Origin of the sequence: Kluyvera sp., assembly GCF_047971185.1 — a bacterium.
Lineage (GTDB): Bacteria > Pseudomonadota > Gammaproteobacteria > Enterobacterales > Enterobacteriaceae > Kluyvera.
Map to the genome: position 1 here is coordinate 1 of NZ_JBKDZH010000040.1, position 44,648 is coordinate 44,648.

The 44,648-nt window shown below is 53.9% G+C and carries 38 protein-coding genes and 3 pseudogenes; 29 read left to right on the forward strand and 12 right to left on the reverse strand.

From position 1 onward, the window contains the following. The 5 genes from ACK5JN_RS11185 to ACK5JN_RS11205 all read right to left on the reverse strand — a co-directional run. On the reverse strand, positions 1-1,514 hold a 1,514-nt coding region (locus ACK5JN_RS11185; protein ID WP_416870246.1), incomplete at its 3' end, for a primase-helicase zinc-binding domain-containing protein. Positions 1,515-1,528: 14 nt separating this feature from the next. Continuing rightward, entirely contained in the window at positions 1,529-1,849 is a 321-nt protein-coding gene (locus ACK5JN_RS11190) for a DUF5375 domain-containing protein (protein ID WP_265195854.1), read from the reverse strand. Further along, on the reverse strand, positions 1,846-2,073 hold the full coding sequence (locus tag ACK5JN_RS11195; protein ID WP_265195855.1) for a hypothetical protein: 228 nt from the start codon (positions 2,071-2,073) through the stop codon (positions 1,846-1,848). The genes ACK5JN_RS11190 and ACK5JN_RS11195 overlap by 4 nt, the downstream gene beginning before the upstream one ends. Next, the gene (locus tag ACK5JN_RS11200) at positions 2,070-2,618 is read right to left on the reverse strand and encodes a host cell division inhibitor Icd-like protein (protein WP_416870247.1); all 549 of its coding nucleotides are present in this window, start codon (positions 2,616-2,618) and stop codon (positions 2,070-2,072) included. Before ACK5JN_RS11200 ends, ACK5JN_RS11195 begins: the two co-directional genes overlap by 4 nt. Next, the gene (locus tag ACK5JN_RS11205) at positions 2,615-2,881 is read right to left on the reverse strand and encodes a helix-turn-helix transcriptional regulator (protein WP_000556587.1); all 267 of its coding nucleotides are present in this window, start codon (positions 2,879-2,881) and stop codon (positions 2,615-2,617) included. The genes ACK5JN_RS11200 and ACK5JN_RS11205 overlap by 4 nt, the downstream gene beginning before the upstream one ends. A gap of 540 nt (positions 2,882-3,421) precedes the next feature. Between ACK5JN_RS11205 and ACK5JN_RS11210 the strand changes: the two genes are divergently transcribed. The 6 genes from ACK5JN_RS11210 (at position 3,422) to ACK5JN_RS11235 (ending at position 8,971) form a co-directional block, all read left to right on the forward strand. Then, positions 3,422-4,165: a hypothetical protein gene (locus tag ACK5JN_RS11210; protein ID WP_061548439.1), complete on the forward strand. Its 744-nt coding sequence runs from the start codon at positions 3,422-3,424 to the stop codon at positions 4,163-4,165. A 3-nt stretch (positions 4,166-4,168) separates the two neighbouring features. Next, on the forward strand, positions 4,169-4,408 hold the full coding sequence (locus ACK5JN_RS11215) for a bacteriophage gene regulatory protein (protein ID WP_000468231.1): 240 nt from the start codon (positions 4,169-4,171) through the stop codon (positions 4,406-4,408). A gap of 15 nt (positions 4,409-4,423) precedes the next feature. Continuing rightward, entirely contained in the window at positions 4,424-4,990 is a 567-nt protein-coding gene (locus ACK5JN_RS11220) for a phage polarity suppression protein (protein ID WP_171858762.1), read from the forward strand. A 309-nt stretch (positions 4,991-5,299) separates the two neighbouring features. After that, complete coding sequence (locus ACK5JN_RS11225) at positions 5,300-7,075, forward strand: ATP-dependent nuclease (protein WP_218690940.1); 1,776 nt, start codon at positions 5,300-5,302, stop codon at positions 7,073-7,075. Further along, the gene (locus ACK5JN_RS11230) at positions 7,072-8,712 is read left to right on the forward strand and encodes an ATP-dependent helicase (protein ID WP_416870248.1); all 1,641 of its coding nucleotides are present in this window, start codon (positions 7,072-7,074) and stop codon (positions 8,710-8,712) included. The genes ACK5JN_RS11225 and ACK5JN_RS11230 overlap by 4 nt, the downstream gene beginning before the upstream one ends. Then, positions 8,693-8,971, forward strand: a complete 279-nt coding sequence (locus ACK5JN_RS11235) for a 3'-5' exonuclease (RefSeq protein ID WP_416870249.1) — start codon at positions 8,693-8,695, stop codon at positions 8,969-8,971. The genes ACK5JN_RS11230 and ACK5JN_RS11235 overlap by 20 nt, the downstream gene beginning before the upstream one ends. A gap of 37 nt (positions 8,972-9,008) precedes the next feature. Here the strand turns inward: ACK5JN_RS11235 and ACK5JN_RS11240 are convergent, their stop codons facing one another. Further along, positions 9,009-10,199 (reverse strand): integrase domain-containing protein, encoded by a 1,191-nt coding sequence (locus ACK5JN_RS11240; protein WP_416870250.1) that lies wholly within the window; start codon positions 10,197-10,199, stop codon positions 9,009-9,011. 185 nt (positions 10,200-10,384) lie between these two features. On the opposite strand from ACK5JN_RS11240, the pseudogene ACK5JN_RS11245 reads away from it, so the two are divergent. The 3 genes and pseudogenes from ACK5JN_RS11245 to ACK5JN_RS11255 all read left to right on the forward strand — a co-directional run. Then, positions 10,385-10,786 (forward strand): annotated as a pseudogene (locus ACK5JN_RS11245) (PRD domain-containing protein); the annotation flags it as partial. Positions 10,787-10,812: 26 nt separating this feature from the next. Continuing rightward, positions 10,813-12,752, forward strand: a pseudogene (gene bglF, locus ACK5JN_RS11250) (PTS beta-glucoside transporter subunit IIABC). Positions 12,753-12,767: 15 nt separating this feature from the next. Then, positions 12,768-14,162 (forward strand): glycoside hydrolase family 1 protein, encoded by a 1,395-nt coding sequence (locus tag ACK5JN_RS11255; protein ID WP_416870251.1) that lies wholly within the window; start codon positions 12,768-12,770, stop codon positions 14,160-14,162. 98 nt (positions 14,163-14,260) lie between these two features. Here ACK5JN_RS11255 and ACK5JN_RS11260 read toward each other — a convergent pair. Next, positions 14,261-14,994, reverse strand: a pseudogene (locus tag ACK5JN_RS11260) (class I SAM-dependent methyltransferase). A 132-nt stretch (positions 14,995-15,126) separates the two neighbouring features. Here ACK5JN_RS11260 and mdtQ point away from each other — a divergent pair. After that, positions 15,127-16,566, forward strand: coding sequence for a multidrug resistance outer membrane protein MdtQ (mdtQ, locus tag ACK5JN_RS11265; RefSeq protein WP_416870252.1), 1,440 nt, complete (start codon positions 15,127-15,129; stop codon positions 16,564-16,566). A 364-nt stretch (positions 16,567-16,930) separates the two neighbouring features. After that, positions 16,931-17,587, forward strand: a complete 657-nt coding sequence (locus ACK5JN_RS11270; RefSeq protein ID WP_416870273.1) for an oligogalacturonate-specific porin KdgM family protein — start codon at positions 16,931-16,933, stop codon at positions 17,585-17,587. Between the two features lie 44 nt (positions 17,588-17,631). Here ACK5JN_RS11270 and ACK5JN_RS11275 read toward each other — a convergent pair whose 3' ends face one another. Next, the gene (locus tag ACK5JN_RS11275; RefSeq protein WP_416870253.1) at positions 17,632-18,204 is read right to left on the reverse strand and encodes a DedA family protein; all 573 of its coding nucleotides are present in this window, start codon (positions 18,202-18,204) and stop codon (positions 17,632-17,634) included. Positions 18,205-18,357: 153 nt separating this feature from the next. Here ACK5JN_RS11275 and ACK5JN_RS11280 point away from each other — a divergent pair, with 153 nt between their 5' ends. Then, positions 18,358-18,945: a Yip1 family protein gene (locus tag ACK5JN_RS11280; protein WP_416870254.1), complete on the forward strand. Its 588-nt coding sequence runs from the start codon at positions 18,358-18,360 to the stop codon at positions 18,943-18,945. A 179-nt stretch (positions 18,946-19,124) separates the two neighbouring features. Then, positions 19,125-20,078: a D-alanyl-D-alanine endopeptidase gene (gene pbpG, locus ACK5JN_RS11285; protein WP_416870255.1), complete on the forward strand. Its 954-nt coding sequence runs from the start codon at positions 19,125-19,127 to the stop codon at positions 20,076-20,078. Position 20,079: 1 nt separating this feature from the next. On the opposite strand, the gene ACK5JN_RS11290 is transcribed toward pbpG, so the two are convergent. Next, positions 20,080-20,634 carry a GNAT family N-acetyltransferase gene (locus ACK5JN_RS11290; protein ID WP_416870274.1) on the reverse strand — a complete coding sequence of 185 codons (555 nt, stop codon included), beginning with the start codon at positions 20,632-20,634 and terminating at the stop codon, positions 20,080-20,082. A gap of 451 nt (positions 20,635-21,085) precedes the next feature. Here ACK5JN_RS11290 and ACK5JN_RS11295 point away from each other — a divergent pair, with 451 nt between their 5' ends. From ACK5JN_RS11295 to ACK5JN_RS11315, 5 genes are all read left to right on the forward strand, one after another. Beyond that, positions 21,086-21,856, forward strand: coding sequence for an outer membrane protein OmpK (locus ACK5JN_RS11295; protein ID WP_416870275.1), 771 nt, complete (start codon positions 21,086-21,088; stop codon positions 21,854-21,856). A 25-nt stretch (positions 21,857-21,881) separates the two neighbouring features. Continuing rightward, on the forward strand, positions 21,882-23,375 hold the full coding sequence (locus ACK5JN_RS11300) for a sulfatase (protein ID WP_416870256.1): 1,494 nt from the start codon (positions 21,882-21,884) through the stop codon (positions 23,373-23,375). A 94-nt stretch (positions 23,376-23,469) separates the two neighbouring features. Beyond that, positions 23,470-24,684 (forward strand): anaerobic sulfatase maturase, encoded by a 1,215-nt coding sequence (locus tag ACK5JN_RS11305; protein WP_416870257.1) that lies wholly within the window; start codon positions 23,470-23,472, stop codon positions 24,682-24,684. A gap of 24 nt (positions 24,685-24,708) precedes the next feature. Then, the gene (locus ACK5JN_RS11310) at positions 24,709-25,962 is read left to right on the forward strand and encodes a transposase (protein ID WP_416870258.1); all 1,254 of its coding nucleotides are present in this window, start codon (positions 24,709-24,711) and stop codon (positions 25,960-25,962) included. 137 nt (positions 25,963-26,099) lie between these two features. Continuing rightward, positions 26,100-27,794, forward strand: a complete 1,695-nt coding sequence (locus ACK5JN_RS11315) for an aryl-sulfate sulfotransferase (RefSeq protein ID WP_416870259.1) — start codon at positions 26,100-26,102, stop codon at positions 27,792-27,794. A 116-nt stretch (positions 27,795-27,910) separates the two neighbouring features. On the opposite strand, the gene dld is transcribed toward ACK5JN_RS11315, so the two are convergent. After that, positions 27,911-29,632, reverse strand: coding sequence for a D-lactate dehydrogenase (dld, locus tag ACK5JN_RS11320; RefSeq protein WP_416870260.1), 1,722 nt, complete (start codon positions 29,630-29,632; stop codon positions 27,911-27,913). Between the two features lie 197 nt (positions 29,633-29,829). Between dld and bglX the strand changes: the two genes are divergently transcribed. From bglX to ACK5JN_RS11360, 8 genes are all read left to right on the forward strand, one after another. Next, entirely contained in the window at positions 29,830-32,127 is a 2,298-nt protein-coding gene (gene bglX, locus ACK5JN_RS11325; protein WP_416870261.1) for a beta-glucosidase BglX, read from the forward strand. 384 nt (positions 32,128-32,511) lie between these two features. Continuing rightward, complete coding sequence (locus ACK5JN_RS11330) at positions 32,512-33,852, forward strand: glycoside hydrolase family 28 protein (RefSeq protein WP_416870262.1); 1,341 nt, start codon at positions 32,512-32,514, stop codon at positions 33,850-33,852. Between the two features lie 61 nt (positions 33,853-33,913). Then, complete coding sequence (locus ACK5JN_RS11335) at positions 33,914-35,476, forward strand: MFS transporter (RefSeq protein ID WP_416870263.1); 1,563 nt, start codon at positions 33,914-33,916, stop codon at positions 35,474-35,476. Between the two features lie 66 nt (positions 35,477-35,542). Then, complete coding sequence (locus tag ACK5JN_RS11340) at positions 35,543-36,778, forward strand: MFS transporter (RefSeq protein WP_416870264.1); 1,236 nt, start codon at positions 35,543-35,545, stop codon at positions 36,776-36,778. Positions 36,779-36,846: 68 nt separating this feature from the next. Next, the gene (locus tag ACK5JN_RS11345; RefSeq protein WP_416870265.1) at positions 36,847-37,758 is read left to right on the forward strand and encodes an ABC transporter substrate-binding protein; all 912 of its coding nucleotides are present in this window, start codon (positions 36,847-36,849) and stop codon (positions 37,756-37,758) included. A 12-nt stretch (positions 37,759-37,770) separates the two neighbouring features. Then, positions 37,771-38,925, forward strand: a complete 1,155-nt coding sequence (locus ACK5JN_RS11350) for an ABC transporter permease (RefSeq protein WP_416870266.1) — start codon at positions 37,771-37,773, stop codon at positions 38,923-38,925. Further along, complete coding sequence (locus ACK5JN_RS11355) at positions 38,918-39,865, forward strand: ABC transporter ATP-binding protein (protein ID WP_416870267.1); 948 nt, start codon at positions 38,918-38,920, stop codon at positions 39,863-39,865. Before ACK5JN_RS11350 ends, ACK5JN_RS11355 begins: the two co-directional genes overlap by 8 nt. Beyond that, positions 39,849-40,586: an ABC transporter permease gene (locus tag ACK5JN_RS11360; RefSeq protein WP_416870268.1), complete on the forward strand. Its 738-nt coding sequence runs from the start codon at positions 39,849-39,851 to the stop codon at positions 40,584-40,586. The genes ACK5JN_RS11355 and ACK5JN_RS11360 overlap by 17 nt, the downstream gene beginning before the upstream one ends. Here the strand turns inward: ACK5JN_RS11360 and ACK5JN_RS11365 are convergent. Together ACK5JN_RS11365 and ACK5JN_RS11370 are read right to left on the reverse strand one after the other, a co-directional pair. Next, a complete protein-coding gene (locus ACK5JN_RS11365; RefSeq protein WP_074398756.1) occupies positions 40,561-40,674 on the reverse strand; it encodes a protein YohO in 114 nt (37 codons plus the stop codon). The two genes, ACK5JN_RS11360 and ACK5JN_RS11365, sit on opposite strands and share 26 nt — an antisense overlap. Positions 40,675-40,733: 59 nt before the next feature. Further along, a complete protein-coding gene (locus tag ACK5JN_RS11370; protein WP_416870269.1) occupies positions 40,734-41,453 on the reverse strand; it encodes a MerR family transcriptional regulator in 720 nt (239 codons plus the stop codon). 210 nt (positions 41,454-41,663) lie between these two features. Here ACK5JN_RS11370 and ACK5JN_RS11375 point away from each other — a divergent pair, with 210 nt between their 5' ends. Genes ACK5JN_RS11375 through ACK5JN_RS11385 form a run of 3 tightly spaced genes read left to right on the forward strand, consistent with a single transcriptional unit; the run spans position 41,664 to position 44,580 of the window. Next, positions 41,664-43,349: a LytS/YhcK type 5TM receptor domain-containing protein gene (locus tag ACK5JN_RS11375; RefSeq protein ID WP_416870270.1), complete on the forward strand. Its 1,686-nt coding sequence runs from the start codon at positions 41,664-41,666 to the stop codon at positions 43,347-43,349. After that, positions 43,346-44,065: a two-component system response regulator BtsR gene (gene btsR, locus ACK5JN_RS11380; RefSeq protein ID WP_416870271.1), complete on the forward strand. Its 720-nt coding sequence runs from the start codon at positions 43,346-43,348 to the stop codon at positions 44,063-44,065. The genes ACK5JN_RS11375 and btsR overlap by 4 nt, the downstream gene beginning before the upstream one ends. Before the next feature lie 47 nt (positions 44,066-44,112). Next, positions 44,113-44,580, forward strand: coding sequence for a DUF1456 family protein (locus ACK5JN_RS11385; protein WP_416870272.1), 468 nt, complete (start codon positions 44,113-44,115; stop codon positions 44,578-44,580). Positions 44,581-44,648: the final 68 nt, after the last annotated feature.

Here is a 44,648-nt window from a genome sequence, read left to right on the forward strand (position 1 = left end):
CTCCCGCCGGGACCGGTGACTTCGAGAAAGAGCTGCCAGTCGTAACGGTTCGCCAGCACCATAAACAGCGCAGCGAGTATCACGTCGCGCTTTTGTGGATTTTTACCGGCCGCCCGGTCGAGCCAGCGCCAGAAATTCGGCGCGTGAGTCTCCAGCATTTCGCCTTCTACCGGCGGGGTAAAATCCACGTCGCACAGCGTGCGCAGCCAGTGCGATTTATGATGTGGACTGAATATGCCGCTTTGGGTATCGAGTACCCCGTTGCGAAAGCCAATCAGACGCCGTGCCGGTGTGGCCTGCTGCGGAATAATCAGTTTCAGGGTCTCCACCACCGAGGCAATTTTCCCGGACGAGAACGGGGCGCGTAAGCGCTGGAATAAATCAGCCACATTCCGTGAAAAAGTGGCGGCAGGGATATTTTTCCAGATGCCGTTTTGATAGCGGGACAGGAGCTGGCCGTTGGCGTCCACGGCCAGCGCTTCACCGTAATGCTCATGCACCCGCATCGCCTTTTCACTGGTGCTCATGGCGGTAAATTCTGCCTCGCTCATTGTGTCGAACGGGCTTTCAGCCCGTGGCCTGATGGCACCATAAATCGCCTTGCGCGTGGTGTCCTCTCCCTGCTGCATAAAAGCATCATTCCAGTCACCGAATACCGGCGGGAGGGCAACCGTGCCCTCACAGGCCTGTGCAGCCGATGCGGCTTTGGTCTGGCCGTTCCCGCTGAGATCGCGGTCGGCAGCGAGGACAATCTGACATGCCGGGTGTTTCTGACGGGCAAGGCTCGCCAGAGAAAGGAGGTTCACGGACGAGAGAGCCACCATGACGGTTTCACCGGTCAGGTGATACACGGTGAGTGCGGTTGCATAGCCTTCCGCTATCCACAGCCGCTTTCCTGCCTCTTTTTTCCCTTCGAGGGTGTGACATGCCCCTTTAACCTGACCGCCTTTCAGGGTGCGTTTGAGACCGTCAGAATTGATAAGCTGAAGGTTAACCAGTGCGCCGGTATCGTCATACAGCGGGACAACCACATCACCGGCGCGGAACGTCACGCCGCCGGTTTTGTGTGTGGCCGACAGTACCGGACATTCCCGGTCGGGGAAGCCCTTGCGGGTCAGGTAGGTGTTGCCGCTGGCCGGTCGGGTGTTCTCCATGAGCCTGACAGCCAGCGCGGCCGCCGCCTTGCGGTCAGCCTCCGTTTCAGCCTCTGCGGCCGCAATCACTTCGGGGGCAACCGGTGGCAGGTTGACGGTCACGGCATCCACCTTTCCGGCGGCCTCTGATGCGGTCACGCCGAACACTTTCTCGACCAGCTTAAGCCCGTCACCCGCACCGCACTGATTGCAGAACCACGTCCCGCGCCCCTCTTTATCGTCAAAGCGAAAACGGTCAGAGCCGCCGCACACCGGACAGGCCTGATGCCGGTTTTTCATGACCTTCACACCCAGCGCCGGGAGAATGCGCGGCCAGTGGCCGCACGCCTGTTTTACGGTTTCCGTTACGTTCATTTTCATCGTTATTTTCTCCCTCAGTGCATAACAGGCGATGTGATATGACGGGCACAGAGTTCATCCATCACGGCGAGTCCCAGAAAGGACAGCGACGGGGTGGCCTTGAGCGGTCCGGCTTCCATTAAATCTTCCAGCAGCGCACAGGCAATTTGGCGGCCTTTTTCCTCACCGTGCTGGCGCAGGTAGAAGCCCTCCAGCACGTCGGCAATGGCGCTTTCCAGCGCGTCGAGGGTGAGGTGCGGGTAGCGGTGCTGACGTTCGCACAGGGTCAGCCAGGCACAGGCCACGGCGCGACGATACAGCGCGGCGCGTAATACGGGCGGTAATGGCTTTTTCATACGTTGCCCTCCCCGGTCAGCCAGCGCTGATTGCAGCGCTCGACCACGCCGTCGAGCTGGGCGGTCATGAGGTAAATCACGGAGGTAAGCTGTGAATGCTGCGCAGGGTCACGACGAACGGTCGCGCAATCCTGCACCTGCATCAGCTCATTGACGAGCTGGCCGACGTTGCGCATATGCTCCAGGCATTCGAGGTCGCGGGCGGTAATGGTGGTGTGTCTCATGCACGCACCTCCGCAACCGGCAGACGGCCAGCGAATGAGAGGACGTAATCGCGAATGAGAGAAAGACGTGCGGCGTGTTCATCACCGGCAACGGTGCGAAGCATACAGATACGGGGTTTACGGTCTGCACGACGAACGGCGGCAAACACAAAGACAAACTGCGGGTGTGACGGGGTGAGGGTCGTAGCCATAGCGGCAACCTCCATAGTTAGCTGATTACAGCTACCACCGAAGTTCTCACGCAATGGTGGTAGCCCAGACGGGGGTGAGAAACCGGCAACTATGGAAACCGGCCAGCCCGAAGGCTGCCCCGCCTGAGCCACCATTACGCGATACCCACAATGGCGAAAAGGCCACTGTGTATTGAATGGGTGCATCAAGGCACAGACACAAAAAAAGACGCATGGCGCGTCCGGTGTCGCCACAGTTAAACTCGGGTTCTCACGCCCGGCTGCCGATTTTGCGACAGCAGGAAAACTATACCTGGAAACGGCGAAAAGAAGCAAGCCAGAAAAAGGGGCTGTTTGCTGAGTGGTTATCATCATGCGTCATAGCCCCGGTTACGTTCGGCAATGCGATCTGCCATCCATGCGGTGATTTCAGACTGCGCCCACGCCACGTTTTTCCCGCCGAGGGAGATTTGTTTCGGGAAGGCTTCCCGGCTGATGAGGTCGTAAATAGTCGAGCGGGACAGGCCGCACAGATGCATCACTTCGGGCAGACGGATAAAGCGCTCGTGAACGGTATCAGAAACCGGCATCAGCGGGGCGGCAGGGGCAGAAGACGGGGAAGAAAAAGCGGTGTGCATCGGGCTACCTCACAAAGTCCATACAGTGCCGGTCGTGTCCGTCCGGCTTCGGGTAGCTCTCTATTTTGTGAATATTTTCTCTCAGGGCAACAAGTCATTTTGTACTGCTCCACCACACAACAGAGCGTTTTTTATACAGTGGCAAACGTTGGCCGTTTTTTGGCAAACGTTGGCAAACCGGTGGCCCATTGCTGATTACTTTTGTTTATATAATTATTATTTTTAATCACTAAAAAGTCTAAGTGGCTGACTGGCTGAAAAAACTGAAGGGTGAACAGTGGTGAACAGACGGTGAACAGTCAGACCTTCAACTGTTCACCCTTTAACTTACTGTATTACTTATCTTTTTATTTAAGGTGAACAGTGGTGAATAGTTATAAGTAAAAAAATAAACGGTGAGTAAGGTTTTCCTGCGACCTTTCTCTGGCCAGCCAGTTTTTAAGGTCTGTTTGTGCCAGCACTCTGACAACGGCAATGAATCGTGTTGTTGTGCAGGAGGCGTCAGAATCATTTCAGGTTGAACACACGGAGAGCCTGAACATGAAACCCGAACTCATTATCAAAGCCATGCAGACCGTTATCAGTAAACAGGATGAAGGCGCGGAACAACGTATTGCCGGTGCGCTGGCCGCACTTAACGAGGCAAAAGACGCACACACGGCCAGCATGGGAAAACTCAGCGACATTGAGGCTTCCATTCAGCGTTGTGAGCAGGAACGACAGACCGCCCTCAGTGAAAGTGCACAGGCCGAACAGGACTGGCGCAGCCGCTTTCGAACCCTGCGCGGCAACCTCACTCCTGAACTGAAAGCTGAACACAGTAAACGTATCGCCAGTCGCGAACTGGCTGATGAGTTCACCGGTCTGATTACCGAGCTGGAGAAAGACAAAAGCCACGCCATGCTTGGCGCATGCTCCTCCGGTACGGCTTATATCAGCGCCCATGAAAAAGCGTTCACTACCTACGCCAACAGCGAGTGGAAGAAGGCGCTGGCCGGTATCAGCCCCGCACTGTTACGTGCCTTTCTGTTGCGTATACGGTCGCTGGAAATGAGCGGAGAAACCTCGCCGCGTGCGACCGTGACCCGCGAGCTGGGTGATGCCCTGAATCTGCAGTCAGCCCTGTATCATTTTGATATGGAGCAGGAGCCGGTCCTGTCCGTAACGGGCATGAATCGCCCGGTCATAACCGGGGTTGATATGGCGCTGTTAAGAAGCCCGGCCAGACGGATGAAACTTGCCGCTGAACTGGCCGAAAAATCCCACGAACAGGCAGAGGGCTGAATCATGTTTCACTGCCCGTTCTGCAAAAAGACCGCGCACGTCCGTACCAGCCGTTATCTGTCGGAAAACGTCAAACAGCGTTATCACCAGTGTACCAATATCGAATGCTCGGCCACTTTCCGCACCATCGAGTCGGTTGACGGTGTGATACGTGCCGCACCGGAAAAAACCGACCCCGCCCCGGTGACGCCACCGCCGCCGCGTAAAGTACAGGGCTGCTACAGCTCGCCGTTCCGGCATTAATCAGGAGAGAGACACGTGACCACTGTGACAATACAGCAGGCCTTTGAGGCCTGTCAGGCGAACAAAAACACCTGGCTGAAACGTAAAGCCGAACTGGCAGACCTTGAACGGGAATACCGTGAACAGCTCCTTGCCGGTGACGAACAAATCCCGCGCAGAATGCAGGATTTGCGCGACAATATCGATGTGAAAAAATGGGAGATTAATCAGGCCGCCGGTCGCTATATCCGCTCACATGAGGAGGTACAGCACATCAGCATCCGCAACCGGCTCCATGACTTTATGCAGCAGTACGGCGCGGAGCTGGCCGCCACGCTGGCACCTGAGCTGATGGGATATCACGAACAGCTTCCCGCAGTAAAACAGAGCGCCATGCAGCACTCGGTTGATTATCTGCGTGAAGCCCTGTCGGTGTGGCTGGCCGCCGGTGAAAAAATTAATTATTCCGAGCAGGACAGCGACATTTTAACGGCGATCGGATTCAGGCCTGATGCGGCTTCGCGGGATGATAATCGCCAGAAATTCACTCCGGCACAGAACCTGATTTACACCCGCCGACGTGCAGAACTGGCCTCACGGTAGCACGCAAAAAAATCCGCGAAAATTCCGCTATTTTTCCCGAAAAAAGCCATGCATCCATAAGGTGCATGGCTTTGCATGCAAATCCCCGTATTTTTTATCCCATGCAACACCAGTACCGGTGCGTCCTGAGGCCGTTCATGCACCTGCATTAAAAGCGACCTCTTAAGCGGGCAGGCGTGGCGGGGAGAGCATTGCGCGGCAGGGTTGGGATATACTATATTTTATTTTCAGCAAATGATAATCTGGATAACAGAATTATTACATTTATTCGGAATGTATATGTCATAAAATCAAGGAGGGAATGAATATATGTCAATTCTTATAAATTCTGTTAGGATTTCAGGTTTTAGAGGTATAAAGGAAATTGAGGTTGAGCTAGGACGTATTGCCGTTTTGTTAGGTACAAACAATGCGGGGAAAACATCCTTCCTAAAATCGTTGCAACTAGCTTTAGGTGATTACCAACGTTACTTTAGTGATGAAGATCTTCATATAGATAGTTCTGGGTTAAAAGTTAATGAAGTTATCGTTGACTTAAAAATAATACCTACGGATGAACATTATAATAAAACAGAAGAGTTTGACGAAAAATGGATTGATGTTTTCGGTGATAATATTGCAGTAGATGCAAATGGACATGAGTTTGTGGCTATTCGTACAAAAGTTCAGCCAGATGAGATAAAAGGTGGATTTAATACACAACGTTATTATTTGAATGAATGGGGAGAGTTTGAGGGATGGAAAGAGATTGTTGTAAACGAGAGAAGAAAGGTAAGAACAAAAGTTGATGCAATCCCCTATATTTGTATTGAGGCTCAGAGGGATATACATCATGAGCTTAAAGATAAAAGCTCATATATAGGGAAGGTCTTATCATATATTAAATATGAAGATGAAGATGTTACTGCACTTGAAGAAATGATAAGTTCAATAAATGAAACCGCAGTGAGTAGAAGTGAGCCGCTTCAAAGCTTAAAAAATTCACTTCAAGGGTTAAACCAATCATTTCTAGGATCAAGCCACACAGAAATAACTCCTTTCCCTAAAAAAATCCGAGATCTATCAAAGCAATTTACAGTACATTTCGGAGATGAAGAAAACCATTCATTTTCAATGGAATATCATGGCACTGGGACGAGAAGTTGGGCTTCAATGCTTACAGTTCAATCGTTTTTAAGCTTTATGCATGAGCGGCATGAGCTCGAAAATAAGGCGCTACATCCAATTGTTGGAGCTGAAGAGCCAGAAGCGCATCTACATCCCAATGCACAAAGAACCTTGTTTAAACAGTTATCATCATCTCAGGGACAAATTATACTGAGTACTCATTCACCATACCTGAGTGCAATGGCTGAGATAGAAGATATAAGATCATTCATAAAGAAAGGTGATGGAGTAACAGTAAATTGCCTGAAGAAAAGAATTGAACATGATGAAAAAAATGCATTAAAAAGGGAGATAATGTTAACCCGTGGTGAGTTGCTTTTCTCTCGAGCCTTAATTTTATGTGAGGGTGTTACAGAAGAACAATTAATACCATCAATGTTTGAATTATATTTCGGTAGGACGATGTTCAGTGTTGGAGTTAACTGTGTAAGTGTCAGTGGTAAAAATTACCCACCATTCATTAAACTTGCAAGTAATTTAGGTATCCCTGTCTGTATTATTAGTGATAATGATGGTGATACTCATGGTGAGATAAACCGTCAGGTAGCACGTTTAGTTCGTGAAGATGGCCTCGTATTGAATCCTGATTGTTTCTCCTTAGAGTTCCTCAAAGAAACAAATGATATTGAAGCTGAGTTATACAACGAGTTGAATATTCGTGAGGAAATAATTGAATCATTAGTGTTAAGTGAAACTAAAGCTAGTCCTAATGAACGGTATCGAGATGCCAAGAAAAGAGAAATAGAGGCTTTACAAGGTAGTGCTATAATTGAAAAAATGCGTGACTCAAAAGCTAGTTATGCAGGGTATTTAGGGGTGATTCTAGCACAGAATGCAAATGGAAAGAGAATTGAGGAGTTACTTCCGGAATCTGTTATTATTGCATTTAATAAAGTTAGGGGATGGCTTGAGCTATGATTGATAATTTATCACAATCTCAAATTGAAGTTGTTAAAGCTCCTATGGGAGGGGCTATACAAGTTCTTGCATCTGCAGGTTCTGGCAAAACAAGAGTGCTTACTGAGAGGGTTAGGTTCATTCTCAATAACTCTGCTAGAGGAAGTGTGGTTGCTTTAACATTCACAAATAAAGCAGCAGATGAAATGCTTGAAAGGTTAGATGATGGCTCAGAAAATCGTGATAGGATTTGGATTGCTACGATTCATTCTGTTGCACAAAGGGTACTCGAAAGTTATGGGTATACTATTGGGTTACCAAAAGAATTACATATATTTGAACGTGACCAAGATCGGATGGAGGTTTTCCTACATTCCTTAAGAGAACAGGGGGTTAATATTGATGAATACTTAGATGTTGAGGACATTAGAGAAAAGCGAAATCGTGAAAAAATTATAAGTCAATATCTTAATGTATTCTCTGTTATTAAAAGAGAGCTTTTAACTGAAGATGAAGTAAAGATAAAATTCAGTTCCAATCCGCGTATTTGGAATATTTATCAAGATTATCAGTCTGCTTTATTGGAAAGTGGTGGTGTGGATTTTGATGATATACTTTTATATGCACATAAAATCCTATTAAATCAAGATTCAGTAGCAAGAATATATCAAAAAAAATACGTTGCTTTATTTGTTGATGAAGCTCAAGACTTAAACAGAGCTCAGTACGAATTTATAAAGGTTCTCTGCGGTGATAAAATAAAAGATGTCATGATGGTTGGTGATAGTGACCAGATGATCTATGGTTTTAATGGTTCATTATCAGATTATTTTATTAAATCATTCGTGAAAGATTTTACTCCTAAAATTTATTGTTTAAACGAGAACTATAGATCTTCGAAAGCAGTGATTGAATTAGCTAATAAATTAAAACCAAATAGCCAAGTTGGTGTTAATGCTGCTCTTGATGGCTATAAATCTTTTAATGCTTTACCAGATGAAGAATCTGAAGCTATATGGGTTTGTGATAGCATTCAACATATACTGAATTTAAAAAGACATCCAGAAATTGAGGGCGATATTGATTGCTCTAAAATTGTTGTTATATGTAGAAATAGATTTGTTTTAAAATCTATGGAAAGTGAGCTTAAAAAAAGAAATATACCTTATTTCCTAAAGCGTAGTGATAGAAATGAATCGCCAGTTTCTCTTATTGGGAAAATAGTCGATCTTGCTATAAGGGTTAAGGTTAATCCAAAGGATTGGGTTGATGGGAAGAGATTGTATAAATTAATCGGTTTAGAATTAAACCCAGAATCAGATGTTACCTACGATATTAGCAAAGTCTATGCTGACATAAAAAAATCATCTAACCTAGATAAAGATTTGATTAGCTTGGTTTTAGCACATATTGATCATATGTCTGTAGACACACCTAATATTTTGAAGTTCTGTTTAGATATTAAAACAGAACTGGTGAATTTAGGAGCAAATACCAAAGATTCTGCTAAAGAAGATGATATTGCCACAGGGATTAAAGATATAGAGCAGCTTCAATCCATGTGGACACGATTCAAACGTAAAGGCCTCGGTGATAATCTATCCTCATTTAGGAATGCACTTGCTTTGGGTCAGCTTAATGATGATACCATTAAATAATGGGATTATGTTAAGTACTGTTCATACAATGAAAGGACTTGAAAAAGATATAGTTTTCCTTATCGGTATGTGTGAGGGGGTTTTTCCAGATTATCGAGCTAAGAGCAAAGTCGAGCTAGATGAAGAAAGAAATAATGCTTTTGTAGCTATAACACGATCTCGGCGTTGGATTTTTGTTACTTATCCAGAAAAAAGAATGATGCCTTGGGGGGATTATAAATATCATTCTGCATCAAGATTCTTCCTCGATATGCAGTAAGACACGCAGCATCGTCATTAAAGGCGATGCTGTTTTTTCATATTTTATTTACTCGACTTCCCCACCATGACATAAGCTCTTTACGTTGTTCTAAATACGTGGAGCGGTTATAAGCTTTTCTTACTTCATTTTTATCAGAATGGGCCAAAGCAGCCTCTATCACATCAGCATTAAATCCAGCTTCATTCATGGCCGTACTGGCAATAGAGCGTAATCCATGGGCTACTAGTTTTCCTCCATAGCCAATACGTTTCAGCGCTGCATTTGCTGTCTGACTATTCATGGCGTGCTTTGGATCATTCCTGCTCGGGAAAATATGCTCACGATGAGCACTGATAGGTTTCATCACATCCAGAATTTCTAATGCTTGTGGTGATAAAGGAACAATGTGTTCACGCTTAGCCTTCATTCGTTCGGCGGGAATCGTCCAGAGTTTGGCATCGAGATCGATCTCTACCCAGCGAGCACCAGAAGCCTCAGAAGGACGCACTAGGGTCAGAAGCTGCCACTCAATAAGACAGCGAGTCGAAACAGATAGATTTGACATGACCAGAGAACGCATCAGCTTGGGTAATTCTTCTGGTCGTAGCGTGGGCATGTTTTGCTTTTTGGGTTTCTCAAATGCCATTCCAACACCTGACGCCGGATTTGCATCAATCAGACCTGTATTAACCGCGTAAATCATTATCTCGTTAATACGCTGGACTAGGCGACGAACCGTCTCTAATGCGCCACGTGCTTTTATTGGCTCTAATGCTTCAACAATCGTTCTGGCCTTAATCTCCTGAACTGGTATCGCACCGATTGCCGGGAACACGTCTTTATCCAAAGAACGCCAAATATCCTTTGCATAATCCTCTGTGACACCTCTGCTTTTAATCTGGAACCAGTTAGCAGCTACTGTTGAGAAAATGCTGTCTAACTCAATCTGGCGTTGTTCTGACGCCTGCTCCTGTTGCTGTTGTGGATCCATGCCTTGCGCAAGCGTGATTAAGTGCTGGTCGCGTATCTGACGTGCTGCTGCGAGTGTAAGGGCAGGGTATGAGCCGAGACTCAAATTTGTGCGGCTGCTGCTTCCCGGTCGTTGATAACGGAAGCGCCAGAGTTTTTTACCGGAGGTTTTGACGAGTAAGAACAGGCCATCACCATCATGCAGGGTGAAGTCTTTTTCGCGGGGTTTCGCTTTGAGGATTTCGTTGTTAGTGAGGGGGCGTGTAATGCGCGCCATGTCTGGATCCCTTCCATTATTGGTACACGTTTAATGGACCACAGTATAGCGTGTACCTAAACGTGTACCAATTTTCTCTGGATTTAGCCGGATGTTCTCGGACAACGACAGACACAAAAAAGCCCGCAGGGCTTGTGCCGTGCGGGCTTTCTGTACTTCACCGGACGTATCCGGATCATCATTTGGTGGAGCTGGCGGAAGATGAAGCCGGGTTTATCGCCCTGCACCTGGTGACCGCGCAGCTCAACAGCGAAATGCCGGAAGTGATGCACGTCACCCGGGTGATGCAGGAAATTTTGCAGCTGGTGAAGTATCAACTGCGTCTGGAGTACAACGAAGAGTCGCTAAGCTATCAGCGCTTCGTCACCCACCTGAAGTTTTTCGCCCAGCGGATGCTAACGCGCACGGTGGTGGAAGATGACGATGCCGAGCTGCACAGCGCGGTGAAGGACAACTACGCCAAAGCGTGGAAGTGCGCGGAAACCGTGGCCCTGCATCTGCAAAACAGCTATCAGCGTTCGCTGACGACGGAAGAAATTATGTTTCTCGCCATTCACATTGAACGGGTGAGAAAAGAGGGGCGTTAGTCCTTCCACAACTGGATTGTTACTGCATCATGCAGGCAAAACCTGAGCGCGACGTCTTACCGGCGTCGTTCTCGGGTTTTTTTGTTTTTAATACTCGGTCAAGGAATATTGCATGGAATACAAAGCACTCGCGCAGGATATTCTCAGCCACGTTGGCGGCAAAGAGAATATTGTGAGTCTGGTTCACTGCGCCACGCGGCTGCGTTTTAAGCTTAAAGAGAGCGGTAAGGCGGATGCTGAAGCTCTAAAGGCCAACCCGGGCGTCATCATGGTGGTAGAGAGCGGCGGCCAGTTTCAGGTGGTGATTGGCAACCACGTTCACGACGTCTGGCAGGCGGTGTGCGATGAGGCGGGCATAACCGACGACAGCGAGCCGGTAGCGGTGAAGGGGGAGAAAACCTCGATCCTTGGTCAGATTATTGACGTCGTTTCCGGTATTTTTACGCCGTTTCTCGGCGTCATGGCCGCGACCGGACTGCTGAAAGGGCTGCTGGCCCTGGCGGTGGCGTGCGGCTGGCTGAACCCGGAGCAGGCGACCTATAAGATCTGGTTTGCCGCTAGCGACGCGTTGTTCTTCTTCTTCCCGCTGTTCCTTGGCTACACCGCCGGGAAAAAGTTCGGCGGCAATCCGTTTATCACCATGGTGATCGGCGGCGCGTTAACGCATCCGTTAATGATTCAGGCCTTTGAGGCGGCGCAGGCCCCGGGGGCGGCCGCTGAGTATTTCCTCGGAATCCCGGTCACCTTTATTAACTACAGCTCGTCGGTTATCCCGATTATCCTCGCCGCGTGGGTCAGCTGCTGGATCGAGCGGCGCAGCAACGCGCTGCTGCCGTCGGCGATGAAAAACTTCTTCACGCCGGCGATTTGCCTGGCGATCGTCGTGCCGTTGACCTTCCTGATTATCGGCCCGGTGGCGACCTGGCTCAGTCATATGCTGGCCAACGGCTATCAGGCGGTGTACGTGGTCGCGCCGTGGCTGGCGGGCGCGGCGCTGGGCGGGCTGTGGCAGGTGTGCGTGATCTTCGGCCTGCACTGGGGGCTGGTGCCGCTGATGATCAACAACATGACCGTACTCGGCCACGACTCCATGCTGCCGGTGATTCTGCCCGCGGTGCTGGCGCAGGTAGGGGCGGTGCTGGGGATCTTTCTGGCCACCCGCGACGCACGCCAGAAAGTGCTGGCGGGGTCGGCGTTTTCCGCCGGGCTTTTTGGTATCACTGAGCCGGCTGTCTATGGCCTGACGCTGCCGCTGCGTAGGCCATTTATCTTCGGCTGCGTGGCGGGCGCGCTGGGCGGAGCGATTACCGCGTTCAGCAACAGCTACGCGTTTTCATTCGGCCTGCCGAATATCTTCTTCCCCGCGCAGATGATCCCTCCGGGCGGCATTGATGCCAGCGTGTGGGGCGGGCTTATCGGCACCGCGGTGGCCTTTATCCTCGCCTGTGCGCTGACCTTCTTTGCCGGCGTACCGCGCAAAACGGGTGAGCCGGCGGTAGTTGCGAAAGCCAGCGAAAACGACGTACTGGCGCCGATGACCGGCACCGTGCTGGCGCTCGATCAGGTGCCGGACAGTACCTTCGCCAGCGGCCTGCTTGGCAAAGGCGTGGCGATTATCCCCAGCGAAGGCAAAGTGATCGCGCCGTTCAGCGGTGAGGTGGCCTCGATTTTTCAGACCAAACACGCGATTGGTTTACTCAGCGACAGCGGCATTGAGCTGCTGAACCACGTGGGGATCGACACCGTCAAGCTCGACGGCGCGCCGTTCACCGCCCACGTCAAAGAGGGTGACAAAATTCAGGCGGGCGATCTGCTCTTAACCTTCGACCGCCAGATGATTCTGGACGCCGGTTACGACCTGGCGACGCCGATTATTATCAGCAACAGCGACGACTATCCGGGGCTGGAGATCGTTGCCGCCAGCGCGGTAACTGCCGGTCAGCCGTTGTTAACCGTACAGTATTAATCACAGGAGAGAGAGATGAAAACATTCCCACAGACGTTCCTTTGGGGCGGCGCGACCGCGGCAAACCAGGTTGAGGGCGCATATCTGGAAGATGGCAAAGGGTTGTCAACGTCCGATGTCCAGCCTCAGGGCATTTTTGGCGAGGTGGTTGAGCGCGTCACGGGCGACAGCGGTATCAAGGATATCGCCATCGATTTCTATCACCGTTATCCGGAAGATATTTCGCTGTTCGCTGAGATGGGCTTTAACTGCCTGCGCGTCTCCATTGCCTGGACGCGTATTTTCCCGAACGGCGACGACGCGCAGCCGAACGAAGCCGGGCTGGCCTACTACGATAAGCTGTTCGACGAGATGGCCCGTTACAACATTACGCCGCTGGTGACGCTCTCACACTATGAGATGCCGTGGGCGCTGGTGGCAAACTACGGCGGCTGGGGCAACCGCAAGGTGATTGGTTTCTTTGAACGCTACGCCCGCACGGTGTTTGAGCGCTATAAAGGCAAGGTCAAACTGTGGCTGACCTTCAATGAAATCAACATGTCGCTGCACGCGCCGTTGACCGGCGTGGGCCTGCCGGCAGGCAGCAGCAAGGGCGAAATCTATCAGGCGATTCACCATCAGCTGGTGGCCAGCGCGCTGGCGGTGAAGGCCTGCCACGAGATCGTGCCGGAAGGTAAAATCGGCAACATGCTGCTGGGCGGCCTGATGTATCCGCTGAGCTGCAAACCGGAAGATGTATTTAAAACGTTGCAGGAAAACCGCAGCTGGCAGTTCTTCGGCGATGTGCAGTGCCGTGGCGCCTATCCGGGCTATATGCTGCGCTATTTCCGCGATAACGGAATTGCGCTGGAGATCACCGACGCCGACCGTGAAGCGCTGCGCGCCACCGTCGATTTTGTCTCCTTCAGCTACTACATGACCGGCTGCGTGACCGCCGATGAGGCGCTGAATAACCAGGCGCGCGGCAATATCCTCAATATGGTGCCGAATCCGCACCTGGCCAGCTCGGAGTGGGGCTGGCAGATTGACCCGCTGGGCCTGCGCACGCTGCTGAACGTGCTGTGGGATCGCTATCAGAAGCCGCTGTTTATCGTTGAAAACGGCTTAGGAGCGAAAGATAAAGTGGAAGCGGACGGCAGCATCAACGATGACTACCGCATCAGCTACCTCAACGAGCACCTGGTGCAGGCGCGTGAGGCGATTGAAGACGGCGTTGAGCTGATGGGCTTTACCAGTTGGGGGCCGATTGACCTTGTCAGCGCGTCGAAAGCCGAGCTGTCCAAACGCTACGGTTTTATCTACGTCGATCGTCACGATGATGGCACCGGTACGCTTGCGCGCAGCAAGAAGAAAAGCTTTGACTGGTATAAAGAGGTGATTGCCACCAACGGTGCGAGTCTGAAAGCGTAAGCTTCGGTGAATTGCCGGATGGCGCTGGGCTTATCCGGCCTACAATGCTAACGATCTGTAGGCCGGATAAGGCGTAGCCGCCATCCGGCAATCCCAACTCACACCGGCTTACGCGCGCGCAGTAAAAAGATCATCGGCCGCTCTTTTTCTTCATCCAGCGCCGGATTCGCGGCAATCTGTTGCGCCGTCGGTCCCCATTCATCCACATGCTCCACCACCAGCCCGGCGGCAACCAGCGCGTTAATCCAGCTGGCGAGCTTGCGGTGCTGCTTCTTCACGCCGTCGGCAAACCAGTTGCTGATGCGCTCCCCCTCCTGCTGATAGTGGCTGACCGGCCAGCTTTTCTGCCCGCTGTCGTCCACCCGCCAGCCCTGCTGCAATGTCGCGGTGTAGATAGGGTGCTCGGCAGAGAACACCAGTACGCCGCCCGGCGTCAGCGCCCGGTAAACGGTAGCCAGCAGCGGGGCGATATCCGGCAGATAGTGCAGCGCCAGCGAACTGTAGACCAGATCGTAGCTGTTGGCGGCGAGGGTTAAGGTTTGCAGATCTTCGCAGCGGTAGGTAATACCTTCGCCATCGGTCATCTCCTCGGCGCGTGCCAGCATGCGGCTGGAGAGATCCAACCCGGTCACCTCCGCGGCACCCTGGTCGCGCGCCCAGCGGCAAAACCAGCCGTAGCCGCAGCCGAGATCGACCACGCGTAAACCGGCGAGCGGCGGCAGCATTTGCTGGATTGCTGGCCACTCTGGCGCGCCGTCCAGTCCTTTCACCGAACGGTCGAGCGTGGCGTAACCTGCGAAAAGTTCGGGTCGTCGTAGATGTTCTGACTCATATTCACTCCATGACGCTAAAGTGTTATTAGCTGTTTTTAAGTATGTCTATTTATGTTCCCACACGCTTTACTAAAAGGATTTGATTCATTTAAATTATTATCACTTTCCTTATTTTTTAACCGACCTATCACATGAACCTGACTCTGAAAAAAAGCGTGCTGTCCGGCTTGCCCCTGCTCATCGCGCTGGCGGGCTGCGCGCCGTCGCACGACATTGGCAGCCCGATGAAACAGCAGGCTCCGGCCTCCCGCGTGGCGACGGAATTACCCGCCGCGGTGAAAAACGGCTGGCCGCAGAGCAACTGGTGGCAAGACTATCATGATGCCCAGCTCAATAACTTGATTAGCCGCGCGCTGGCGAATGCGCCGGATATGCAGATTGCCGATCAGCGAATCAAACTGGCGGAAGCGCAGGCGCGGATGTCAAAGTCGTCGCTGGGCCCGGAAGTGGATTTTGGCGCCGATCTTGAACGGCAGAAAATGTCGGCAGAAGGGCTGATGGGGCCGTTCGCCACCGATTTAGACGGAAACACCGGGCCGTGGTACACCAACGGGACCTTTGGCCTGACAGCCGGTTGGGATCTCGACCTGTGGGGGAAAAACCGCGCCGAAGTGCAGGCGCGTATTGGTGAAGTGAAAGCGCAGGTTGCCGAGCAGGCGCAAACCCGCGAGCTGCTCTCCAGCAGCGTCGCCCGCCTGTACTGGCAGTGGCAGACCGAAGCGGCCATTCACAGCGTCCTCGAGCAGGTGAAAAGCGAGCAAAATAATATTGTGAACGTCGATACCGCGCTGTTTGAGCACGGCATCACCAACTCCGCTGAAGGGGCTGAAAACGATATCAACGTCAGCAAAACCGATCAGCAGCTGGCCGACGTTGAAGGTAACATGAAAGAGATCGAGGCCCGGCTGATGGCGCTGACCAATAGCCAGAGCCAGTCGCTGAATCTGCATAAGGTTGCGCTGCCTGCGGTGGCCAGCAAAATGCCGTCCCAGCTTGGCTATGATCTGCTGGCGCGCCGTCCTGATTTGCAGGCAGCGCACTGGTACATCGAAGCCTCGTTAAGCGAAATTGACGCGGCGAAGGCGGCGTTCTACCCGGATATCAACCTGATGGCGTTCCTGCAGCAGGATGCCCTCCACCTCAGCGACCTGTTCCGCCATTCGGCGAATCAGATGGGCGTGACCGCCGGGCTCACGCTGCCGATTTTCGACAGCGGTCGGCTTAACGCCAACCTGGATATCGCCAGCGCGCAGAATAACCTGTCGGTGGCGAAGTACAACAAAGCGGTCGTCGATGCGGTCAACCAGGTGGCGAAAACCGCCAGCCAGGTAGAAACGCTAATGGTGAAAAACCAGCAGCAGGAGAAGGTAGAGAAAGATGCGCTGCGCGTGGTGAACCTGGCGCAGGCGCGGATGAACGCCGGCATTCTCCCGGGCTCGAAAGTCAGCCTGGCGAAGCTGCCCGCTTTGCAGGAGCGCATTAGCGCCCTGCGGCTGCACGGTCAGTGGGTAGATGCCAGCATTCAGCTAACGTCGGCGCTGGGCGGCGGGTATCATATCGCCGAAAATTAAGCGCGAACGGCGAACGTTTCCCTCCTGCATTTATTCCGCAGGGGGGGAATGAAAAATAAATATCTGTGATAAATAATATTCCTCGTTAATATATCTCATCATAATTTAATTTTTAATTTAATTAAAAATAATTAACTCCATTGAATTAAAATATGTCGTCGATCACGTATTTATATTTAAACGCATGACACCGCAATAAATGCCCCCTAATATCGCATCCCAGAAAAACAACATCTTTTAGTTTATTTTATTATTTATTGAAATATATATTTGCCTTGTGGATATTACAGCCAGTTCCTCACTGATTTTGTTGTTAACTTAAAAAGCAGAGGACGATTGCGTGAAAAAATTAATAACTCTTGGGATGCTGGCCTTTGTCAGCGCATCGGCGAGCGCGGTAACTATTGACCTGCGTCATGAATATACCGACACCTCGCAGGGACAGAAAGACAGGGTGCTAATTTCACACCGCTTTGCCAACGGTTTTGGCTTTTCCGTGGAAGCTAAAACCAAATCAGGCGGTGAACATTCTGATAAAGCTTTTAACGATGTAGTTGATAATGGCGATGAATATGTTCTCAGCTATCAGTTTAATGCGATGCCGAATATCGTGGTGCAACCAGGTTTTGCCCTGGAGACGTCATCATCGAAGGCAATCTATAAACCGTATCTTCGTGGGCAATATAATTTCGAAGGCGGTTTTTATGTTGCCGCACGCTATCGCTATGAATATACCCGCGATACATCGTCAGAAAAAGATGATGAACACGTCAACCGTGGCGATCTGTGGTTAGGTTATAAAACCGGGCCGTGGACGTTTGAAGGCAACTATTTGTATAAGAAAAGCGAAGATTATAATCGCTACGACAACGGTAAAGATGACTACGAGCTGGATTTCAAAGTGGCTTATAGCATCGATAAAAACTGGCGACCTTACGCGCAGATCGGGAACGTCTCCGTCAGCAGCGACGAAGACGATCGTCAGACCCGTTTCCGCGTGGGCGTGCAGTACACCTTCTGATCCTCATTACCTCTGGGCCTTACCGGGGCGCTTCGGCGCTCCGATTATTCCTTCGTCGAACGTTTTTCCCGCCGCTTGAACCACCAGCGTACCGCCACCACCAGCACGACCACCAGCGCCAGCCAGATAAGATGCTTGAGATGCTTATCCAGATGATGCAGCCACGGGCCGATCGCTTCACCGCCCAGATAACCAAGCGTAGTAAAGATCAGCGCCCAGACGATAGCCCCGACGATGTTCAACGGCAGGAAAATCTTCGGTGGCAGGCCGCTGGCGCCAATCAGAAGCGGGCCAATAACCCGAAAGCCGTACATAAAACGGGTACCAATCACGAACAGATAAGGGTGACTTTTAATCAACCGCTGCGCCTTGCGGATGCGCGCCTGATGGCGTGAAAACCGTTTAAGCAACCGCCCGCCAAACTTGCGGCCCAGCAGGTACAGCACCTGGTCGCCAATCATCCCGCCCAGCGCGACCGACATCACCACCAGCGGGAATTTCAATAGGCCCTGATGCGCCGCCACGCCGCCAAGCAGCGTGATGGTTTCGCCTTCCGCCATACTGCCAATGATCAGCGCGGCGTAGCCATAGTGGGAAATCAGGTTATTGATATCCATACAAACACTCACTCCTTACCACATCGTACTATTCATCATACACCCTCAGGGCGAGTTTGCAGGGGCCGCTATTTTTTGCGTTGTACACAAAATAATCATTGGCGTGAATTATACTTACAGCAACGTGGTACGAAGCCGTGCAGAGGAGGCGTTATGAACCATGTATGGGGACTGTTCTCCCACCCTGACAAAGAAATGCATATTATCCGCAGCGAGAACGAAACCGTTTCTCACCACTATGTGCATCACGTGCTGATTATGGCGGCCATTCCGGTGGTCTGCGCTTTCATCGGCACCACGCAGCTGGGCTGGAATTTTGGCGACGGGAATGTGGTCAGGCTGTCGCTGATGACCGGTCTGGGCATGGCGGTACTTTTCTATGCCCTGATGCTGGCAGGCGTAGCGGTGATGGGACGAGTGATCTGGTGGATGGCGCGTAACTATCCGCAGCGGCCATCGCTCAAGCGCTGTATGGTGTTTGCTGGCTACGTCGCGACGCCGATTTTCCTGAGCGGTATCGTGGCGCTTTACCCGCTGGTGTGGCTGTGCGCGCTGGTCGGGACGGTGGCGCTGTTCTACACCGGGTATCTGCTGTACGTCGGCATTCCGACCTTCCTTAATATCAACCGGGAAGAGGGGCTGAGCTTCGCCAGTTCTACCCTGGCGATAGGCGTGCTGGTGCTTGAGGTGCTGCTGGCGCTGACCGTCGTTCTGTGGGGCTACGGCTACCGGCTGTTCTGAGTCCTGATATGCATTGCTGATGTGAATTGAATTACGTCAGCAATGCAGCATTTATTCACTATTATTTTCTGGCAGATGCCGCATTCTACGCGCTATGATGAGTCATTCCGCTTCGTAACCGTTTGGTACGAAGCGGTTGTCTATCATAATGTGCATAAATAACCGCCAGAATACTCACCATGCAGAAATTTCGCGTTTCCCTGCTCAGCCTTGCTCTCGTGCTGGCTGTGCCTTTTGCGCCTCAGGCGAGTGCTAAAACCGCCGTCTCCGCCGTGGCCTCGCAGCCGGAAATTGCCTCCGGTAGTGCGATGATTGTTGATCTTGAAACCAACAAAATTATTTATGCTAACCAGCCCGACCTGGTCCGTCCGATGGCCTCCATCACCAAGCTGATGACGGCGATGGTGGTGCTGGACGCGCATCTGCCGCTGGATGAAATGCTGACCGTGGACATCAGCCACACGCCGGAGATGAAAGGGATTTATTCTCGCGTGCGCCTGAACAGCCAGATCAGCCGTAAAAATATGCTGCTGCTGGCGCTGATGTCGTCTGAAAACCGCGCTGCCGCCAGCCTGGCACACCATTATCCGGGCGGCTACGACGCCTTTATCCGGGCGATGAACGCCAAGGCCAAAGCGCTGGGCATGACCCGCACGCGTTATGTTGAGCCAACCGGGCTGTCGATTCACAACGTCTCTACCGCGCGCGATCTGACGAAGCTGTTAATCGCCACCAAAAAATATCCGCTGATTGGCCAGCTCAGCACCACCAAAGAGGATACGGCGACCTTCGCTCATCCGGCGTATACGCTGCCGTTCCGCAACACTAACCATCTGGTGTATCGCGATAACTGGAGCATTCAGCTGACCAAAACCGGCTTTACCAACGCGGCGGGCCACTGCCTGGTGATGCGCACCGTGATGAATAAACGCCCGGTGGCGATGGTGGTGATGGATGCGTTCGGTAAATATACCCACTTCGCCGACGCCAGCCGCCTGCGCACCTGGGTTGAAACCGGGAAGGTGATGCCGGTACCGGCCGCGGCCCTGAGCTATAAAAAGCAGAAAGAGGCCCAGGTGGAAGCCAGTATTGCCAAAGCCCAGCTTAGCGGGCAGACCACCCAGGACGATTAAGTTATTCCGGCAGCGTCCAGTCACCCTCGTTGAGTGGGCGCTGCATAATCACCGTATCCCGCCAGTCACCCATCTTGTAGCCGACGCTACGCAGCTGACCCGCTACCTCGAAACCGTGTTTTTTATGCAGCCGCAGCGAAGCGGTATTGTTATTCCCATCGCCGATCACCGCCAGCATCTGCCGCCACGGCCCTTGTTCACAAATGCCAATCAGCGCCGTTAACAGGCGGCTGCCAATTCCGTGCGCGGTCATGGTGGTATCGACGTAGATAGATTCTTCCAGCGTATAACGATAAGCCGGGCGAGGGCGGTAAGGGCTGGCATAGCAGTAGCCGACGATCTCTCCGCGATAGAGGGCGACCAGCCACGGCAGGCCCTGTTCCTGCACCTTGCGCATCCGCTGCTGCATTTCATCAATGGAAGGTGGCACCTCTTCAAACGAGGCGCGGCCGTTAAGAACGTGCCAGGCATACAGCGCGGCAATGGCTTGTACATCGTCAGCCTGCGCGGCACGGATTTCGATATCGGCGTCGTGGGCGACCTCAAGCGTAGACATCATCAAACTCCTCATGATTAAGCACTGGCCAGATTTCAGGCATCGGGGCTAACCGTTCTATTCTGCCATCAGAGCGGAGGTTAGGATAATTTTTCTCATTTTTTCATGGGGAGCTGTTAAGCTAGCATCTGGATAATGCGAATGGGTAGAAAAGGTAAAATAAAAATGTGAAAATTCTATAATTAAGCCACTATTTTTGTTCCTGTTTTCACATTAATTAAGTTATCGATCCACCGCTGGTTACCTACCCGTATCAATAAAAACAATTTGTTATGCGACTAAAAGCAACACTATTTGATACTCTCTGACTTATTATATTAATGACGTATTGATGTGAGATTTCTATCACTATTTTAATGATCCGTTTGTTTAAGATTGTAGGCGCTTTATTCTTATCATTACGGTGATTAATTATAATTATAGGGAATGTATTTCAATGCCTAATATTTATATTGTTAATAGAAGACGCATTGCGCTTTTAGCCAGCGTCGCCTTTATAACGTCTTTTTGTCTTTGGGTTGCGCCAGCACAAGCTCTTGAGTTTAAAAATTCTTTTGGTTCAATCAATGCCGGTTACGCTGATTGGAATAGTGGTTTCGAGGATGTAGACCGCGGCGAAGTATGGAAAGTAACCGCCGATTTTGGCGTTAACTTCAAGGAAGCTGAGTTTTACTCATTCATTGAAAGTAATGTACTGAACCATTCCGTTGCGGGACGAAATCATACCGTTTCTGCTATGACGCATGTACGGCTCTTTGATTCAGATTATACATTCTTTGGGAAAATATACGGCCAGTGGGATAATAGCTGGGGCGACGATCTTGATATGTTCTATGGTTTAGGTTATCTGGGCTGGAGCGGTAGTTCAGGTTTCTTTAAGCCATATATTGGCCTACATAATCAATCTGGCGATTATATTTCTAAGAAATATGGAGAAACCAACGGATGGAATGGATATGTTGTTGGCTGGACCGCCGCGTATTTCTTCGATTTATTTGACGAGAAATTTGTTTTATCCAACTGGAACGAAATTGAGCTTGATAGAAATGATGCCTATGCCGAGCAGCAGTTTGGCCACAATGGATTAACTGGGGGCTTAACGCTGGCATGGAAATTTTATCCGAGATGGAAGGCAAGCATAACCTATCGTTATTTTGAAAATAAGCTGGGTTATGACGGGTATGGTGACCAGATGATTTATATGTTGGGTTACGACTTTTAAAATTTGCATTGACCAAGGAACTGAAATGAAAAAAACATTAGTAGCCAGTATGGTTGGGATTGCATTGTGCGCTGGCGGTTTATCATCGCTTGCGCAGGCAGCTGATGCAAAGCATCCAAATCTCGTCATTATTGTTGCCGATGACCTGGGATACGGCGATCTGGCGACGTACGGTAATGTGATAGTGAAAACGCCTAATATCGACAAATTAGCGTCTGAAGGGGTGAGATTTACTGATTATTATGCGCCAGCGCCGTTGTGCTCACCTTCACGGGCCGGGCTGTTAACGGGGCGTATGCCGTTCCGCACCGGAATCCGTTCCTGGATCCCTGCCGGGAAAGATGTGGCGCTAGGCCGCAATGAATTAACCATTGCCAATTTGCTGAAGACGCAGGGTTATGACACCGCCATGGTCGGTAAACTTCACCTCAATGCGGGCGGCGATCGTACCGATCAGCCACAGGCGAAAGACATGGGCTTTGACTACAGCCTGGTCAATACCGCCGGTTTCGTCACCGACTCGACGTTAGACAACGCGAAAGAGCGCCCGCGCTATGGTATGGTGCACCCAACCGGCTGGCTGCGTAATGGCCAGCCCGTTGAACGTGCTAAGCAGATGAGCGGCGAATTTGTTAGCTCGGAAGCGGTGAACTGGCTCAGCAATAAGAAAGATGACAAGCCCTTCTTCCTCTACGTTGCATTTACTGAAGTCCACTCGCCGTTAGCGTCGCCGAAAAAATATCTCGATATGTATTCACAATACATGACGGCATTTGAGAAACAGCATCCGGATCTGTTTTATGGGGACTGGGCCGATACGCCGTGGCGCGGCCCAGGAGAATATTACGCCAATATTAGCTATATGGACGCCCAGGTCGGTAAGGTCATGGATAAAATCAGGGCCATGGGTGAAGAAGATAATACAATTGTGATCTTTACCAGTGATAATGGCCCGGTAACACGTGAAGCGCGTAAAGTGTATGAGCTGAATTTAGCCGGTGAAACTGACGGTTTACGTGGCCGTAAAGATAATTTATGGGAAGGCGGTATTCGCGTTCCGGCGATAATTAAATACGGTAAACACACGCCTCAGGGGATGGTCTCCAGTACGCCGGTATACGGCCTGGACTGGGTGCCGACCCTCGCGCAAATGATGAATTTCTCGCTGCCAACCGATCGTACTTATGATGGCCAGTCTTTGGTTCCCGTGCTGGAAAAACAGACGATGAATCGTGAAAAACCGTTGATTTTCGGCGTGGATATGCCGTTCCAGGATGATGAAACGGACGAGTGGGCCATGCGCGATGGCGACTGGAAAATGATTATTGGTCGTGAAGGTAAAGCCAAATATCTTTATAACCTGAAGCAAGATCGTAGTGAAGTCATCAACCTGCTTGGTAAACAACCAGAAGTTGAAAAACGGATGTATGATGCGTTTCTGAAGTATAAAAAAGATATTGATAACGACTCATTAATGAAGGCACGTGGTGATAAGCCGACAGCGGTCACCTGGGGATAATTAGTTTTAACCATAATAATATCATAGCTATGCCACTTTAGGGATGTTCCCGCCTGATTCAGTATGCTAATGCTGAATCAGGTTCTTTTATTTCATGGACAGGATTGTTATGCGAAGAAAAAGTTGTCAGGTGATGATTAAACCAACCGGGTCAGTGTGTAATCTGGACTGTAAATACTGCTTTTATCTTGAAAAAGAGAAACTCTATCCAGAGAGGAAGGCAAATTATAAAATGACAGATGATATGCTGGAAATGTTTGTCAAGCAGCATATCGCGGCACAGGATGTTGATGAGGTCATTTTTGCATGGCAGGGCGGAGAGCCAACATTAATGGGGCTTGATTTTTATCGTAAAGTCGTTGCTCTTCAGAAAATCTATGCGGCAGGAAAAAACATTGTTAATACCTTTCAGACGAATGGCATATTGATTGATGAGCAATGGGCTATCTTTTTTAAAGAACACCAATTTCTGGTAGGCATTTCTATTGATGGCGATGCGGAACTGCATGATGCCTGGCGAGTGACCCGTTCGGGTAAACCTACTCACGCTAAAGTCGAGCAGGCCGTTAAGTGTCTGGTGCATCATCAGGTAGAATTTAATACATTAACGGTTGTGAATAGTGTCAATATGCATCATCCAGTAAGTACCTATCAGTATCTTAAAAGTATTGGGTGTCGCTATATGCAGTTTATTCCGCTAGTTGAACGGGTCGGTGACGATGGCGGTGAAATAAGTCTGGCTCACCCGACTGACAAACAAGCGGTGATGACGCCATGGTCGGTTGATTCCGCCCAGTTTGGTCATTTTCTTAACGCTGTCTTCGACGTTTGGCTACGGGAAGATATCGGCCATATAGGCATTCAGCTGTTCGAGCAAACGCTGAGCGCCTGGTGTGGATTACCGGCGCAGGTGTGTGTGTTTTCTCCTGTCTGCGGTAGTGCTTTTGCGATGGAAATGAATGGTGATGTCTACAATTGCGATCATTTTGTCTATCCGCAGTATAAATTGGGCAATATTCACGAGACAACATTACGTCAGATGAATGAGGGAACTCAGAATCATCAGTTTGGTGATGCTAAAAACAGCATGATGGCGCTTGAATGTCATTCCTGTGAATGGAAATTTGCCTGCTATGGCGGCTGTCCAAAACACCGATTTTTACCCTCCGCATCGGGTCAATTGAATCAGAATTATCTATGTGCTGGCTATAAGACTTTTTTCTCACACACGGCCTCAGCGATGAAAACGATGAAGCTGCTTTATGAACATGGCATTTCGCCTACCGAGATTAGAACAATGTTTGTTTGATGAGAATATTCACAAGGAGTGAATATGTTCACACCTATTAATGTTGATGTTTGTAAAACACCAGATTGTAAAAATTTAGGCGTCATGAATAGCCCGGATTATGTTGTCCAGGGGAGTAATGTGTTATGCCAGGAATGCGGTTTCTTATTTCCTATTATTTCGACTAAATCGCTCAACACGTTCCGCACTGCGGTTAATCGTCCGTGGAAAAGCGTCGCCAGACAATGTCCTGGTTGTGGTGGTACCTCATTAAAACGCAATGGGTTTTCAGCGCAGGGTGTGCAAAGGATGCTGTGCCATCACTGTAATAAGACGTTTGTCTTACCTGCTCACAGCAAGACCACGATCCGTCAGGCTCACCTCGCCACTCTCATTAAAGAGGGCGTAGCGCCTGCTGAGATTTGCAGGACCCTTGCTATCAATAATACGACGCTGGGTCGTGAGTTAGCGCATTTATCTCATCAGGCTCACCTGGCGGAACGAGATGTCGGCGCTTCTGCGTTTGATGTCGTGCTCAGCACACGAGCATTCTATGTTAAGTTTAACGGCGGCAATAGCCGTCTCTATATTCTGGTCACCGCCGAGGAAAATAGCGGCCGGGTGGTAGCGATCTCCACCAACTATTGTCCACACCCGGTTGAAGCAGAATACCAGTATCACTCTCAGTATGAAGAGCGTCTGCCTCCCGGTACGCTGATGCATCTTGTTCAACGCAAAGAAATGCTCACTATGCGACGTCATGGAGTGCTCTTTAATATTGATTATGGCCCGGCAACGCTGCACCGCTACGATCGTGGCATGCTGGTGAAACCAGTATTGCCTGCTTATCGCCATTTTGGCCTGGTTCGTCTGTTAATCGAGCCGCATTCACTTAACGTCCAGCATAACATCGATCATGAGTGCTTTATCCTTGGAGGATGCCTGGTGGCGAACCTGGCAGATATCCAGCAAGGGCGCTGCCATATCTCATTTGTCAGAGAGTGGGGGGCTTCTCCGCCAGTTCGAGCGCTACCGCCCCGCTTATTTTATAGTGGTGGTATTCGAAATAATGTCTGGCGAACCTATTCTACACGCGATTATGCGATGGCGGTGTGCAATTTGACGGGATGCAAGAACACGCATCTATTGCGGCATGTGACTTTAAAAAGTGCGACCGATTTTATTCAGTATGTGCAAAATCATTCATTTTTTATGTATCTCAATAAGATGTCTCCGGCAAACCTAACGGCTGTGCTAGAACATATAAAACATGAGTATAACTGCTCTCTTTTACAATGATAATGTGTTGAGGTAAATCTCATTGCTGAATTGATTTTAGATGATGTTCTTTTGTTTTTAAAATTAAAAATTCTTGGTGTATTGGTTGTATAGCTTCGATGGGAGGCTATATGAATTTAATTTACCAGGAGATTTCTATGAGAGAACTACCCGCACCACGTCCGGCAGTGAATCAGCACATTGATGAAAATAATGCGATGGTAATTAGCCATAATACAATTTATCAGAGTTGCTTTGAGCAGATTACGCAAGACAATACAGCAGAAAATGCGATTATTATGTTAGATCCTTATGGCACTGCGCCACTCAGCGCTTATGCCGGGATTTGGAGTGCTGGAGCCTGTGAGATTGACTTAGTCATTCAGGATGTAGCGCAAACGGCAGAAGCCGTAGAGCATACATGGAGTCTGGAGGCAGGCGCGAACCTGGTGCCTGTACTGGGACTGCTGGCGGACACTGAAAACAAGGTCACATTATCGATTGGTGGGAATGTCGTCGCTTCATATATCATCGTAACAACGCCTTTACCCGCAACCGATTCGGCTGATGTGCAGTTAGGCTTCCCCGTTATTGAGGTCACCCAGGCAGTGACTGATGTCGATAAGATGGCATCAGGTTTGTATTTTCTGACACTCTTTGACCGTTATAATTTTGCATTGGATCAGGCTGGCTTAGTCCGCTGGTATGTCACTCAGGATCTGCCTTCATTTAATCTCCTGCGTCTTGCAAATGGCCATTTTTTAGCAACGTCTGAGGCAAAAAATACCTATCTGAATATGTATGAATTCGACATGATGGGACGAGTTTATACCGTGTATATCTTAGATAATCAGTTCCACCATTCTATCTGGGAATGGACTGAACATCGGGTTGTGGCACCGTCTGAATATACTAATGGTAGACCTGACGCTCTTAAAACGAATGAAGATGGGGTTTCTATTGTCGATCTGACCACGGGGCTGGAGGTGGCTTACTATGATATGACGGCCGTCCTGGACCCGACACGAACGGCTCGCCCATCAGGGACGGCACCGGGAGAAGATCCTACCGTTAAGGATTGGCTGCATATTAATCAGAGCTACGTTAACCAAACCAATAATTTGCTCATTGCTTCTGGTCGTCATCAAAGTGCTATTTTTGGTGTCGATATGGAAACAGCTGAACTTCGCTTTATCATGTCAACACATGAAGACTGGAATGAGGCGCTTCAGCCTTATCTCCTGACGCCGGTGGATAGTGATGGCCATCCACTGTACGACTTTAGTCAGCAGGAAGATATTGATGCTGCCGATCGTGATTTCTGGACGTGGGGGCAGCATAACGTTGTCGAAATTGCTAATGCTGAGCCAGGTATTGTGGAGTTTATCGTTTTTGATAATGGAAACTTCCGTTCTCGAGATGATAGCAAGAGCTTATTGCCGCCAGATAATTATAGTCGGGTGGTTCAGTTTATCGTTAATCTGAATAATATGACGGTCATGCGACCATTCGAATACGGTAAGGAACTGGGCCCCCGTGGCTATAGCAGTTGTGTGAGCGCGAAAGAAATTCAGCAGAATGGCAATATTGTCGTGCATTTCGGCGACTGTACATTTGATGAGAATGGTCGGGCGATTTCCTGCCAGCCGGGAGAAAGTGATGTAATTGATCCTCAGGAAGGGAGCGAGGCGATGGGGCGTCTATTGCTGCAAGAAATTGATCCCTCGTCTAAAACCGTGCTTTTTGAGGTCACTTTTTCATCGGGTTACTTTAAAGATGAAGCGACGAATGGGGAAGGTTATCGTTATGACATTACAGGTTTTCGCATCTATAAAATGAATCTTTATGCGTGATATTTCACGATATTAGATATGTATAAAGCCCGGCGTCGCTATGCTTAGCCGGGCTTTCCATCAATCATTGCCCGGGAGAAACGTTTATGCTGGCCCGGGATTTCGCAGACATCACATCAGGCGTCGCGCTTTTCACCCCAATATTTGAGCTTACTGGTTTTACCAATCCCCGGGTTCATGCTGTTGGTCGGATCGTTTTCGCGATAGTGACGCTGAAGATTTTCATCCGCTTCATACAGATGCCCGACGTTGTGCTCCGCCGGATACTGCGCCCCGCGCTCGCGCAGCAGCGCCAGCATCTGCTCCTTCAGCGCGTGGGCGTCGACGCCTTTTTTCACAATGTAGTCCTGGTGGAAAACGTGACACATAAAGTGGCCGTAGTACAGTTTGTGCACCAGCTTGCTGTCGATTTCCGGCGGCAGATGCTCGAACCATTCGGTGTCGTTACGACGCAGCGCGATGTCCAGCGCCAGAATATCTTCCACCTCATCCGCGTGCACCGCCTGATAGCGGATCGCCGCGCCCGCCGCCGCGAAGCGGTGCAGGAATGCTTTGCTGCCTTCTTCAGGCGTACAGACGAAGAAATCGCCCTCCGCCTGCTTGAAGTATTCCACCAGCCAGGCTTTAGCTTCGTCAATGCCCTCGCCGGACATTTTCAGCAGCAGGTGATGCTCATATTTATCGCGCCAGGTTTTCATGCGTTCCGGCAGGTGCGCCGGGAAGGCGTGACCCAGCTTCTGCATAAAGCGATCGGTGAAGTGCGGCTTGAACAGCGACACTTTTTCCAGCATGGCGTCAGCGCGGCCCTTCATGGTGAAGAAGAACGGCATTTTGTCGGTGCCGAGCTTGTCGATCATCAGGAAGGTGTCTTTACCGTACTGCTCGGCAATATCGTAGATATCGCGGTGCATATACTCGCCCGCCACTGGCAGGTTGTTGAATTCGGCCAGAATATGGCGGCGAATTTCGGTCAGCACCTCCGGCTGGTTGGTGCCGATGTAAAACACCTGCTGGCGTTTTTCCGCCGGGAAGGTGTCGAGACGCGCGGCGAACACCGCCAGCTTGCCCGCGCAGCCGGAGGATTCAAACAGACGCTGCGGGTCGGCGTTGTAGCGCGCCGGGGTATCGGCGTTGACGTCGCGTACCCGGTTCACGTAATCGTGGTCGTGCGCGTGACGGCCATCGTGGCGCACATCGCTGTCCTTCACGCGATCGTCGTCGAGCTTGCTGAGGATCTGCTCCGGCGTTTGGCCCAGATCGATCCCTAAATGGTTAACCAGCGTCAGCTTGCCGTTTTCATCGATGCGCGCAAACAGCGACATCTCGGTGTAGGCCGGGCCGCGCTGCACCAGCGAACCGCCGGAGTTGTTGCAGATCCCACCAATGACCGACGCGCCGATGCAGGAAGAGCCAATCACCGAGTGCGGCTCGCGCCCCAGCGGTTTGAGCGCTTTTTCCAGTGAATACAGCGTCGTGCCCGGCCAGGCCAACACCTGCTCGCCCTTATCCAGCAGGTGCAGCTTATCGAGACGCAGGGTACTGATAATGACGATATCGCGGTCGTAGTCGTTACCGCTTGGCGTTGAGCCTTCGGTCAGTCCGGTGTTGGCGGCCTGCATCAGAATAATTTTGTCCGCATTGACGCAGGCGTTCAGCACGCGCCACAACTCCAGCAGCGAGCCGGGAAACACCACCGCCAGCGCGTCGCCGTGCCCGGAACGGAAGCCTTTACGGTAGCGGGCGGTTTTGGCCGGGTCGGTCAGCAGGTGAGCGTGACCAACCAGACGGGAGAGTTCGTTAATCAGCGCGTTATTATCATTTGTGGTTTGAAAAGCCATTCTCCACTCCTTGTGGTGGGACAAATTGTCGTCTCTAAGAATAGCGCTTTGTATGATTATTGGGGGAGTGAATGTTTCTAAAAATCAGAGAATAACCTTAGCTTTCTGTACCGCGCTCCTTTACCTTTATGGCAAACTGCGGCTTTTCATCGACTCTCAGCCGCTCTACCCGGCATGGATACAAGAGACTACAAAATATGAAATGGCTATTTTCTGTTGGCGTCGCCGTGAGCCTGGCGCTGCAACCCGCCCTGGCGGAAGATCTGTTCGGTAACCATCCGCTGACGCCGCAGGCGCGGGATGCCTTTGTGACCGACCTTCTGAAAAAAATGACGGTCGATGAAAAAATCGGCCAGCTGCGCCTGATTAGCGTGGGCCCGGACAACCCGAAAGAAGCCATCCGCGAGATGATTAAAGACGGCCAGGTCGGCGCGATCTTTAATACCGTGACGCGCCAGGATATCCGCGCCATGCAGGATCAGGTGATGTCGCTTAGCCGCCTGAAAATTCCGCTGTTCTTTGCCTACGACGTGGTGCACGGCCAGCGTACCGTATTTCCGATTAGCCTGGGGCTGGCCTCTACCTTTAACCTCGACGCGGTGAAAACCGTGGGGCGCATTTCGGCCTATGAAGCGGCGGACGACGGCCTGAATATGACCTGGGCGCCGATGGTTGACGTCTCGCGCGATCCGCGCTGGGGCCGCGCATCGGAAGGGTTTGGTGAAGACACCTACCTCACCGCCGTGATGGGGCAAAATATGGTGGAAGCGATGCAGGGGAAAAGCCCGGCGGATCGCTACTCGGTGATGACCAGCGTTAAACACTTCGCCGCTTACGGTGCGGTGGAAGGCGGCAAAGAGTACAACACCGTCGATATGAGCTCGCAGCGCCTGTTCAACGACTATATGCCTCCGTACAAAGCGGGGCTGGATGCGGGCAGCGGCGCGGTGATGATCGGCCTGAACTCGCTGAACGGCACGCCGGCCACGTCCGACACCTGGCTGCTGAAAGACGTGCTGCGCAATCAGTGGGGCTTTAAAGGCATCACCGTCTCGGATCACGGGGCGATTAAAGAACTGATTAAACACGGCGTCGCCTCCGACCCGGAAGACGCCGTACGCGTGGCGCTGAAGGCCGGCATTGATATGAGCATGAGCGACGAATACTACAGCAAGTACCTGCCGGGGCTGGTGAAATCCGGCAAGGTGACGATGGCCGAGCTGGACGACGCCACCCGCCACGTGCTGAACGTGAAATACGATATGGGCCTGTTTAACGATCCGTACAGCCATTTGGGGCCGAAAGCGTCGGATCCGCAGGACACCAACGCCGAAAGTCGTCTGCATCGTGCCGAAGCGCGCGACGTGGCGCGCCAGAGCCTGGTGCTGCTGAAAAACCGCCTTGAAACGCTGCCGCTGAAGAAAAACGCCACCGTTGCCGTGGTTGGCCCGCTGGCCGATAGCCAGCGCGACGTGATGGGCAGCTGGTCCGCCGCTGGGGTGGCTGGCCAGTCCGTGACCGTGCTGACCGGTATTAAAAACGTGATGGGCGGCGAGGGCAAAGTGCTGTACGCCAAGGGGGCGAACGTCACCGGCGATAAAGGCATTATCGACTTCCTGAACCTGTATGAAGAAGCGGTGAAGGTTGACCCGCGCTCGCCGCAGGCGATGATTGACGAAGCGGTGACCGCGGCGAAACAGTCCGACGTTGTCGTGGCGGTGGTGGGCGAAGCGCAGGGCATGGCCCACGAAGCCTCCAGCCGTACCGAACTGTCAATTCCGCAAAGCCAGCAGGATCTGATTGCGGCCCTGAAAGCCACCGGCAAACCGCTGGTCCTGGTGCTGATGAACGGCCGCCCGCTGACGCTGGTGAAAGAAGATCAGCAGGCCGACGCCATTCTGGAAACCTGGTTCGCCGGTACCGAAGGCGGCAACGCCATCGCCGACGTGCTGTTCGGCGACTACAACCCGTCCGGCAAGCTGCCGATGTCTTTCCCGCGCTCCGTGGGGCAGATTCCGCAGTACTACAGTCACCTGAACACCGGTCGCCCGTACAACGCCGACAAGCCAAACAAGTACACCTCGCGCTACTTTGACGAAGCCAACGGCCCGCTGTATCCGTTCGGCTACGGCCTGAGCTACACCACCTTCTCGGTTTCCGACGTGAAAATGTCCGCACCGAGCATGAAGGTGGACGGCAGCGTGACCGCCAGCGTGCAGGTGACCAACACCGGCAAGCGTGAAGGCGCGACGGTAATCCAGATGTACCTGCAGGACGTGACCGCCTCAATGAGCCGCCCGGTGAAACAGCTGAAAGGTTTTGAGAAGGTGACGCTGAAGCCGGGTGAAACCCAGACCGTGAGCTTCCCGATTGACGTGGACGCGCTGAAATTCTGGAACCAGCAGATGAAGTATGCCGCCGAGCCGGGCAAGTTTAACGTGTTTATCGGCGTGGATTCCGCGCGCGTGAAGCAGGGCGAGTTCGAGCTGCTGTAAGAGAGCGTGTGCGAACGTCCCGGTTTATCAAGCCGCACTTAACGGTCCCCTCTCCCCCACGGGGAGAGGGTTAGGGTGAGGGGCAACCCCTCAAACCCCACTCCCGCATCATTTTGTGATCCCTATCGCTATTCCCCGCCTATCGCTGGGCAATCTGCGTCAAATGGCCCGTTTCATCCCTTAAATACCCCCCTTTTTGTGACGAACTTCACTTATCACCCGCCCCGACGCAGCGCGTTTTGTGCGCTTGCTCAAAACCCGTCTGAAGCCGCCATACCCGGCGTGACACCATTCACTAATACGTAAAAAAGCCCGTTTCTGCCCCGCGAGCGCGGCGCTGAATGCGCGTTAAATGCAGCTATCTCAACATTCGCAGGTAGCCACATGAAAATTTCACTGCATAACACCTCCCTCGACCGCAGCGGCAACACGCCGCTAACCGCCCAGCTGCAGCAGCTGATCGACGAAATCGACCGCGCGGGCGGCGGCACGCTGGTGGTGTCGCCGGGCGACTGGATGACCGGCACGCTGATTCTGCCGTCTAACTTTACCCTGCATCTGGAAGCGGGCGCGCGGCTGCTGGCCAGCCCTCGCGCCGAAGATTACCCGGCGGAGCTGACGCAAACCGTCGCCGAGCTGTCGCGCATGGCGTTGATCTACGCCCGCGATGCGCACCACATCACCCTCAGCGGCGAAGGCTGCCTGGCGGGCGGCGCCAGCGCGTGGTTTTCCGCCAGCGCCGATGCCCAGGGCTATCGCCAGCCGAAAACCATGCGTCCGCGCATGCTGGTGCTGGAAGGCTGTCAGCAGGTGCGCGTGCGCGATATCACCATCAGCGACTCGCCGATGTGGACCGCCCATCTGGTGAGCTGCAATCAGGTGTTCATTCATAATCTGACCATTGATAACGACCTGGCGCTCTCCAACACCGACGCGCTGGATATCGACAGCTGCCAGCACGTGCACATCAGCGACAGCTACTTCAGCGCCGCCGATGACGGCATCTGCATCAAAACCACCCGCAAGCCGGAAGGATTACAGCAGCCGACGCGCCACGTGGTGGTCAGCAACTGCCTGATCCGCTCGAAAAGCTGCGCCATCAAAATTGGCACCGAAACCTACGCCGATATCAGCCATATCGCGGTACACAACTGCTCGATCTTTGAGTCCAACCGCGGCATTGGTCTGGTCTCCCGCGACGGCGGCCAGTTCAGCCAGATGATCTTCAGCAACATCCTGTTCGACTGCCGCCACGGTCACCCGTGCCACTGGGGTAAAGCGGACCCGGTCTTTATCTCCGTGCGCCATCGTGACCCGCAGGTGCAGCCGGGCAGGGTGGAAGACATCACCTTTAGCCAGCTTTCCGGCGTGAGCGAAGGGGCCATCAATCTGCACAGCGAAACGCCGGGCGATATCCGCCGGGTGACCTTTAACGCGCTGTCGTTGCAGCAGCTGTCCGGGCCGTCCGAAGAGCAGGGCTGCTATGACATTCGCCCGCCGTGCAACCCGGCGAGCCCGACCGGCATGGGGCTGGACAACGCCTATCGGGTCAATCCGCAGAGCGGGCGCGCGTGGGGCGTTGACGCCTATCCGGGCGGCCTGCCGGCGCTGTACGCCAACGGCGTACAGGAACTGACGCTGCACGACCTGCGCATTCGTCGCCCCGAGCCGCTGCCGCAGGGCTGGAGCGCAAGTACCCTCGTGCAGGAAAACGCCGACGCCTGAATCTATTTGATGACGGCGCGGCTTCCGGCGCGCCGTCCTGTTTTGTTCAAGGGGATGGAAAATGATAAAAAAAGTGCGGGAGATAAAACTCCACAACTACATCTGCTATGGCCTTGCGGATGTGATCGGTTCTGGCGCCTTTACTCTGGTGAGCGCCTGGCTGCTGTTCTTCCTGACCACCTTCTGCGGCCTCACGCCCATTGAAGCGGGTTCGCTGTTTGCGGTGGCGCGTATTGTCGACGTCATCATGTGCCCATGCATGGGTTACATTTCCGATAACTTCCACAAAACGCGCCTCGGCCGCCGCTTTGGCCGCCGTCGTTTCTTCCTGCTGCTGAGCATTCCGCTGGTGGCGGTGTACAGCCTGCTGTGGGTTCAGGGCTTTAACTACTGGATCTATCTGCTGGTCTACATTCTGTTCGAAATCGTCTATTCGATGATTCTGATCCCGTACGACACGCTGTCGGCGGAGATGACCTCCGACTTCACCAAACGCTCTAAGCTGACCTGCGCGCGCATGTACATCGCCCAGTTCGCCGGCTTCACCGCCGCGTTCCTGCCGGGCCGCCTGCTGGCTTACTTTGGTTCCGACTCGGCCATCTCCTTCTTCTACGCCGGGGCGATTTTCACCGTCGCCTTTATGGTGGTGTTGTTCTTCGTCTACTTCGGCACCTGGGAGCGTTCAATTGAAGAGATTGAGCAGAGCGAGCGCAACGTTGAGCATCAAGAGAAGCAGCCGCTGGCAAAACGCCTGTTCGATATTTACTACGATTTTGTCTCTACGCTGAAGATCAAAACCTTCCGCTCCCACCTCGGGATGTATCTGGGCGGCTCGGTGGCGCAGGATATCTTCAACTCCGTCTTTACCTACTTTGTGGTCTTCGCGCTGGCCACCTCCTCGGTGGTCGCCAGTAACCTGCTGAGCGTGATCAACGGCCTGCAATTCTTCGGCGTCGGCGTCGCCACCTGGCTGACCCTGCGCTACTCGCCGTCCCGCGCGTTCGCCACTCAGGCGCTGATGGCGCTGGTTGCGTTCGTGCTGTTTGCCCTGACCTATGTCTACGGCTCCACCAGCATGTCGCTGCTGTATCTGGCGGCGGGCGTGGCCGGACTGGCGCGCGGCGGCATCTACTCGATTCCATGGAACAACTACACCTTCGTGGCCGACGTGGATGAGATTCTGACCTGTAACCGTCGTGAAGGGATCTTCGCTGGCTTTATGAGCCTGCTGCGTAAGGCCTCTCAGGCGCTCTCCATCTTCCTGGTGGGCGTGGCGCTGCAGATGTCCGGCTTTATTACCGGGCACAGCAGCCAGCCGCAGTCGGCGATCAACATGATCCTCGCCATCATGATCGTGCTGCCGGTGGTACTCACCCTGTGGGGCATCTGGTCGGCCTTCCAGTTCAAAGTGAACAGCCGTACTCACGCGGTGCTGAACGATGAAGTGGCGCGCCTGAAGCAGGGCGGCAGCAAAGCCACGGTTACCGCCGACACCAAAGCGGTGATCGAAAGCCTGACCGGGATGCCGTATGACCAGTGCTGGGGCGATAACACCGTCGGGCACGTCAACCGCAGCCTGTTGAAAGCGAAACAGCAGCAGTTAGAACAATTGCATAACGCGTAGTTGTTTGAAAATACATCATGTAGCCCGGGCGAGCGCAGCGACCCCGGGTTTTTGTGGATAACGGAAATGACCGATCAAAGTTTATATATTCAACAGGGTATCTGGGCGCGTCTGGGCCTGCCGCGCGAGCTGGTGTGGGGGTTTGTTGGCGTCTTCCTGTTTATTACCGGCGCCACCATTGAACAGAGCTGGCTGGCGTCGCTGCTGCAACAGCGCGGGCTCGATGCGGTGCACATCAGCCTGCTGTCCTCGGTATTCGGCCTGTGCGTGGCAGCTATCTCCTGGTTTTCCGGCATCGGCGCGGGCGTGCTGGGCGTGCGTCGGCTGATGTGGCTGGCGACGATCCTCTATTTTGTCGGCTCGGTGCCGTTTATTTTTGTCGCGCTGCCGGAGGGCAACTATCCGCTGATGATGGTGAGCTACGCGGTGCGCGGCATGGCGTATCCGCTGTTCGCCTACTCGTTTCTGGTGTGGATTAACCAGCGCTGCGAAAGCCGCATTCTCGGGCGCGCCGTCTCCTGGTTCTGGATTGCCTTCGGCGTGGGCATGACCATCGTCGGGCCGTGGTTCTCCGGCTTTATGATCCCGCGACTGGGGGAAACCACCACGCTGCTATCCGGTTTTATTTTCGTGCTGGCGGGCTGCGGCTGCGCCTTGATTCTGAACCGCGACAAGCCGCAGTGGCAGCAGGGGCAGGCGGTTGGCCAGGCGCTGGCGGAAGGCTTAATCGTACTGGTGCGCGAACCGAAAATGCGCATCGCGGTGGTGGTGAAAAGTATCAACGATATCGGTAAGTTCTCGCTGGTGATCCTGATGCCGGTTTACCTCCCGCGCTTTGGCTTCAGCATTGAAGAGTGGCTCACCATCTGGGGGCTGGTGAACGTGATCAATATCTTCGCCAACTACTTCTTCGGCTGGCTGGGCGACACCATCGGCTGGCGCAACACGGTGGTGTGGTTTGCCGGCACGCTGTGCGGGCTGGCGGCGCTGGCGGTCTGCTACGCGCCGGTGCTGTTCGGCCACAGCAGCGCAGCGCTGATTGCCGCGCTGGCGATTTACGCCATCGGCCTCGGCGCGTTTGGCCCGTTGAGCGCGCTTATTCCTTCTCTGTTGCCGGAAAACAAAGGCGCAGCGATCTCCTGCCTCAATCTCGGTTCCGGCCTCAGCAACTTCGTCGGGCCGTTTATCGTCACGCTGTGCGTGAATCCGCTGGGCGTGGAAGGCACGCTGTGGGTGATTGCGCTGCTCTATTTCGCCGCCAGTTTGCTGACGATCCCGTTAAAAATGCCGGAACAGGGTTGAATTCTCCATTTTCGTCTACGCTTTTTGCTTAAGCGCCTGTTAATTGAGCGCAAATAAGAGGAAAGCGTATGACGATTGCAAGGGGATGGACGCTGGCGCTGCTGGCTGCGGTGAGTCTGCCGGCGCTGGCCGCCGAGCCGGTCAAGGTAGGGTCAAAAATTGACACCGAGGGCGCGCTGCTCGGTAATTTGATTTTGCAGGTGCTGGAGAGCCACGGCGTCAGCACCGTCAATAAAGTGCAGCTTGGCACTACGCCGGTGGTGCGCGGAGCGATTACCTCCGGCGCGCTGGATATCTACCCGGAATACACCGGCAACGGCGCTTTCTTCTTTAAAGATGAAAACGACCCGGCGTGGAAAAATGCCCAGGCGGGCTATGAAAAGGTGAAAAAGCTGGATGCCGAGAAAAATCATCTGCTGTGGCTGACCCCTGCGCCCGCCAATAACACCTGGACCCTCGCGGTACGCAAAGAGGTGGCGGAGAAAAATAAGCTCACCTCGCTTGCCGATCTGAGCCGCTATCTCAAGGACGGCGGCACCTTCAAGCTGGCGGCCTCGGCGGAATTTATCGAGCGCCCGGACGCGCTGCCAGCCTTCGAAAAAGCCTACGATTTTAAACTCTCCCAGGAGCAGCTGCTGTCGCTGGCGGGCGGCGACACGGCGGTGACCATCAAAGCCGCCGCGCAGCAAACTTCCGGCGTCAACGCGGCGATGGCCTACGGCACCGACGGCCCGGTGGCGGCGTTAGGCTTACAAACGCTGAGCGATCCGAAAGGCGTGCAGCCTATTTATGCGCCGACGCCGGTGGTGCGCGAAGCGGTGCTGAAAGCCTATCCGGATATCGAAAAATGGCTGCAGCCGGTGTTTGCCAGCCTGGACGAGAAAACCCTGCAATCCCTGAACGCCAAAATTGCGGTGGAAGGGCTGGATGCCAAAACAGTGGCGGCGGACTACCTGAAAGCAAAAGGGTGGGTGAAGTAACCGATTATTTCCATGCCTCGTTGTTCTAACCGCGTGGTGGCGCTGCTGGCGCTACTGCTGCTGGCCGCCGCCGCGCTGCCGTTCGCTAATTTTGCCCCGAACCGTCTGGTGTCGGGCAACGGCCTGTGGCTGTGGCAAATCTGGCCGTTTCCGCCGCTGGCGCTGCTGGTGGTACCGGTAGCGCTGTGGATTTTATGCTGGCTGCCGGGACGCCTCCCGAGCCTGCTGATTCTGCTGTTTGCGCAGGGGAGCTTCACGCTGTTGCTGTGGTCGGCGGGCCAGGCCGCTGACCATCTTGCGGCAAGCGCCAGCCCGCTGGCGCGCACCTCGCCCGGCAGCGGGCTTTGGCTGTGGCTGCTGCTGCTGATGCTTATCTGTAACGATGCGATCCGCCGTCTTACCGCGCGCCCGCTGTGGCGCTGGCTGCTCAACGTTCAGCTGTGGCTGCTGCCGTGCTGGCTGCTGTGGAGTGGGGCGCTGGACGGACTGTCGCTCCTCAAAGAGTATACCAACCGCCAGCAAACCTTTAACGATGCGCTGTCTCAGCACCTGACGCTGCTGTGGGGTACGCTGCTGCCCGCGCTGCTGATTGGCGTCCCGCTCGGCATGGCGTGCTGGCGTCATCCACGACGGCAGTCGAGCGTCTTCACGGTGCTTAATGTTATTCAGACCATTCCCTCGGTCGCGCTATTTGGCGTGTTGATTGCGCCGTTGGCCGGTCTGGCCCAGCGCTTCCCGTGGCTGGCGACGCTGGGCGTAGCCGGAACCGGCCTGACGCCGGCGCTGATTGCGCTGGTGCTCTACGCGCTGCTGCCGCTGGTGCGCGGCGTGGTGGCCGGGATGCAGCAGGTGTCGCCGCAGGTGCTGGAGAGCGCGGCGGCGATGGGCATGGGCCGCGGACAGCGCTTTTTGCGCGTGCAGCTGCCGCTGGCGCTCCCCGTGCTGCTGCGCAGCCTGCGGGTTGTGGTGGTACAGACGGTGGGAATGGCGGTGGTGGCCGCGCTGATTGGCGCAGGCGGCTTTGGCGCGCTGATATTCCAGGGGCTGCTCAGCAGCGCGCTGGATCTGGTGCTGCTGGGAGTGATCCCGGTGATTGCGCTGGCGGTCACCGTCGACGCGTTGCTGAGCCTGGCTGCCACCTTACTTCAAGGAGAAGCCGGTGATTGAATTTTCGCAGGTCAATAAAACGTTCGGCGACCATCCGGCGGTGAAGAACCTTTCACTGCGTCTTGAGGAAGGTGCGTTCTCGGTGCTGATTGGCACCTCCGGCTCGGGGAAATCCACCACCCTGAAGATGATTAACCGGCTGGTGGAGCCGGACAGCGGGATGATTCGCTTCGCCGGGCAGGACATCCGCGAGCAGCCGCTGCTGGCGCTGCGTCGGCGGATGGGCTACGCCATTCAGTCGATTGGTCTGTTCCCGCACTGGACGGTGGCGCAGAACATGGCCACCGTACCGCAGCTGTTGAAATGGCCAAAGGCGAAGATCAACGCCCGTATCGACGAACTGATGGCGCTGCTCGGGCTGGATGCCACGCTGCGCGAGCGCTATCCGCATCAGCTCTCCGGCGGCCAGCAGCAGCGCGTCGGCGTCGCGCGGGCGCTGGCGGGCGATCCGGAAGTGCTGCTGATGGACGAACCTTTCGGCGCGCTGGATCCGGTCACCCGCAGCGCGTTACAGCAGGAGATGCGCCGGATTCACCGTCTGCTCGGGCGCACCATCGTGCTGGTGACTCACGATATTGATGAAGCGCTGCGGCTGGCGGATAACCTGATTCTCCTCGACGGCGGCGAGGTAGTACAGCAGGGAACGCCGCTGCAGATGCTCAGCGCGCCGGGCAATGAGTTTGTCCGTACCTTCTTTGGCCGCAGCGAGCTGGGCGTGCGCCTGCTGTCGCTGCGGCAGGTGGCGGACTACGTGCGCCACGGCGAACGCGTGGCAGGAGAGGCGATCGCCGATTCGCTGTCGCTGCGCGATGCGCTGTCGGGCTTTATGGCCCAGCGGCGCACGGTGTTACCGGTGGTTAACGAAAAGGGCGTGGCGTACGGGGCGCTGCATTTTGCCGACCTGCTGCGCGAGGAGTCCGGCGATGCGCGTGCTTCGTGATCCGCTATTGTGGCTGCTGTTGCTGTTTATCGGGCTGCTGATGGCGCTACCGTATAGCGAGCCGCTGTTTCACTCTCTGTTCCCCGAACAGCCGCGCCCGCTCTATCAGCAGGCGGGCTTTCTCGCGCTGACGCTGGCGCATGGCAAGCTGGTGGTCATCTCCAGCCTGGTGGCGATTGCTGTTGGCGTTGGCGCGGGCGTGCTGGTGACGCGTCCTGCGGGGCGCGAGTTTCGTCCGCTGGTGGAAACGCTGGCGGCGATGGGGCAAACCTTTCCGCCGGTGGCGGTGCTGGCGCTGGCGGTACCGGTGATGGGCTTTGGGGAACAACCTGCGATTGTGGCGCTGATTCTCTACGGTATTCTGCCGGTGCTGCAAGGCACGCTGGCTGGATTAGCATCGGTACCCGTCGGGGCGCTGAGCGTGGCGGAGGGGATGGGCATGACGCGCGGGCAGCGGTTGTGGAAAGTCGAGCTGCCGTTGGCGGCGCCGGTGATCGTGGCGGGTATTCGTACGTCGGTTATCGTCAATATTGGCACGGCGACGATTGCGTCCACGGTGGGGGCCAATACGCTGGGCACGCCGATTATCATCGGCCTGAGCGGGTTCAACACGGCCTATGTGGTGCAGGGGGCGATTCTGGTGGCGCTGGCGGCGATTATCGTCGACCGCGCCTTTGAGCGGCTTAGCCTGAGGCTCAGCCGACACCGCCGCGCACAATAAACGAATAGCCGGCGAGCATGACGCCACCGATGCCGCTGATGGCCATCAGCGCAAAAAGAACGATCGCGGCGAATTTAGCTGACTTCATTGTGTACTCCTTTTGTTAACCAAAAGATTATACCGCGAAGCTCAGCTGTTAACGAATGATTAATTAGCAGGAAGTGCGAAGGCCACGCCGTCTTCCTGCCAGCGCGCCAGCTGGTGCTGCTGTTGGGCGCTGGGGGCCGCGCCGCACCAGATGAGCAGCGTCTGGCCGGGGAACAGCTCCGGCTGAATCTGCATCAGCGGATGAGCCAGAACGTCAACGCGCCAGCCCTGTTCACAGGCCACCCAACCTTCCAGCCACAGGCGGGTAACGTCGTTGACGTTCCAGCCGACCACCAGCGCCTGCGGCCCGGATTTACGCCGCGCGGAGGCAAGGCTAAGCGCGATGTCGTTAATCAGCACGCCGTCGAGCAGGCCGAGCAGCGTCGGCAGCGCCACCTGCGCGCTTTGCAGACGCTGACGCAGTGGAGTAAAGAGGTTGTCGACCAGGGTTCGGGCGCTGTGGCTGCGGCGCAGCGCTTTCACCCACTGGCGCAGCTGCGGGAGGTTGCCGTTACGCAGGTAGCGCAGCGCGGTCTCCTGCTGTTCCTGCCAGCCATTATCCCGTTCGCTAAGCAGATTCTTAACCTTGCTGACCTGCACGCCGGTTTCTATCCAGCGCTGGATCTCACGGATGCGGTCGATATCGGCATCGTTAAACAGGCGGTGCCCGCCGTCGGTTCGCTGTGGCTTTAACAGCGCGTAGCGCCGCTGCCACGCGCGCAGCGTTACCGGGTTGATATCACAGAGCTGAGCCACTTCGCCAATCGTGTAAAGCGCCATCTTGTCCTCCGGCATGCGATCCCCCATTTAACTTTAGACCGGGTTTGCCGACGTGACCTGTTGTGGTTGTTTTTTATTCGTTTTGCTTCGGGCGGCAGTGGATAAAATGTGATCGGTAGCATTTTTTGCACTTTTTTTGCTGGGTTTCAAAGAAAGTTATGCCGACTAAGTGTATGTTACGCAGTTTTATTTCCGCTGTGGTGTTTGGGTATGTACGAGTTTAATCTGGTGTTGCTGCTGCTTCAGCAGATGTGCGTTTTTCTGGTCATCGCCTGGCTGATGAGCAAAACGCGGCTGTTCATTCCCCTGATGCAGGTCACCGTGCGCCTGCCGCACAAGCTGCTGTGCTACGTCACTTTCTCCATTTTTTGCATTCTCGGCACCTACTTTGGTCTGCATATTGAAGACTCCATCGCCAACACGCGCGCCATTGGCGCGGTGATGGGCGGCCTGCTGGGTGGCCCGGTGGTCGGTGGACTGGTGGGTTTTACCGGCGGCCTGCACCGCTACTCAATGGGCGGGATGACCGCGCTCAGCTGTATGATCTCCACCATGGTGGAAGGGCTGCTGGGCGGGCTGGTGCACAGCATTCTGATCCGCCGCGGTCGACCGGATAAAGTGTTCAGCCCATGGACGGCGGGGGCGATAACCTTTGTCGCCGAGCTGGTGCAGATGCTGATTATCCTGCTGATTGCGCGGCCGTTTGAAGACGCGCTGCATCTGGTGCAAAGCATCGCTGCACCGATGATGGTCACCAACACGGTCGGCGCGGCGCTGTTTATGCGCATCCTGCTGGATAAGCGGGCGATGCTTGAGAAATATACCTCGGCGTTTTCGGCCACCGCCCTGAAGCTTGCCGCCTCGACCGAAGGCATCCTGCGCAAAGGCTTTAACGAAGAGAACAGCATGAAGGTGGCGCAGGTGCTGATTCAGGAGCTGGATATCGGCGCGGTGGCGATTACCGACCGGGAAAAATTGCTGGCCTTTACCGGCATCGGCGAAGATCACCATCTGCCGGGCAAGCCGATCTCCTCGCGCTATACGCAAAAAACCATTGAAACCGGCGAGGTGGTGTACGCCGACGGTAACGAAGTGCCGTATCGCTGCTCCATTCACCCCAACTGCAAGCTGGGCTCGACGCTGGTGATCCCACTGCGCGGCGAGAACCAGCGGGTGATTGGCACCATTAAGCTGTACGAGGCTAAAAATCGGTTGTTCAGCTCGATCAACCGTACCCTCGGCGAAGGGATAGCGCAGCTGCTGTCGGCGCAGATCCTGGCGGGGCAGTACGAGCGGCAGAAAGCGCTGCTGACGCAGTCGGAAATCAAGCTGCTGCACGCGCAGGTTAACCCGCACTTCCTGTTTAACGCGCTGAATACCCTTAAGGCGGTGATCCGCCGCGACAGCGAGCAGGCCAGCCAGCTGGTGCAGTATCTGTCGACGTTTTTCCGCAAGAATCTCAAACGTCCGTCGGAAATTGTCACCCTCGCCGATGAAATTGAGCATGTGAACGCCTATCTGCAAATTGAGCAGGCACGCTTTCAGTCGCGCCTGCAGGTGTATCTGGACATCCCCGATGCGCTGGCAAACCAGCAGCTGCCGGCGTTTACCCTCCAGCCCATCGTGGAGAACGCCATTAAGCACGGTACCTCGCAGCTGATGGACGTGGGGGAGATTACCCTGCGCGCCCGGCAGGAGGGGCAGCATCTGGTGCTGGATATTGAAGATAATGCCGGACTCTATCAGCCCGACGCGCCGTCTAACGGGCTGGGCATGAGCCTGGTAGATAAACGCCTGAAGATGCGTTTTGGCGACGACTGCGGTATCTCGGTAGCTTACGAAGCGGATCGTTTTACCCGAGTCACCCTGCGGTTACCTCTGGAGGAGAGCGCATGATTAAAGTGCTGATTGTCGATGATGAACCGCTGGCGCGGGAGAACCTGCGCGTGCTGCTGCAAACCCAGACGGATCTGGAGATTGTCGGCGAATGCGCCAACGCCGTGGAGGCCATTGGCGCGGTGCACCGGCTGCGTCCGGACGTGCTGTTTCTCGATATCCAGATGCCGCGCATCAGCGGGCTGGAGATGGTCGGCATGCTTGACCCGGAGCATCGGCCGTACATTGTGTTTCTGACCGCCTTTGATGAATACGCGGTGAAAGCCTTTGAAGAGCACGCGTTTGATTACCTGCTCAAACCGATCGAAGAGCAACGGCTGGAAAAAACGCTCGCCCGCCTGCGCCAGGAGCGCGCGGTGCAGGATATCTCGGCCCTCGGCGAGGGCCAGCAGGCGCTGAAGTTTATCCCCTGCACCGGGCACAGCCGTATTTATCTGCTGCAAATGGACGACGTCGCGTTTGTCAGCAGCCGGATGAGCGGGGTGTACGTCACCAGCGGCGAGGGCAAAGAGGGCTTTACCGAACTGACGCTGCGCACGCTGGAGAGCCGTACGCCGCTGATTCGCTGCCATCGCCAGCATCTGGTGAACATGGCGCATCTGAAAGAGATCCGGCTGGAGGATAATGGCCAGGCCGAGCTGCTGCTGCGTAACGGCCAGACCGTACCGGTCAGCCGTCGCTATTTAAAGACCCTGAAGGAAGCGCTGGGGCTGTAAATCGTGTAAACTTAGCCACCGTTTTTCACATCAACACCGAAGGCACTATGGTCAGTAACGATATTTTACGCAGCGTCCGCTACATCCTGAAAATGAACAATAACGATCTGGTGCGTATTTTCGCGCTGGGCGAAGCTGAAGTGACGGCGGAACAGCTGACGCCGTGGCTGCGCAAAGAGGATGAGGAAGGCTTCGTACGTTGCCCTGACATTATGCTGTCGTGCTTCCTCAACGGCCTGATTTACGAAAAACGCGGCCGCGACGAATCCGCTCCGGCGCTGTCGGTAGAACGCCGTATCAACAACAACATCATGCTGAAAAAGCTGCGCATCGCCTTTGCGCTGAAAACCGATGACATTCTGGCGATCCTGACTCAGCAGCAGTTCCGCGTGTCGATGCCGGAAATCACCGCCATGATGCGCGCGCCGGACCACAAAAACTTCCGCGAATGCGGCGACCAGTTCCTGCGCTACTTCCTGCGCGGCCTGGCGATTCGCGAGCACGCGGCGAAATAATCATCCGCAGTTTCCCGGCGGCGCTGCGCTTGGCCGGGCTACGTTTCTCGCATATTGGTAGCCCGGCC

Bases quoted from the DNA above. Each gene is read 5' to 3' on its own strand.
- ACK5JN_RS11345 (WP_416870265.1), top strand. From the start codon at position 36,847: ATGACGATTGCAAGGGGATGGACGCTGGCGCTGCTGGCTGCGGTGAGT.
- ACK5JN_RS11360 (WP_416870268.1), top strand. From the start codon at position 39,849: ATGCGCGTGCTTCGTGATCCGCTATTGTGGCTGCTGTTGCTGTTTATC.
- ACK5JN_RS11205 (WP_000556587.1), bottom strand. From the start codon at position 2,881: ATGCACACCGCTTTTTCTTCCCCGTCTTCTGCCCCTGCCGCCCCGCTG.
- ACK5JN_RS11195 (WP_265195855.1), bottom strand. From the start codon at position 2,073: ATGAGACACACCACCATTACCGCCCGCGACCTCGAATGCCTGGAGCAT.
- ACK5JN_RS11235 (WP_416870249.1), top strand. From the start codon at position 8,693: ATGATGATACCATTAAATAATGGGATTATGTTAAGTACTGTTCATACA.
- bglX (WP_416870261.1), top strand. From the start codon at position 29,830: ATGAAATGGCTATTTTCTGTTGGCGTCGCCGTGAGCCTGGCGCTGCAA.
- ACK5JN_RS11330 (WP_416870262.1), top strand. From the start codon at position 32,512: ATGAAAATTTCACTGCATAACACCTCCCTCGACCGCAGCGGCAACACG.
- ACK5JN_RS11305 (WP_416870257.1), top strand. From the start codon at position 23,470: ATGGACAGGATTGTTATGCGAAGAAAAAGTTGTCAGGTGATGATTAAA.
- ACK5JN_RS11225 (WP_218690940.1), top strand. From the start codon at position 5,300: ATGTCAATTCTTATAAATTCTGTTAGGATTTCAGGTTTTAGAGGTATA.
- ACK5JN_RS11275 (WP_416870253.1), bottom strand. From the start codon at position 18,204: ATGGATATCAATAACCTGATTTCCCACTATGGCTACGCCGCGCTGATC.
- ACK5JN_RS11230 (WP_416870248.1), top strand. From the start codon at position 7,072: ATGATTGATAATTTATCACAATCTCAAATTGAAGTTGTTAAAGCTCCT.
- ACK5JN_RS11340 (WP_416870264.1), top strand. From the start codon at position 35,543: ATGACCGATCAAAGTTTATATATTCAACAGGGTATCTGGGCGCGTCTG.
- ACK5JN_RS11270 (WP_416870273.1), top strand. From the start codon at position 16,931: ATGCTGGCCTTTGTCAGCGCATCGGCGAGCGCGGTAACTATTGACCTG.
- ACK5JN_RS11300 (WP_416870256.1), top strand. From the start codon at position 21,882: ATGAAAAAAACATTAGTAGCCAGTATGGTTGGGATTGCATTGTGCGCT.
- ACK5JN_RS11350 (WP_416870266.1), top strand. From the start codon at position 37,771: ATGCCTCGTTGTTCTAACCGCGTGGTGGCGCTGCTGGCGCTACTGCTG.
- ACK5JN_RS11200 (WP_416870247.1), bottom strand. From the start codon at position 2,618: ATGATGATAACCACTCAGCAAACAGCCCCTTTTTCTGGCTTGCTTCTT.
- mdtQ (WP_416870252.1), top strand. From the start codon at position 15,127: ATGAACCTGACTCTGAAAAAAAGCGTGCTGTCCGGCTTGCCCCTGCTC.
- ACK5JN_RS11310 (WP_416870258.1), top strand. From the start codon at position 24,709: ATGTTCACACCTATTAATGTTGATGTTTGTAAAACACCAGATTGTAAA.
- btsR (WP_416870271.1), top strand. From the start codon at position 43,346: ATGATTAAAGTGCTGATTGTCGATGATGAACCGCTGGCGCGGGAGAAC.
- ACK5JN_RS11370 (WP_416870269.1), bottom strand. From the start codon at position 41,453: ATGGCGCTTTACACGATTGGCGAAGTGGCTCAGCTCTGTGATATCAAC.
- dld (WP_416870260.1), bottom strand. From the start codon at position 29,632: ATGGCTTTTCAAACCACAAATGATAATAACGCGCTGATTAACGAACTC.
- pbpG (WP_416870255.1), top strand. From the start codon at position 19,125: ATGCAGAAATTTCGCGTTTCCCTGCTCAGCCTTGCTCTCGTGCTGGCT.
- ACK5JN_RS11210 (WP_061548439.1), top strand. From the start codon at position 3,422: ATGAAACCCGAACTCATTATCAAAGCCATGCAGACCGTTATCAGTAAA.
- ACK5JN_RS11190 (WP_265195854.1), bottom strand. From the start codon at position 1,849: ATGAAAAAGCCATTACCGCCCGTATTACGCGCCGCGCTGTATCGTCGC.
- ACK5JN_RS11315 (WP_416870259.1), top strand. From the start codon at position 26,100: ATGAGAGAACTACCCGCACCACGTCCGGCAGTGAATCAGCACATTGAT.
- ACK5JN_RS11215 (WP_000468231.1), top strand. From the start codon at position 4,169: ATGTTTCACTGCCCGTTCTGCAAAAAGACCGCGCACGTCCGTACCAGC.
- ACK5JN_RS11280 (WP_416870254.1), top strand. From the start codon at position 18,358: ATGAACCATGTATGGGGACTGTTCTCCCACCCTGACAAAGAAATGCAT.
- ACK5JN_RS11385 (WP_416870272.1), top strand. From the start codon at position 44,113: ATGGTCAGTAACGATATTTTACGCAGCGTCCGCTACATCCTGAAAATG.
- ACK5JN_RS11290 (WP_416870274.1), bottom strand. From the start codon at position 20,634: ATGTCTACGCTTGAGGTCGCCCACGACGCCGATATCGAAATCCGTGCC.
- ACK5JN_RS11365 (WP_074398756.1), bottom strand. From the start codon at position 40,674: ATGAAGTCAGCTAAATTCGCCGCGATCGTTCTTTTTGCGCTGATGGCC.
- ACK5JN_RS11240 (WP_416870250.1), bottom strand. From the start codon at position 10,199: ATGGCGCGCATTACACGCCCCCTCACTAACAACGAAATCCTCAAAGCG.
- ACK5JN_RS11335 (WP_416870263.1), top strand. From the start codon at position 33,914: ATGATAAAAAAAGTGCGGGAGATAAAACTCCACAACTACATCTGCTAT.
- ACK5JN_RS11255 (WP_416870251.1), top strand. From the start codon at position 12,768: ATGAAAACATTCCCACAGACGTTCCTTTGGGGCGGCGCGACCGCGGCA.
- ACK5JN_RS11375 (WP_416870270.1), top strand. From the start codon at position 41,664: ATGTACGAGTTTAATCTGGTGTTGCTGCTGCTTCAGCAGATGTGCGTT.